Source organism: Mesorhizobium sp. WSM4983 (genome assembly GCF_029625765.1).
GTDB lineage: Bacteria > Pseudomonadota > Alphaproteobacteria > Rhizobiales > Rhizobiaceae > Mesorhizobium.
Map to the genome: position 1 here is coordinate 56,823 of NZ_JARTVM010000007.1, position 56,948 is coordinate 113,770.

The following is a 56,948-nucleotide window of genomic DNA, read 5'->3' on the forward strand; positions in this document are numbered from 1 at the left end:
GCCGCCAAGCGCCGGCTGCACCGCCAGGAAGGCGCCGGTGAGGTTGACGTCGAGCGAGCGCTGCCAGTCGGCGAGCGAGGTCTTGTGCGCCGGCGCACTGACAGCCATCCCGGCATTGGCGACGACGATCTCGAAGGGACCGCGCGCCGCCTCGGCCTTCTCGTACAGCGCCGTCATGTCGGCTTCGTCGGTGACATCGGCGCCGATGCCGAAGATGCGGTCGTTTGCCTTCGCGACTTCATTCAGCGCGGCCTTGCGGCGGCCACAGATGGTGACGGCGACGCCGGCTTCCGCCAGCGACAGTGCGATCGCACGGCCGACGCCGGAGCCGCCGCCGGTGACCAGCGCATGCTTGCCGGCAATCATGCGCCAGTCCTCCAGGCAAGGCGCTGCGCCTCATCCTTACCCTCTCCCCGTGAAGGACGGGGAGAGCGGGCCGCCAGCGTTTGAGCTTGTGCCTTCTCCCCGTCCTTCACGGGGAGAAGGTGCCGGCAGGCGGATGAGGGGCGGCGCCGACGTGAAAACATAAATGCGCTCATACCTTCAGCCCTGCCGCCGCTTCGCGTTCGGCCAGCCGGTAGATCTGGTCGCGTCCGCGCAGATAAGGATCCGGCCATTTGACGCCGCGGTCGCCGAGGGTGACGGCCGCATGCAGAGTCCAATAGGGATCGCTGAGATGCGGCCGGGCCAGCGCCACCAGATCGGCGCGTCCTGCCATCAGGATCGAGTTGGCGTGGTCCGGCTCGTAGATGTTGCCGACCGCCATCGTCGCCATGCCGACCTCGTTGCGGATGCGGTCGGAGAACGGCGTCTGGAACATGCGGCCATAGACCGGCTTCGCGGCGATCGTGGTCTGGCCGGCCGAGACGTCGCAGAGATCGACGCCGGTTTGATGCAGAAGCTTGGCGATCTCGACCGCATCGGCCGGCGTGACGCCTTCGATGCCCACCCAGTCATTGGCCGAGATGCGCACCGAGATAGGCTTTTCGGCCGGCCACACGGCGCGCACCGCGTGGAAGATCTCCAGCGGATAGCGCATGCGGTTCTCCAGCGAGCCGCCATAGTCGTCGGTGCGCCTGTTGGTCAGCGGCGTGATGAAGGCGGAGAGCAGATAGCCATGCGCGGCATGGATCTCCAGCATGTCGAAGCCGCAGCGCTCGGCCATCTCCGCCGAGGCGACGAACTGGTCGCGCACAAGGTCCATGTCGGCGCGGTTCATCGCCTTCGGCACCTGATTCTGCGGCGACCACGGCACGGCTGAAGGCGCCATCACCGGCCAGTTGCCGGACGGCAGCGGCTCGTCCGTTCCTTCCCAGCCGAGGCGGGTCGAGCCCTTCGGGCCTGAATGGCCGATCTGGGCGCAGATCTTGGCTTCGGTCTCGGCGTGGACGAAATCGACCAGCCGCTTCCAGGCGACCTCATGCTCGGGCTGGTAGAAGCCGGTGCAGCCAGGGGTGATGCGTCCCTCCGGGCTGACGCAAGTCATCTCGATATAAACGAGCCCGGCCCCGCCCTTGGCGCGCTCGGCATAGTGGGCGAAATGCCAGTCGGTCGGGCAGCCGTCGACCGCCTTGTACTGGGCCATCGGCGAGACGACGATGCGGTTCGTGAGCGCCATCTCGCGCAGTCTGAATGGCGCGAACATCGGCGCGCGGCGCAGCATGTTGCCGCCGGCGCCGGCCTTGCGCTGGAACCATTCCTCCGCGCCCGCCAGCCATTCGGCATCGCGCAGACGAAGGTTCTCGTGGCTGATGCGCTGCGAGCGGGTGAGCAGCGAATAGTTGAATTGAACTGGATCCAACCCGAGATAACGTTCGACTTCCTCGAACCATTCGAGCGAGTTGCGCGCCGCCGATTGCAGTTTCAGCACCTCGGTGCGGCGAGCATCTTCGTATTTGCGGAAGGCCGCTTCGAGGTCGGACTCGGACTCGACATAGTCGGCGAGCGCGACGGCGCTCTCCAGGGCCAGCTTCGTGCCGGAGCCGATCGAGAAATGCGCCGATGCCGCCGCGTCGCCCATCAGCGCCAGATTCTTGTAAGACCAGCGCTCGCAAAGCACGCGCGGGAAGTTGATCCAGGCCGAACCTCTGATGTGGTTGGCATTGGTCATCAGCGGATGGCCGCCCAGATGCTTTTCGAAAATGCGCTCGCAGACCGCGATCGATTCCTGCTGCGTCATCGCGCCGAAACCGAAGGCAGCCCAGGTCTGTTCGCTGCATTCGACGATGAAGGTCGCGGTCTCGCTGTCGAACTGGTAGGCATGCGCCCACACCCAGCCGTGCTCAGTCTTTTCGAAGATGAAGGTGAACGCGTCGTCGAATTTCTGCGTGGTGCCGAGCCACACGAACTTGCATTTGCGCGTGTCGATGTCGGGCTTGAAGACGTTGGCGAAGGTGGCGCGCGACTTCGAGTTCAATCCGTCGGCCGCAACGATAAGGTCGTGCGTTTCCATGTACGGCTTAGGATCGGAAATCTCGGTCTCGAACATCATCTTGATGCCGAGCTCGCGCGCTCTGCGCTGGAGCAGAATTAAAAGCCGCTTGCGGCCGATGCCGCAGAAGCCGTGGCCGGTCGACACCGTGCGCACGCCGTCATGAATGACGGCGATGTCGTCCCAGTAGGCAAAATGCTTCCTGATCCAGACCGCGCTGACAGGGTCGTTCCTGGTCAGGTTCTCCAGCGTTTCGGCCGACAGCACCACACCCCAGCCGAACGTATCGTCGGGGCGGTTGCGCTCGTAGACCGTCACGTCATGCGCGGCGTCGCGCAGCTTCAGCGAAATGGCAAAATAGAGGCCGGCCGGTCCGCCGCCGAGAACCGCAACCTTCATGTCTTGCGATCTCCTCTAGAGCAATTCCAGGAAAAGTGCGTAGCGGTTTCCCGTCCGGAATTGCGTCAAACGCTCAATGGGCATCAGGGACCGCCGAGGGGCCGGCGGTTCCAACATCAGTATCGCGCCTGCCAGCAATTATTTCAAGCTTAAAGTTTCATAATTGAACAATTGCGGCGCGATCAGCTCACTTGGCTGGATCTTTGGGACTCCACAGCACAGTCTCGGCGCCTTTCTCGTAAGCCATGCCGTCGGGATAGCTGATCGCTTCCAGCTGCAGTCCCCAGGGCGCCTGGAAATAGAGGATGGTTTGGCCGGCGGCCGGTCCTTCTTTGACCGGCAGAGGACCCATCCTGGTCTTCACGCCCTTGGCGTCGAGATAGGCCTTCGCGGCGGCGACATCGTCGACATAGAAGGCGATATGGAAGCCGCCGATGTCGCTGTTCTTCGGCGTCAGGTCCTTCTGGTCGGGCGCGGTGTATTTGAACAATTCGATGTTCGATCCATAGCCGCAGCGCACCAGGGTGATCTCCTCGATTACCGCTTTTGGATCGACGCCGAGCAGGTCCTGCATGAAGGTGCCCTTGTCGTCGGCGAACGGGCCGAAGGACATCGCCTTCTTGCAACCGACCACATTGGTGAAGAAGTCGACGGCCTGCTTCATGTCGGGCACGGTGACGCCGGTATGGTCGTGGCCGCGCATGCCGGGGATCGAGTCGGCCGAAGCCGTTCCCATTGAGCCGAACAGGATTGCGCCGAGCATTGCGCCGCTTCTTGCGTATTTCATGTCACCCTCCTTTGGCGGGCTGACTTTGCTCCCATGCACATCCGAGGCCCGCTGTTCGGTGTGCGGACAAGGTTTGCCTTTCTCATGCCGGTGCCTTTGCAGGCGGCTGCAGCCAGTCCGCATCGATCTCAGGCAGCGGGATGGCAGCGAGCAGGTCGCGCGTGTAAGTCTCCTTCGGATTGTCGAAGAGCACGTCGGTTGCGCTGGCTTCGACGATCCTTCCCTCGCGCATGACGATGACTTGCCGGCAGAGCCGCCGGATCACCGACAGATCATGGCTGATGAAGGCGACCGTCAGCCCCATCTCGGCCGCGAGCTTTTCCAGCAGCGTCAGGATCTGTGCCTGCGTCGAGACGTCGAGGCCCGAGACGATCTCGTCGGCCAAAACGAATTTCGGCGACAGCGCCAGCGCCCGTGCGATGCCGACGCGCTGGCGTTGCCCGCCGGACAGCTCGTGGCGGTAACGGCCGACAAAACTCTGCGGCAGGCCGACGCGCTGCAGGGCTTCCGCCACGCGCTCCTTCAGCCGGTCGCCAAGCCCATTCTGCCTCAAGGGTGCCGCGATGATGTTGAAGATGGTGTGCCGCGGGTTGAGCGAGGACATCGGGTCCTGGAAGATCATCTGCAGGTCGCGACGCAGTGGTCTGAGCTCCGCTTCCGAAAGATGGCCGATGTCTCGCCCTTCGAAGCTGATCGAGCCGGCGCTCGGCTCGATCAGCCGCACCAGCGCGCGGCCGAGCGTCGACTTGCCGGAACCGGATTCGCCGACGATGCCGGTCACCGATCCCTTGCGCAGGTCGAAGTCCAGTCCTTTGAGGATCTCGGCCAGTGGCGCCCGGCCGATCAGCGGCTTGCGCGTCATGTCGGGCAGCGCCACCTTCAGCCCGCGGACGGAAAACAGCGGCTCAGCCATGGCTTGGCCTCCACGCCCTGTCGGCGCCCGCGATCTCGTCCGCGAGCCCGGCCAGCACGGTTTCGTTCACCGGCTTCAGCGATGCGTAGGGATCGGTATAGCGCGGCGTCGCCGCGATCAGCGCCCGCGTGTAGGGGTGCTGCGGCGATGCGAACAGGTCGGGGGTCGCGGCTTCTTCGACCACCTTGCCGGCATAGAGCACCGACACTTTCTGGCTGATCTTGGCGACGACACCGAGATCGTGCGTGACGAACAGAAGCGCCGTGCCGTGGTTGCGCTGCAATTGCGCGATGAGGCGCAGGATCTGCTTCTGCACGGTCACGTCCAGCGCCGTCGTCGGCTCGTCGGCGACCATCAGCCTGGGCTCGGCGGCGAAGGCGGCCGCGATCAGCACGCGCTGGCGCATGCCGCCGGAGAGCTCGTGCGGATAGCATTTCAGAACACGTTCGGGCTCGCGGATCTGCACCTCGTCGAGCAACTGCCGGATACGCTTGTCTGCCTTCTCGCCGCTCCAGCCGAGGATGCGCACCAGCCGGTCGGTCATCTGCGGGCCGATGCGGCGCGACGGGTTGAGCGCGGTGAGCGGGTCCTGTGGGATCAGCGCGGTATGCGCGCCGATCAGCGTCCGCCGCGCCTTCGCATCGAGGCGGCCGAGATCCTCGCCCTCGATCAGCATCTCGCCCTCGACGATGCGCACGCTCTTCGGCAGCACGCCGAGCACCGCCTTGCCGATCATCGTCTTGCCGGCGCCGCTCTCGCCGACCAGCGCGCGGACTTCGCCCGGCTGCACGGTGAGCGACACCGAGCGCAGCACGCGCTGGCCGTTGGACAGCACGGCGCTCAAGGAGCGGATTTCGAGGCATGGTTCCATCTTGGCGCTCATCGCAGCACCGGATCGAATCGCGCCTTCAATCCTTCGCCGAACTGGCTGAAGGACAGCACGGTGAGGATCAATGTGATCAGCGGGAACACCAGCACCCACCAGGCCTGGTGGATCGACAGCCGGCCCTCGGCGATGATGCCGCCCCAGGTCGGATCGTCGCTCGAGATCGACAGATTGACGAAGGAGAGGATTGCCTCGACGATGACGGCGATGCCCATCTCAAGCGACAAGAGCGCCACCACCGACGGCAGCACATTGGGCAGGACTTCGCGCAGCATGATGCCGATGCGGCCATAGCCGGCGATGCGCGCGCTCTCGACATAGTCCATGCGCGCCTGACCCATCGCCTCGGCGCGGATCACGCGGCAGAAGCGCGTCCAGTCGATGACGGCGATGGCGATGATGACGGAGCTCAAGCCGGTGCCCAGCACCGCGACCAGGAGGATCGCGAACAGCACCGGCGGGAACGCCATCCAGACATCGACGATGCGCGAGATGACGCGGTCGGCCCAACCGCCGAAATAGCCGGCAATGAGCCCGAGCGCCGAGCCGATGATGCAGGCGGACGCCGCCGCGGCGAAGGCGACGATGAAGGCGATGCGGCCGCCGAAGATCAGCCGTGACAGGAGATCCCTGCCGAGGCTGTCGGTGCCCAGCCAATAGCCGGGCTCGGCGCCATCGAGCCAGAAGGGCGGCAGACGCTCGAGCATCAGGTCCTGCGCCAGCGGATCTTGCGGTACGATCAGCGGCGCCAAGATGGCCGCAAGCAGCGCCAGCAGAAGCCAGCCGCCGGCCAGCCATAGCCGCGGGCTGAAGCGCCGTCGCGAAATGCGCGCCTCATCCATGACGCAGCCTCGGATTGAGCAGCGCATACATCATGTCGACGGCAAGGTTGATCAGCACGAAGAGCAGCGCGAAGACCAGCACGATGCCCTGGATCAGCGGCAGGTCGCGGTTGATGACGGCATCGATCGCCATATTGCCGAGACCCTCATAGGAGAACAGCCGCTCGACGATGACCGTGCCGCCGATCAGGAAGGTGAACTGCACGCCCACCAGCGTCAGCGTTGGCAGCGCCGCGTTCTTCAACGCCTCGCGCAGGATAACCTGCGTTTCGGAAAAGCCTTTGACCCGCGCGAGCACGACATAGTCGAGGTCGAGCACTTCCTTCAGCGACTGTTTCAGGAGTTGCGCGATGATCGCCGCCAGCGGCAACGCCAGCGCGATCGCCGGCATCAGCATGTGCTTGAGCAGGTCCCGGGTGAGGTCGAAGCGGAGCCTGAGAATGCTCTCGGCGAGATAGAACTGGGTGACGAAGGGCAGGTCGAGTTGCGGTGACACTCGACCGGAAATGTCGAACACCGGGATGAGCACGCCGAACAGCAGGATCAGCACCAGGCCCCACAGGAAATCGGGGATGGAGAGCGTCGCGCCGCTGGCGATGTCGATGCCGGCTTCGACGGCCGTGCCACGCGAACGCGCACCGAGGATCGCAGCGGAGACGCCGATCGCCACCGCCATCAAGAGCGCGACGGTGGCCAATTCCAACGTCGCCGGCAGCCGGTTGAAGACGAGGCCGAGCACATCCTGGCGCAGCGAGATCGAAGTGCCGAAATCGCCATGCAGCACGCCGGCGAGCCAGATGAAGAACTGCTGCGCAATACTCTTGTCCAGCCCATAGAGCGCGCGCAGACGCGCTATGTCGTCATTGCTGGCGCCGGGTGGCAGCATCATCGCGATCGGGTCGCCGGGCGCCACGCGGATGACGACGAAGACGACGACGGCGACGCCGAACAGTGTGACCAGCATCGTCATCAGACGAACAAGAAATCTCTGCAGCAGCATGCTCGCTGAGCCTAATGCATTCGGCCCCTCACCGGCCGGATGAGGGGGCCTGCGTCGTTGGAGAAGGTGCGCTGCGCCAGCGCAGCTTCTCAGATGTCATCAGGCCGGGGTCATCAGCGCCGGCAGCAGCGCGCCCGATACATGCTGCACGACATTGACCTTCTTCGAGTGCACGATCGGCTGAGCATACTGCATCAGCGGCAGCACATAGGCCTGCTCGGCGATGTATTTGTCGACGGCCTTCCAGCCGGCGATGCGCTTGGCCTCGTCCTTCTCGCCCCACAGCGGATTGATCATGTCGATCAGGTCCTGGCTGTCCCACACCGAATGCGGGCTAGGTCCATACATGGCAAAGCCGGTCGAGGTGGTCGGATCGCCGATCGCATTCCCCCAGTTGTAGAAGGCGGCCGGCGCCAGCTTGTCGGCGGCCCGCAGCTCGTAATGCTTGGCGATCTCGTAGACCTCGATATTGGCCTCGATGCCGACCTTGCGCCACATGCCGACGATCGCCTGGATCATCTCATAATCCTTGGGCTTGAAGCCCTTGGTCGTTTGGATGGTGAACTTGACCGGCTTCTTGGGCGAATACCCTGAAGCGGCGAGCAGTTCCTTGGCCTTTTCCGGATTGTGCTCGACTTTGATCGACGCGTCGAAGGCCGTGTATTCCGGCGTCTCCAGCGTGGCGATCGGCTGGCCGTAGCCGCGCAGCAGCCGCTTGACCAAGAGCTCCTTGTCCACCGCCATCACAGCCGCTTGGCGGACGTTCTTGTCGAGCATCGCCTCGATGTCGTTGAAGAAGATCATGCCGATGTCGGAGACATTCTTGATCGAGCCGGCGAGTCCGTCCTTGGCGATCAGCCGGTCATATTCTTCATAGGGGATTTCGAGCGTCACCTGCGAGGAGCCGGACTCGACCTCGGCGACGCGGCTTGCCGCGTCGGTGACGAACTTGATCGTCACGTTCTCGAAGGCTGGCTTGGCACCCCAGTAATTCGGATTTGCCTTCAGCCGCAGGAAGGCGTTGCGCTCGAATTTGTCGACCATATAGGGCCCGGTGCCGATCGGCGCCTTCTCGAAGCCTTCTGCGCCTACCTTCTCGTAATAGGCCTTCGGCATGATGTAGCCGGTCAGGAAAGACATCCATTTGAAATAGACCGGATCGAACTGCACGACGTCGGCGGTGATCTTGTTGCCGTCGATCTTGAAGTTGTTGACGTTCTTCCAGACGAACTGGATCGGATTGCCGGTCTTCTCGTCGCCCGCCCGCTGCAGCGACCAGACAACGTCCTCGGCGGTGAAGGGCGAGCCGTCATGCCATTTCACGCCGTCGCGGACCGTCATCGTCACCTTGCTGCGATCGTCGTTCCAACCCCATTCGGTGAGCAGGCCGGGTGTGAAGGAAAGGTCCGGCTTCTGCGGGATGAACTGGTCGAACACCGACTGGTAGAGGCCTTGGATGGTCGGGTTCACCGCCGAAGGCCCGGTCGTCGGGTCCCAGGATGGCAGGTTCACGTTGTAGGCGATGGTGAGCTCGTCCGCCGCCTTGGCTGCCTTCGGCAGTCCGAGTGTCGCCGCGCCAAGCGCTGCTGCGCCAAACCCAAGCAAATCGCGTCTGTTGATGGTCATGGTCGTTCCCCTTGTTGGTTGTCGGTTTTTGACTCATTGTCCGCGCGGCGTTGTTCATTTGGAAGGTCTGGTGGGCAACCGCGCCTTGTCCATCCTGGAATTCTGCTGCTAGTGCCCTCCCAGCTGTTGCGCCAGCATGAAGCCGGATCCGGCACCGGTGCCGGCGCCGGGCCATGTCGCGGCGCCGGTGAGGTAGAGGTTCGACACCGGCGTGTTCCAGCGCGCGAAGCCGCGCGCCGGACGGAAGAGAAAATTCTGCGCCAAATGGTGGCTGCCGCAGATCTGGTCGCCGCCGACGAGGTTCGGATTCTCGCGCTCGAGGTCGAGCGGCGAGAAGATCGCGCGGCCGAGGATCTTCTGGCGCAAACCAGGCGCATAGCTCTCGATGATGTCGAGCACGCGCTCGGAATAGGCGTCCTTGACCGCGTCCCAGGAACCGGGCGCGATCTTGCCGGCGGCATCGCCAAGGATTTCCGCCGGCAGCATGCGCACCTGGACCCAGAGCACGTGCTTGCCTTCTGGCGCCCGCGAGGGATCGACGGCGGTCGGCTGTCCTACGACGAGCACCGGCTGATCGGGCAACACGCCGGAAATCGCCTGCTGATAGGTGCGCGACATGGCATCGAGCGACGGCGCCAGATGCACATAGGCGAAGTGGCGAAGCTCGGCGCCGGCGCTCCAGTCCGGCAGATCGTCCAGTGCCAAATGGATCATCATCGTGCCCGGCGCATGGCGGAACTTTTTCATCGCCGCGTCGAACCCGGCATCGCCGGATCCGTTCGGCAACAGCTTGCCAGTCAGCGCCTTGGGCGCGACGCCGGCAATGACGGCCTTGCTGGCGACATGGAAATCGCCGGAGGCGAGCCGCACGCCGGTCGCGCGGCCGCCGGCGACGGTGATCTCCGCCACCTCCGCGCCGCCCATGATCTTGCCGCCGGCCGCTTTGACCATGCCGACAAGCGCGCGGATGATGGTGTCGGCGCCGCCCTTGCCGAGCACCATGCCAAAACTCTGGTTGGCCATTGATTCCAGATAGGGGAACACGGCGCCGCCAGCGATGTCTGGGGCGAAGTCGAGATGCATGCCCCAGGCCGCGAGCGTGGTTTGCACATGCGGCGTCTCGAAATTGTCCTCGAGCCACGCGCGGGGTGAAGACAGCAACAAGCGGCCGGTATCGAGCGCACCGCCAATGCCTTTCTTGCGCCAAAGATTCCAGGCCGTGCCGGCAAGCGCACGCGGGCTCATCGGCGATCCGAGCAGCGGGAACAGATGCTCCGCCTCGCCTGGAAAGGCCTCGACCAGCCGGCGCCATGTAGCGGCATCGGCCGCGGAGAAGGTGCCGAGCCGCGATGTCGTCTTCTCGAGATCGTTGCTGACGCCAAACCATCTTCCATCCGGGAAAGCGCTGGCGAAACAGTCGGCGACGGGCGAAAATTCCAGCCCGTGGCTTTTCAATTCATTTGCATATTTCCGATGGAAGGGAGAGCCAGCGAACAGGCTCAGGTTCATCGCGCCGAAGTCGTGCCTGAAACCGGGAAGCGTGTATTCCGCGGTCCGGACCGCGCCGCCGATAGTTGTGTTGCGCTCGAAAACTGCGGTTTTCCAGCCTTTGAGCGACAGATGCGCGGCGCAGGCCAGACTGTTGTGGCCCGCCCCGACAAAGATGGCGTCGAACTCGCTCACGCCCTGCCCCAAAATGCTTTATGCTTAAAGATAATTGCAGATGCATATGTTTTCGTCTAGTAGGATATTAAGGGCCGCAACGAGCCTTGATGAGCACGGAACAAGAGGGAACGAAGACAATGGATACGCAGAAACTCCTCGGCGAGGTCGCCGGCCAGCTGCTTTCGGGCGCAATCAAGGTGGTCGACCTGTCGGCGCCGCTCGGGCCCAACACGCCGCTGATCAAGCTGCCGCCGGAGCTTGCCGTCGACACGCCGAAGGTCGAGATCCACCCCATTTCAAAGTATGACAAGAACGGTCCGTGGTGGGCCTGGAACTGGCTGAAGCTCGGCGAGCATTCGGGCACGCATTTCGACGCGCCGCAGCACTGGATCACCGGCAAGGACTATCCGGACGGCGCCACCGACACCATCCCGGCGCAGAATTTCGTCGGTCCGGTCAATGTCATCGACTGCTCAGTGGAAGCCGCCGCCGATCACGATTTCCTTCTCACCGTCGACCACATCAAGGCGTGGGAGGCCGAGCACGGCGCCATCAATGCCGGCGAATGGGTGGTGATGCGCACCGACTGGTACAAGCGCAACGGTTCGGAAGCCGAGTTCCTCAATGCCAACGAGACCGGCCCGCACACGCCCGGCCCGACGGCGGAAGCCATCCAGTTCCTGATCAGCAAGGACATCAAGGGCTGGGGCTCGGAGACGATAGGCACCGATGCCGGCAAGGCCGGCGGCATGGAGCCGCCTTTCCCGGCGCACACGCTGATGCACAAAGCCAACCGCTATGGGCTGGCCAGCCTCTGCAACCTCGACCAGCTGCCGCCGAAAGGCGCGATCCTGATCGCCGCCCCGCTCAAGATCGAGCACGGCACCGGCAGCCCGATCCGCGCCCTGGCGCTGGTGCCGGGCAAATAGGGCGAGGTGGCGGTCTTCGGGAGAAGATCATGCTCGCGGGCAAAAGTGTAGTGGAGAGGTGGGATCGGAGCGACGCTGGCGCCCTACGGCGCCCCCCTCTGTCCTGCCGGACATCTCCCCCACAAGGGGGGAGATTGCACGTCACCTCCGCTTTCGCCAATCTCCGACGTCGTAGGATTGAGCAGGGCGCCGAAACTGCCAATCTCCCCCCAAGTGGGGGAGATGTCCGGCAGGACAGAGGGGGGCGCGAAGGAACTCGCCTTAGTGCGATTGACGTTCACTTCTCGATTGCGAGTGCGCAATGACCGCTGCCGATCACATCATCGTCGGCAGCGGCATCAACGCCCTGGTCTGCGCGGCGATGCTTGGCGCCAAGGGCGCCAAAGTGCTCGTGCTCGAACGCAACGACCGCATCGGCGGCTGCATGCGCACCGACGAGATCACGGCGCCCGGCTTCGTCCATGACGTGATGGCGACGACCTTCGTCCTGTTCATCACCTCGCCGGCCTATGCCGCGCTCGGCAAGGATCTTGCGCGGCACGGCCTTGAATTCTGTCACACGACCACACCCACCGGCGTGCTTCGGCCCGATGGCAGCCATGCCGTGCTCACCACCGACCGGGCCGCCAATATCGCGGCGCTGAACGCCTTTGCCTCCGGCGATGGCGACCGTCATGGCGGCGATGTCGGCGATATCGAACGCAATGCCGGACTGCTCTTCGGCCTGCTCGGTGGCGCGCTCTGGTCCTATCCGACGACGAAGCTCATGGCCGGCGAGGCGTGGCGGCGCGGTCCGCGCGAGCTTGCCGCCGTCCTGGGCGAGGCGCTGGTGCCGGCGCGGGGCTGGCTGGAGACCGCGTACAAGTCCGATACCGTCCGCGCGCTCTGGGCGCCCTGGGTGCTGCATGCCGGGCTTGGGCCGGAAGACGCCTTTTCCGGCCAGATCGCCAAAGTCATCGCGTTCGCGCTGGAGGCGGCCGGCGCACCGATCGTCAAGGGCGGGGCGAAGAACCTGCTCGCCGCCTTCGAAGCGCTGATCAAGGAGCGCGGCGGCGAAATCCGCGTCAACGCCGACGTCGCCTCGATCGTCCAGACCGGCGGCCGTGCCACCGGGGTTTGGCTCGCCTCCGGCGAGACGCTGACGGCGGCAAAGGGCATCATCTGCTCGGTCACGCCGACGCAGCTCTATGGCCGTCTGCTCGGCAACGATGCGCCCGACGCAGCAACCAAGGCCACGCAGTCCTACCGCTACGGCAAGGGCAACTTCCAGCTCCACTACGCGCTGAACAAGCCGCCGGCCTGGCGCGGCGAGGGCCTCGACAAGGTGGCGCTGCTGCATCTGACGCCGGGACTCGATGGTGTGTCGAAAGCCTGCAACGAAGCGGTGCGCGGCCTGTTGCCGGAAGTGCCGACAATCTGCGTCGGCCAGCCCCACGCGCTCGATCCGTCGCGCTGTCCGCCAGGCAAGGCAATCCTGTGGCTGCAGCTTCCGGAAGCGCCGCGCCACATCAAGGGCGATGCCGCCGGCAAGCTCGAGGCCCCAGCCGATGGCCGCTGGAGCGAGGCGCTGCGCGAGGCCTACTCCGACCGCGTCGAGGCGATCCTCGCTCATCACATCGATGGTTTTCGCGACACGATCATCGCGCGCCGCGCCTATTCGCCGGCCGATCTCGAAGCGATGAACATCAACCTGGTCGGCGGCGATCCCTATGGCGGCTCGTCGACCATCGACCAGGCCTTCCTGTGGCGGCCGTTCAAAGCAAGCCGCAACCACGAGACCGGCATCAAGGGCCTCTACCACATCGGCGCGTCGACGCACCCGGGCGCGGGGCTCGGCGGCGGCTCCGGCTTCCTGCTGGCGGGGAGGCTCTGATGGAACAGAAGCTTCCGGAAAAGCGCCAGCGCATCTCGACCCTCGGCCAGATCGGCCTGCAACAATTCGCGCCCTATCTGATGAACCGCATCATGGGCCGCTACAACGCCACCCTGCGAGAAGACTTTCGCAAGCAGGGCCTGACCATTCCGCAGGTGCGCACGCTGGCCGTGCTCTCGGTCACCGACGGCATCACCGTCAACGACCTCTCGGTCTATACGGTGATCGAGCAATCGACCTTGAGTCGCACGCTCGACGCGCTGGAAGGCCAGGGCCTCGTGCGGCGCGAGCAGGGCGTCGCCGACAGCCGCTTCCGCCATGTGTTCCTGACCGATGACGGCCGGGCGCTTTTCACCCGCGCCTGGCCGGCCATGCATGATGCCTTCGAAGCGATGTTCGACGGCGTCGACGATGCCGAATATGCCGCGCTGATCGCGATTCTGCAGAAGATGCTGAAGAACATCCGCAAGCACGACATTTGAGTTTGACGTACGCGCCCGCCGTCCAAACGGCGGTAACGGAAGGAGGCAGAGATGGCCGAACGGTCTTTTGCCAAGGAAGTTGAAAAGCTGAGGCTTGGCGCCGGCCAGGAATTCGCGGGCGAGGGCATCCTCGCCATCACCAAGGCGCTGCTGCAATGCGGCGTCGGCTATGTCGGCGGCTATCAGGGTGCGCCGATCAGCCATCTGATGGATGTGCTCGCCGACGCGCAGGACATTCTGGGCGAGCTCGGCGTGCACTTCGAGGCGAGCGCCTCGGAAGCAACCGCCACCGCCATGCTGGCCGCATCCGTGCACTACCCGATCCGCGGTGCCGCCACCTTCAAGTCGACGGTGGGTACCAATGTCGCCTCGGACGCTTTGGCGAACCTCGCCTCGGGCGGCGTCACCGGCGGCGCGCTGATCATCATCGGCGAGGACTATGGCGAGGGCTCCTCCATCATGCAGGAGCGCAGCCACGCCTTCGCCATGAAGAGCCAGGTCTGGCTGCTCGATCCGCGCCCGAACCTGCCCTCGATCGTCAAGGCGGTCGAGGATGGCTTCGAGCTGTCGGAGGCCTCCAACACGCCGGTCATGCTGCAGGTGCGCATCCGCTGCTGCCACGTCCACGGCCACTTCATCGCCAAGGACAACAAGCGGCCACCTATGTCGGTTGCCGATGCGCTGTCGGCCCCGCGTCGCGACACCGGCCGCATCGTGCTGCCGCCTGCCTCCTTCCTGCACGAGAAGGAGAAGGTCGCCAAGCGCTGGCCGGCGGCGGTCGATTTCATCAAGAGCCGCAAGATCAACGAGGTCTTTGGGCCGGACAATGGCTCGATCGGCATCGTCATGCAGGGCGGCATGTACAATTCGGTCGTCCGCGCGCTGCAGCGGCTCGGCCTTGCCGACACCTATGGCGACACCGACGTGCCGCTTTATGTGCTGAACGCCGTCTATCCGCTCGTCGATGACGAGTTCCTTTCCTTCTGCGAGGGCAAACAGGCGGTGCTGGTCGTCGAAGAAGGCCAGCCCAACTATATCGAGCAGGCCTTTGCCGCGATGCTGCACAAGGCCGGGCGCGGCACCAAGCTGGTCGGCAAGGAGCATCTGCCAATGGCTGGCGAATATACCGGGCAGGTGATGCTGGACGGCATTGGCTCCTTCCTGCGCGCCTATGCTCCGCATCTGCTGCCCGGCGAGGTTCGTGCGCCGAACAAGCTGGGCGAGGGCGTCGACACGGCCGATCTCATCAATGTCGTTCCCGGCCGCCCGCCGGGCTTCTGCATCGGCTGTCCGGAGCGGCCGATCTTCGCTGCGACCAAGCTGGTCGAGCAGGAGCTTGGCAAGCACCACATCGCTTCCGACATCGGCTGCCACCTGTTCTCGATCATGCCGCCCTTCGAGCTCGGCGCCACCACCATGGGCTACGGCCTCGGGCCGGCCTCGGCTTCCGCCTTCAATTCGCCGGAAGCGAAACGCCGCTCGATCTCCTTCGTCGGCGACGGCGGCTTCTGGCATAACGGTCTCACCTCCTCGATCGGCAACGCCGTCTTCAACAAGAATGACGGCGTCATCGTCATCGTCGACAATTTTTACTCGGCCGCCACCGGCGGCCAGGACATCCTGTCCTCGCGCGCCTCGAACCGCACCAAGTCCACAAAACATCCGATCACCGAAGCGGTGAAAGGCATGGGCGTCAAATGGCTGCGCCACATCGACCGCACCTATGACGTCGGCAAGATGCGCGACACGCTGCGCGAGGCGTTGACCACCGAGGAGAAGGGGCCGAAGGTCATCGTCGCCTCGTCCGAATGCATGCTGAACCGCCAGCGCCGCGAGAGGCCGCTGGTCGAGAAGGCGGTGAAGGGCGGCGAGCGGGTCGTCAAGCCGAAATTCGGGGTCGACGAGGACGTCTGCACCGGCGACCACGCCTGCATGCGGCTCTCCGGCTGCCCGTCGCTCTCGGTGAAGTCGCTCGACGATCCGCTGCGCGACGATCCGGTCGCCTCGATTGACCAGAACTGTGTCGGCTGCGGCAATTGCGGCGAGGTGGCGGATGCGGCCGTGCTCTGCCCCTCCTTCTACCGCGCCGATGTCGTGCACAATCCGAGCCGCTGGGACCGTTTCCTGGAAAGCGCGCGCCGCGCCGTGATCGGCCGTTTGCAGCGCCGCCGCGAGAGCCGCCGTTTGATGTTCGCCGATGCTTGAGCAGGCTTCACCGCTGCGCCCGAAGCCGGGCGCCTCTGATGACGAGCGGGTGATAAAACTCGCCGTGCTTGCCGTCGGCGGCCAGGGCGGCGGCGTGCTCGCCGATTGGATCACCGACGTCGCCGAGCGCAGCGGCTACATTGCGCAGTCGACGTCGGTGGCGGGCGTCGCCCAGCGCACCGGGGCGACGATCTATTACATCGAGATGGCGCGCGACACCGGCCGGCTGCCGGTCTTCGCCCTGTCGCCCTCGCAGGGCGACGTCGACATCTTGATCGCCGCCGAGCTGATGGAGGCTGGCCGCGCCATCATCCGCGGTTTCGTCACGCCCGAGCGCACGACGCTGATCGCCTCCTCGCACCGCATCGCCGCCGTCTCGGAAAAGATCGAGCCGGGCGACGGCCGCGCCCCGTCCGAAAAGGTGCATGCGACGGCCGAGGCGGCCGCCAAGCGCTTCATCGCCTTCGATATGGAAAAGATCGCCGCCGAGCACGGCACGATGATCTCGGCCAGCCTGCTCGGCGCGCTGGCCGGTTCTGACGCGCTGCCCTTCGCGCGCGAAAACTACGAGCAGGCGATCGGCGCCGGTGGCCGCGGCGTGAAGGCCAGCCTTGCCGCCTTCGGCGCCGCCTATGACCGGGCGCGCGGCATCGCGGTCGCGACAGCCGGGGATAAGGCAACCGGGAAGCCCGCCGCTCCCGACACCACATCAACGGCGAGGGTCAGTGGTCCCGAGACCCTGCTGAAGGGCTGGCAGGATCTCGCCGCCCGTGTCGCGGCATTACCGAAACCGCTGCGCGACATGGCTGAACGCGGCTTGAAGAAGGTCGTCGATTACCAGGACATCGCCTATGGCGGCGAATATCTCGACCGGCTGGACAAGGCGATCGCGCTGGACAATGCGGAGCGTGGCCATGCGCTGTCGGTCGCGGCCGCGAAACATCTGGCCAACGCCATGTGCTATGACGACATGATCCGCGTCGCCGACCTCAAGACGCGTTCGACCCGCGACAGGCGCGTGCGCAAGGAAGTCGGTGTCAGGGAAGGCTTGGTCCTGCAGGTCACTGAATATTTCCATCCGCGCATCGAGGAATTTTGCGGCACGCTGCCGCTAGCAATCGGCAGTTACATCGAGAACCGCCCGAAGCTCGCCGCCTTCCTTGACCGCCGCATCAACCGCGGCCGCCATATCCGCACCGACAGTTTCACCGGCTTCGCCATGCTCTGGTTCATCGGCGGCCTGCGCCGCTGGCGGCGCCGCCTGCTGCGCCACAAGGTCGAGGTCGAGCATCTGGAGCGCTGGTACGAACTGGCGCTTGCCCATGCGCGCGAAAACTATGCGCTTGGGCTGGAGATCCTGAATTGCCGCCGCTTGATCAAGGGCTACAGCGACACCCACGCCCGTGCCCAGTCGAAATTCGACCGCGTGCTCTCGGCCCTCCCGATGCTCAAGGGCCGCGAAGACGCCGCCGACTGGATCCGCCGCCTGCGCGAAGCGGCGCTGAAGGACGAAAAGGGCGACATGCTCGACGGCGCGCTGAAGACCGTGGCGACGCTCGACGACGCCGCCCGATAACGAGGATGTGATCCATCCTCCTCCGACGGATTTCGACCCCGTCGTCCGTTTCACGGCGGTAGGGATGAATCACGGAGACGAACTTTATGCTCACCAAATATTTGCTGCCGTTCGCATTGGCCGCCGGCACTTTGATGCTCTCCGCCGGCGCGCAGGCCATGCCGATGGCAAAGCCCAGCGCTGCGCCGCTGCCGATCGAGACGGTCGGCTGGCGCTGCGGTCCGGGCTGGCACGTGAACCACTGGGGCAGATGCGTGCCGAACGGTCGCCGGTTCATTCGGCCCGTGCGCCACTGGCATCCGGGCTTCCGGTATCATCACCGCTGGCATCCCGGCTATTGGAGCTGGTGATCGGTTTGAGGGGCGCCCGTGCCGGAAACGGCGCGGGCGGCTTGCTAAGTTCCTCGAGCGAGGATTCAGACAGCCCTCAGAGACGGCGTCTGGACAGCGCCCCCTCTGTCTTGCCGGACATCTTCGCCGCAAGGGGGGAGCTCAGACATCGCGCCGGCCTTCGCCAATCGTCAGTGTCGTACTCTGTTCGACAGCGCAGAGTGGTCGCGGCGCCGAAGCTGCCAATCTCCCCCCAAGTGGGGGAGATGTCCGGCAGGACAGAGGGGGGCGCGAAGGATCTCGACCGATCTCACCTTGTGACGCCGCGTTCCTGCCTCGCGGCTGATGGACAAAGTCGAAGCTCTCACGCCACCAAATCCCGCATCGGCCTCACCGCCGCCGACTCCGGAAACACCTTGTCGCCGAGCACGGCGGCGGAGAGCCCGAACTGCTCGGCAAGCAACCCCTTCAACACCGCGCGCACATCGCTGGTCGGCGCGAGGTCGCGGCCTTGGTAGAGCTGAGCCGGCTTCAGCCCCGGCCAGTCGGCGATGACGCGGCCACCTTTGATCGCGCCGCCGGCGAGCAGCACCACCGTGCCGGTGCCGTGGTCCGTGCCGACGGTGCCGTTGACGCGGGCGGTGCGGCCGAATTCGGTGATGGCGACGATCGCGGTGTCCTTCCAGCGCTCCCCGAGCCCTTTCTCGAATTCCTCGAAGGCGCCATCGAGGCCGCCGAGCAGCTTGGCGAGCCGCCCGGTGGCGCCGCCCTCGTTGACATGCGTGTCCCAGCCGTCGAAGGCCAGCGCCGCAATGCGCGGCCCGTCGTCGGCCGCCATCAGTTTCGCCGCGCCTTGCGCGGACTGGCGCATGCCGGCAGCGTTGGCGAGGCCGCCGCGGGGTTTCATCGTGCTGCCATCGAGCTGGTCGCTCATCGCCATGCGGTCGGCGTCGAGGCCCTTCTGCAGCACCGCTGCCAGCACCGGGTCGCGATGGTTGTAGAGGTCGAGCACACGCTCCGCCAGCGCATCGCTGGGCGTCGGCAGCGCCTGCGGCGCCCAGCCGAGCACGGGTGCTGCGCCACGGATCACCAGCGGCATCGATGGGCCCACCGCCAGCCCGCCGAGCTTGGCCACTCTTTCACCTGCCGGGAGGCTGGCTATCGCCCGATTTAGCCAACCGGTTGTGGCGTTGCCAGGGCCCGGCAGGCCGCTCTCCAGCACATCCTGGCCGTCGAAATGCGAGCGGTCGCGGTAGCCGGTCGCGGCCGCGTGCACCGCGGCCGCCTGACCTGCCTTGAACAGCCGCGCGAACACCGGCATCGCGGGATTGATCGCGAAGAAGCTGTCGAGCGGCAGCGCCGCATTGGCGCCGGAGAGCGACAGCGCGATGTCGCCATGCAGGCCGGCATAGTCGGGGTCACCGAGCGGGCCGATCGTCGACAGCCCATCCAGCGCGCCGCGCAATATGATGACGATCAGGCGCGGATCGCGATGGTCGGCGGCGCGGGCGAAGCGTGGCAGACAGGCCCAGGCAAACAGCGCGCCGCCTGTCGTCAGCACGGCGCGCCGAGATGGATTCGGCGTTTCACAAAGAAGACTCATGCCGCTTCTCCATTGTTCACCGGCGTTGGAATTCCGGCGCCATCAGCAGCAGCGCCAGGCCTTGCTGTCTGGACTCGGCGCGCGCGATCGCTTGGCGCGTCTCGGCCGAGGCGGAGGCGCCGATTACGGCGGAAAGCATGTCATCGGGATTGCCGATGTCGCTCGCCTGACGAGCCGCTTGCCAGGCGATGTCGAGGCGCGTCTTGAGGCCTTCGGCGGACGCCCAGCTATCCGTCCGGTCGGAAAAGCCGTTCGGCCCGGGCGGTTGCCAGAGCGGCTCGCCCAGCGCCCTTAGCCAGCGCAGCGTTCGTTGCGGCTCTTTCCCGGTGGTGGAGCCAATCGCCCGCCGGACCGCTACGGCATAGTCCAACGGCGAGCGCAATTTTGTCAGCGGCAGCGACCAGGCTTCAGGCAGATCGACCAGTGCAAGCGCGAGCGCGCGCAGGTCGCCGTCCGTCTTGGTGAAGATCTCGGCAAGGCGGTCGACTACAGCCGCCGGCGGATCGTCGGCAATGAAATGGCGGGCAAGCTTGGTAGCGATGTGGCGCGCGGTCGCCGGCTGGCGGGCGATGTCGTTGAGCGCGGCCTCGGCCTGGCCCATGCCGCCGGCCGGGTAGGTCTTGCCGAGCAGCACCGCCTCGCCAGGCTGATGCGCATTGGCGTCGAACACAAATGTGCCGGGCTCGCCCAGGCGGCCCTTCCGTCCGGCCATCGTCCAGCCGGTGAGCGCTCCCGCGAAACTCGTGACATCCGCCTGGCTATAGCCGCCGTCGACGCCCAGTGTGTGCAATTCCAGGATCTCGCGGGCGAGGTTCTCGTTGAGGCCGCGGCCGCGCCTTTTTCCGGCGCGCGAATCCGGTCCGGTCGATTGTCGGTTGTCGAGGTAGAACAGCATCGCCGGGTGATGCTCGACGGCCAGCAGCATGTCGGCGAAGCGGCCGAGCACGAAGGGGCGGACAGCCTCGCGCTCGAAAGCGCCGGCGCAGGCCCGCACGAGTTGGCCCTTGGCGGTCGAGACGCAGAAATGGTTCGACCAGAAACCGACCAGTCTTTCGACAAAGCCCGGTGCGGCACCGAGCGCCTTGTCGAAACGGGCTTGCGCTTCATCCCGATAGATATCGGCCTCGACCGGCGGCACGCCTGACTTGCGTTTTGCCTCGGCTGAGCCGTCCGAAGTGTCTGCCGCAGGCTGCATGGCGGGCGCTGGCTTCTCCCGCGCTGCCTTGCGCTCCGCGGCGGCGGCCATGCTGGCCTGGATCGCGGCGGTGCTGTCCAACAAGCCGGCATTTTTTGAATCGTCGGCCGAGACAAGCGCGACATCCAACAGCTCGAGCTCGGCCTTCAGATAACCGCGCGCATCGGCCGCAATCTTGCCGAGATCGTCACCAGGTTTCGCGCCAAGCCCGAAGCGGTTGAGCGCGACCAAGGCTGGATCGGGCGGAACGGCATTTGGAACGGATAGAGCCAACAGAGCCTCAGTCGCGGACCGACGCAGGTCGCGTCGGCGGTATCTCCACGGTCGAAAAGCCTTATGATGCCGGAATCGACATGATGAGGCCGGCAGGGGCTTACCAGCGGCGCCAGTAACGATCGCCGTGCCACGGACGCCAGGCCGGGCCGATATAGACGCTTGGGCCACCCCAGTAGTAATAGCCCGGATAGATCACGCGGCGGTTGGGCACGCAGCGACCCCACCGGTTGGGGTGCCAGCCGGGGCCGCAGCCCCAGGCCACATGCTCGACAATCGCAGGCGCCGCAGGCGCCGCAAGCGGCATTGCCGAGGCTGCACTTGCCGCGGCAGTCCCGCCGATGGCAAGCGCAGCCGCAACAGAATATTTCGTCAGACCATTCATGGGATACTCCGAAGTTTCTCGAGGTTGAACCGGCCACGTCGCGTTCGCGTGGCGGCAGGCGTGTCCCTCTTTTTCTTTGAACGGAGACGGCCGGCGCTTTCCGTCGCTCTTATGGCGTATTTTTTGCCGGGATGGGCCGCTGCCTGCCGACATGACGCAATAGGGCGTCGGCCAGCAGCTTACGGTCATCTAGCGGGCTCGACGCGGCGAATTCGACGATGCGCTGTTCCAGCCGGCTGCGGATGGTGGCGTCGGCATTGCGCGCCCGCTCCAGGGCTGCGGCCAGAGCGTTGGCGTCGAGCGTCGGCTGCTGCAAGAGGTTGGCCGCCTCACGCCGCGCCTGCTGTCCGTCGAGGATGACTGCGCGCGACTCGCGCCGAACCTCGCGCAACGCCTGGCGGAATACCTTGCGGTCGCTGGCGGGAAGCTGACCGCCGGCCGATTCCAGCGAATAGCCGCCTCCGGAACGGCCGATCAGCCAGCCTGCACCGCCGGCGACGGCACCGATCAGGAAGACGTTCAGCACCAGCGATGCCGCGAAAAGACGAGCGCTCATAGGTCCTCCGTGTCGGCGTCGGGAGCGGCATCGCCGAACGACGTTGCGTTGGCATCCATCACATAATGGTCGGACGTGGCATCTGGCGTGACAACGGTGACCAGCGCCAGCCCGACCACGGCGCCGGCAAGGCCGACGCCGGCAAGTCCAAAGCCCAGCCACCAAAACCGGCGGCGCCGCCCCTGGCTGAGCTGCGTGGTGGCCCGTGCGACAATCTCGCCATGCAGCGTCCGGCTTGGGGCTTCGACGTGATGACGGTCGAGAATGGCATCGAGCCTGCCGGCGGTCGCCAGAATGGCGCGACTCTCTTCGCTCTCCGCAAACAGCGTGGCGGCAGCCTGGTCGGCCCGCGGCCAGCGATGCAGGGCGCTGCCATAGGCGTCCGCAAGTGCAGCGAAGCGTTGGGCACTCATCGCCCCGTCAGCGGCCTTTCTTTCGTCAGCCATCTCGTTTCCCCTTCCACGGGTTTGACGTGGCCACCCAAGTCCCAACCGCCGCCAGCTGCTCAGTCATCGCCATCTCCGATGAGCATGGCTTGCAGCGAGCGTCGACCCCGCGCGAGCAGGCTTTCCAGCGCATCGACGCTGACCTGCATGGCGCCGGCGGCCTCGATGTTGGACATCTCCTGATAATAGACGAGCACGATCGCCTCGCGCTGGCGCGGCGCGATGCGCAGCAGCGCCTGCTGGACGCGCCGGCCTTCGTCTCCGGCGTCGGGAAGCGGTGCCTCGTCCGCAGCCTCCGGCAGTTCGTCCGTCACCCATTCGCGGCGCCGCCGCAGCCGGTCGTAGCAGAGATTGAGCGCCACCCGGTGGACCCAGGTGTCGAAACGCGCATGACCTTGGCGCCAGCCAGAGGCATGACGCCAGATGCGCACGAAGGTCTCCTGGGCGACGTCCTCGGCCTCGGCGGCATCGCCGAGCATGCGGGTGGCGAGCGAAAGCAGGCGCGGCAGCTTGCGCGCCACCATCGCCTGCACGGCGGCTTGATCGCCGGCACCGATGCGCCGTACCAGTTCCTCGTCCGGATCGGCGCCCATCAAGCGGGGCGCTCCCAATGATCATGGTGCTGCATGACCTCTCGGTCATTGCTCCTGATTGGGAGCGGTTTTGTGGCCCGGCCGTTCCTCGGCGCTCATAACGCCGTCGCCGTTCTTGTCGAGCCTGGCGAAGCGCTTGGCCAAGAAGGCGTCGAGCTCGGATTTGTCGACGAAGCCGTCCTTGTTGGCGTCCATGCGCGCGAAGGATTTGGCAGGATCGCCCTTGGCCTTGCGCTGGGTCTGGAACGCCGTCCACTCGGCGAGGCTGACCTTGCCGTCGCGGTCGGTGTCGGCCCGCATGAAAGCCTTTTCCCGGCGCGCCTCGAACTTTTCCAGGGTGATGCCCGGCCTGGCGGAGGCGGATGCGATTGGCGCCGGCTGCGCCGGCGCGGTGGCAGGCGTCGCTGTCTGGGCGGCCGCGGCGGCGGCCTGCAGGCCAAGGGCAACGACAAATATCGAACGGCGGATCATGCTCTCGTCTCCGGTTGCGCATGGCCATTGGCGGCCACGCTTCAGCCGTTAAACGCGGCAACAGGGAAAATCCGTCGGTCGTTTCTGACGAGACAATTAGCAAGAGTCCGGCAAGAAGCCGGGCCGGAGCCAATCGGGAACGAGGGTGAGCGAAACTATTTCCGTTCGTCGACCACCATCAGCTGATCCGGCTTGAAGCCGGCATGTTGCGGGGTCCACACGTCGCCATCACGGTTGAACCAGTGGCACAGATACGTGCCCGAGGCAGCGCCATCACTCACCGTCATCTCCGGGCCTCCGGATTTTAGCCTGACGATGTCACCGGTCTTGAAAGTGTTGGGCATTTTGGCCTCCTTGCTAGAGACCGGGAGTTTCCCACCAACAGCGATTCTCGACAATGCCCGAGATTCGCTGCAAAGCCCGGAAGAGCGTGCGTTCCGCTTTCGGCCCCTGGGTAAAGGAGGTCGCCTGGCCGCACGCGGCGCGCAGGAGAGGGCATCGTTGCAGCCGCGACGATCACTCCGGCACGCCGGCGATGCCCAGCGCCTCGACGTAGCGCTCGGCGAACACCTTGTCCAGCCACGGGTTGATCTGTCTCTGCAGGGTGAGCGTGAAGGTCGGGAACGCCTCCATCAGCCGGCGCGCCGCGGCTTGCGCCTCGTCCAGACGGTTGAGCTTGACCAGCGCCATGATCACCACACGGTGCGAGGAGCCGTAGTTCGGCATCTCGTGCAGCGCGCGTTCTCCCCATGCCAGTGCTTCCTCGTAGCGCTCGAGCATCAGATAGCTCATCCCGATGCCGGAGAGCGCGATGCCTTTCTCGGGGTCGACCGGACTTAGCCGCATCGCCCTGTGAAAGTGCTCGATCGCCACGAGCGGGCGGCTGGAATGCGCGTTCACCCAGCCGCTGCCGGTATGGCCCTGCGCCGAATTGGGGTTGAGCAGCAGGGACCGTTCGATCGTGCCCAGCGCCATCTCGTATTCCTTCGCGCTGTAGGCGATCACCTGCGCCGCGAAGCGCAGGCTCGTGGGGTCGTCGCGCGCTTCCGCCAGCACCTCGCGCGCCATACGCGCGGCGACTCGCACATCGTCGGGCTCGTGCCAGCACTGGCTCACGGATAAGCTGCGGATATAGGCGCCGAGTGCCTTCGCCAAGGTGAAGCCCGGGTCGATGCTGAGCGCCTCGTTGGTGAGTCGGCGCACATCGGCAAAGCCTTCGCGCGTCATGCTGTAGAAGCGCGGCAGTGCGCGAAGATAGAGGTCGTAGGCGCTGATGTAGTCGGTCGGCTTCATGCGCGCCTGCTTGATCTCCTCCAGCCGGATGCTCGGCTCGACAGCACCGACGACGCTCTCGGTCACCTTGTCCTGCAAGTCGAAGATGTCGCTCACGTCGCCTTCGAAGCGGCCGGTCCAGACATGGTGACCGCTGATCGCGTCTACCAACTGCCCGCTGATGCGCACGCGAGATCCGGCTCTGCGGATGCTGCCTTCGAGCACGTAGCGGACGCCCAGCTCGCGCCCGACCTGGCGCAGGTCGACCGCCCGGCCCTTGTAGGTGAAGGACGAGTTGCGGGCGATCACGAAGAAGGAGTTCACCCGGCTCAATCCCGTGATGATGTCCTCGACCAGCCCGTCGGCGAAGTATTCCTGGTCAGGGTCGCCGCTCATGTTGGTGAAAGGCAAAACCGCGATCGAGGGCTTCTCGGGCAGGGGAGGCGGTGCAGCCACCGAGGCGCTGGCGTCGGTCTCGACGCGGTAGGCGCGCACGGGCCGCTCGATGTTCTTGAGGCGCAGGTTGCCGAGCGGGGTGAAGCCGCAGTCGAGCTTGCCCTGGAGGTGGTCGTAGGCGGTGCCCGAGACGACCACGGTCCCGGGATCGGCGGCGCTTTCGAGGCGGGCGGCGATGTTGACCCCGTCGCCGTAGAGGTCGCCGTCCTCCTCGCAGACCACGTCGCCGAGATTGACGCCGATGCGCAAGCGAATCCGCTCTTCCTCCGGCGTCTCCGCCTCGTGTTCCGCCACAGCCTGCTGGATCGCCACCGCCGATGTCACCGCATTGACGACGCTCGCGAATTCGCAGAGCATGCCGTCGCCGGTGAGCTTGACGATGCGCCCCTGGTTCTCGGAAACCAGCGGTTCGAGGAGGTCCTTGCGGTAGGCCTTCAGCCGCTCGAGCGTGCCGCGTTCGTCGCGCTCCGTCAGGCGCGAATAGCCAACCACGTCGCAAGCCAGGATCGCTGCGAGGTGGCGCTGCGTGGTCATGGCACGGCTCAGCCAGGCGCCTGCACGCGCGCCGTCCCCCGTCCATGTCCTGCCGGCTTCCATGCGCCTCACCTGCACGGTATCCATCTTTCCCAATCTCCGCCCGTCGCTGGAACGGAGAGCAACCTGACCTTGCCCTCACGAGATTCCGCTATCCAGCTTGCGAAACGTCGAGCGTTCAGTCGCGCTACAGTCAACCAACGACTCGCCCACGCAGCCTCTGGGGACGCTGACGCCACTTCCAGAAGGCCGGGGATGTTGCCTGGCTTGTGTAACCGGTTGACGCCACCGCGGCGGCGCTTTTGTATCGGCATCACACCGAACACTCACGCTTGGAGGTGCGAGGTCGGCAAGCGGCGAAATGCTGCCGTACGACGCCGCAGCGTTTCGGCTTAGGGCGATCTTGGGTGGGTTTATGGGCGAACCCAAATCCACCCGACAGGTATGGTATTGGAATTACACGCTTTTAGGAAACTGGTGCCGCTTGCGTGACTCGAACACGCGACCCCATCATTACGAATGATGTGCTCTACCAACTGAGCTAAAGCGGCCCGGGAAGCCGCTGGGCTTCCAAGATGCGCCGGTTGATAGACTCAACCGCCAGCTAATTCAAGATGGCTGGCGGCGAAATCCTGCGCTCATGCGCGGCAATTCCGTCGCTTGCCGCTGCGCGACAGCCTTAAGCCCCGCGCCAGCACGGCTTGCGGGCTCGCCGGCGGGAGGCTCCGATTTCGTTGCAGGCCGATCCGGCGGCGGCGACAAAAATGTTGATTCTTCAACAAAAAACGCCGAAATGGGCATTGGATGCGTCGGCAAGGCAGCCGCCCGCCCGTTGATTGACTGGTCGCCTGCGGCTAACGATCGATAACTGTGAGCGAACGCGCAGAGGGAGCTCGCTTGGACGCCATCGAGAAAGCGATCCGCAACGCCTTCGAGAAAGGCAATCCCGAGGACCGGGCGTTTCGCGAGAAGGTCTATCGCTCGGCCTTTGCCGCGCTCGATCGCGTGCTGCAGGCCAACCCGAACCTGACGGTGGAAGCCGCCATCAACCGCCGCAAGGCGGTGCAGGCCAAGATCACCGAGATCGAATCCGAATTCCTGCCGGCTGTCCAGGCCGTTCCTGACGTGACGCTTCCGCTGGACAGCGGTCCATTCGTCGGCAACGCCGCGCCGGGGCCGGCGGTCGACACGCCGAGCCAGTCTCCCGCGCCGCCGGTGGATGCCCCGCGGGGCCCCGACCAGGCGGCACCGTCGCCGTCGATCACCGTCGACGGTCCGGTGCAGCCCGACACATCGGATGCGCCGCGCTCGCGCGTGCTGCCCCGCGTGCCCGACATCATGCCGGACGAGGCGCTTCCGAACGCGCCGACGCTTGATGACTCCCCCGGAGCGTCCATCGGCAACGGCGCCGAAGTGGCGCCGGATCGCGATGAACGGCATATCCGTGGCCGGCGCCTGCCACTCACCGCCATCTTTGTCGCGGCGACTCTGCTGGCGGCTGCCGGCATCGGCCTCTATTTCGCCAAGCAGACCGGCGTCTTCAAGACGGCGGCTGAACTCAACACCGGTCCGCCAGAGCCGACCCCGACGCTGGAAGACGAAGACTCCTCGCAGCCAGCCGACACCGGTTCGCCGCAGAAGCCCGGCGAGGCGGATCAGTCGAAGAACTGGATCAACGTCTTCTCGCCCAGCGATCCGACCCATGTCAGCACACCGTCCGACGCCGCCGCAGATGTGATGAAGGACGACACCGGCCAGTTCCTGCGCGTCCGCTCGGGCGCATCCGGCTCGGCCATTGCCTTCGATGTCGGCCAGGGCGTGCTGGAAAAGCTCGCCGGCAAGCATGCCATGTTTGACATCATCGCCCGCTCGGAAGAAGGCAAGGAGACGCAGATCTCGGTCGACTGCAATTTCGGCGAGCTCGGCGATTGCGGCCGCAAGCGCTATGCCGTCGGCCATGAGCGCAACGAATACCTGTTCGACGTGCAGTTCCCGAACAAGCACCCGGGTGCGGCCGGCACCATCTCCGTCAACTCCGACTTCGACAAGCAGGGCAAGTCCGTCGACATCTACGAGATCCGCGTATCGATCGCGGAGTGACCTCGGCATCGGCAGCGAGGGGCTATCTCCAGGGATGCGACCGACCTCCCCTTGATGGGAAGGTCGGCGCGCGAAGCGCCGGGTGGGGTGAAGCGTCGGCAGATTTCTAGCTGTCGAGCAGCGCCTGCAGCGTCTCGATCCGGTCGGCCTCGGCGGCCGGCTTGTCCCAGCGCAGCCGTGAGATGCGCGGGAAACGCATCGCGACGCCCGATTTATGGCGCGTCGAGCGGTTAAGGCCTTCGAAGGCCACTTCCAGCACCAGCCCGTTCTTGCGATCGGCGCGCACCGAGCGCACCGGCCCGAACCGCTCGATCGTATGGTCGCGCACATATTTGTCGATTTGCCGCAGCTCCTCGTCGGTGAAGCCGAAATAGGCCTTGCCGACCGGCACCAGCTCTTCCGATCCCTCCGGGCCGGACCAGACCCCGAAAGTGTAGTCGGAATAGAAGCTCGAGCGCTTGCCGTGGCCGCGCTGCGCATACATCAGCACCGCATCGATCGTGTGCGGATCGCGCTTCCACTTGAACCAGGGGCCTTTCGGCCGGCCGGCAAGATAGGGCGAATCCCAGCGCTTCAGCATCACCCCTTCGATGATCGGATGCGGCGGCGCCTGGCGCAGCCGCTCCAGCGTCTCCCAATCCGAAAATTCGACCAGCGGCGAAAGGTCGAAGCGGCTGGGATCGAGCGTCTGGACGAAGGCTCCGAGCCGGGTGCGGCGCTCGGCGAAGGGGAGGCTGCGCAAATCCTCGCCGTTGATTTGCAGCGCGTCGTAGCAGCGCATGAAGGCCGGATATTGCTGCTGGATTTTTGGCGAGACGCTCTTGCGGTTCAGCCGCTGCTGCAGGTCGGAGAAGGTTCCGGTCGCCTCGCGCGGGTCGCCGACCAGCAATTCGCCGTCGAGCGCCGCCTCGAAATCCATCGTCGCGGCGAGGTCCGGGAAGGCGCCGGAAACATCGTCGCCGGTGCGCGAATACAGCCGGCGGATGCCGCCCTCGCACACCGCCTGGACGCGGATGCCGTCCCATTTCCACTCCGCCGCATAATCGGCCGGTTCGAGCTTTTCCAAATCGCCGTTGTCGACCGCGTTGGACAGCATCACCGGCCGGAACAATGCGAGCGCGGCGCTTCTCGGTTTTTCCGCCCGGCCTTCCAGCCACGCAAAGAGCGCCGTGTAGGGAGGCGTCAGCCCGTGCCAGAGCTCCTCGATCTCGACGACATCGACTTGGCCGAGATCGGCCAACGCCTGCTTGGCAAGCCGCGCCGACACGCCGATGCGCAACCCGCCGGTAACCAGCTTGATGATGGCGAAGCGCGCAGAGATGCTGGCGCTGTCGAGAAGCCTGGCGAGCACCTGCGGCCCGTCGGAGCGGCTCGCCGCCTGGAGCTTGCCGACCACTTCGGCGAGCGTCGGCGCGTGGTTCGGCATGTGGCCGGCCGGCTGCGGCCAGACCAGCGACACCGTCTCGGCGAGATCGCCAACATAATCGTAGGAATAGCCGAACAGCACGGGGTCCATCCGCTCGACCACCAGCCCGCGCAGCATCGCCGGCTTCACCGCCGCGATCGACAGATCGCCGGTGATCGCCGCCAGCGCCAGTCCGCGGTCGGGATCCTCGACGCTACGGAAATAGTCGGTGAGCAGCGTCAGCTTGCCGTTGCGCGAAGGCGTCAGCACCAGCCGGTCGAGGAGCTCGGCGAAGCGGTTCATGCGCGACACGCCAATGACGAAAGCCGGCGCGAGGCACCCCTCTCTGTCCTGCCGGCCATCTCCCCCTCAAGGGGGGAGATCAGATGCCGCGCCGGCTTTCGCCAATCTCTCGCGTCGCGGGAGATGCGTCGGCGCTGAAACTGCCAATCTCCCCCCTTGAGGGGGAGATGTCCGGCAGGACAGAGGGTGGCGCCGTAGAACTCGGCGGCGGCGATTGGCGAACACTGTTCCATCAATCGCCCTCGTCCTCATACCCAACAAGATGCAGCGGCCGCGCGGCGATGCCCTCCAGCTCGCACCAGCGCACCAGCGCTTCCTCGCGGCCATGCGTCACCCAGATCTCCGCGGCGCCGGTTTCCTTGATCGTGGCGATGAGCTCGTCCCAGTCCGCATGGTCGGAAATGATCAGCGGCAGCTCGACGCCGCCCTGCTTGGCGCGCTGACGGATGCGCATCCAACCTGAAGCGAAGCAGGCGATCGGGTCGGGGAAGCGCCGCGCCCAGCGGTCGGCGAACGCGGCCGGCGGCCCGACGACAATGGCGCCTTCGAAATCGGCCTTGCCGCCGCTTTCCACCGTCGCCGGTTCGATCTGCCCCAGATCGATGCCCTGGCTCTGGTAATACTCGCTGAGCTTGGCGAGCGCGCCGTGGATGTAGATCGGCCTGTCGTAACCGGCCTCGCGCAGCAGCCGCATGACGCGCTGCGCCTTGCCGAGCGCATAGGCGCCGATCAGGTGCGAACGCTCGGGAAATTGTGTCGCCGATTTGAGCAGGCGCGCGATCTCCTCATGGTCCGGCGGGTGCCGGAACACCGGCAGCCCGAAGGTCGCCTCGGTGATGAAGACATCGCAAGGCACCGGCTCGAACGGCAGGCAGGTAGCGTCCTTCTGGCGCTTGTAGTCGCCGGAGGCGACGATGCGCAGGCCCTGATGCTCGACGACGATCTGCGCCGAACCCAGCACATGCCCGGCCGGATGGAAAGTGACGGAGACGCCGTTGATATCAATCGTCTCGCCAATGACTGCTGCCTGCGTGGTTTCGGCGAAATCCTCGCCATAGCGCAGGCCCATGATGTCGAGCGTTTGCTGTGTGGCGAGCACCGAGCGGTGGCCTGAGCGCGCATGATCGGAATGGCCGTGCGTGATCAGTGCGCGGCTGACCGGCCGCACCGGATCGATGAAGAAATCGCCTGGCGGGCAGTAGAGCCCTTCGGGTCGTGGCTTGAGCAGGTCGCTGGCGCGCATGGCCTTGAACATAGTGGCTGAATTCGACGCGGGAAGCCTGGTTGCAACAGACTGCTGACTCGTCCTACAGCCGGCCGCCGGTTCGCACACCGGCGGGACCAATGGAACCATGAAACCACTTCAGGCCTCGTCCGGCTATTTGACCGCCGACCGTCGCGCCGACTTTGCCGAGATGCTGCTGGCCTCCGGCGAGCCTGCGCAGGCGGCGGAGCTTTTGCTTGGCGCGCTGGAGCTGGCGCCGCAATGGGCGGCGGGCTGGTTCCGGCTCGGCGAGATGCAGGAGGCCGCACGTTTTCCCGACCAGGCAGCCCAGGCATGGGCGATGGCCATGAAGCTCGATCCCGCGGACCGGCTGGGTTCCGCGCTCAAGCTGCAACTGATCGGTCATGCGCCGGTGGCAGCGGCTCCGCCCAGCGCTTTCGTCGAGACCCTGTTCGATCACTATGCCGACAGTTTCGAGCAATCGCTGGTCGGGAAACTCCGCTATCGGATGCCCGAGTTTCTCGAGCGCGCCATTCGCGCGGCGAGCCCGAGCCGGTTCCGGCTGGCGCTCGACCTCGGCTGCGGCACCGGCCTGATGGGCGAAAGGCTGCGCCCGATCGTCGACCGGCTGGAAGGCTATGACATTTCGAGCAGCATGTTGCGGAAGGCGCGCGCCAAAGGCATCTACGACCGACTTTCCAAGTCCGATCTCCAGCATTTTTCTCGACCCGACGCGAAAGCCGACCTCGTGGTCGCCGCCGACGTGTTCATCTATGTCGGGGCGCTCGAACGCATTGTTAGAGCAATTGCCGACAGTCTGGTCGATGAAGGGCTCTGTGTGTTCTCGGTCGAGACACTTGCCGGTGGCGATGACTTTGCATTGCTGCCCTCGCGGCGCTACGCGCATTCCGAGGCTTATGTGCGGCACGTTCTCGCCGACAGCGGGTTTGCGATCCTGTCGCTGGAAAGCACGACCATCCGGCATGACCGCGGCGAGCCAGTAGGAGGCCTTGCGGTGATAGCCCGTCGCAGGCCGGCGGAATGAGGGCGACGGCTGCTCGCGAAAAAGCCCGAATCGCGTGTCGGCTTAAGGCGTGGCGATACGGCACGGAGAATTACCATGCGCTGGACCATGGCTGTGTTGGCATCTTGCCTGATGACGGCCGGCTGCGTAGGTGGCACTTCGATGGCGGAGCGCCAGGACGAAAACGTCCAATCCTCGCTGCAATATGACAGCGTGCCCTGCGAACAGCTGCTAGCCAATCGCAACGCGCTGGCGCAGCAATACAATCTGCCGGTCACCGCAAAACCGGCTTTCTCCAATCCGGCGATGGGTTTTGGCCCGTTCACGCCGGACATGCGCTCCAGGGCGCAGCGCGACAGCGACAAGGCGAGCGGCGAGATCGACGCAATGAACCGCTCGATCGAACGGCGCGATTGCGGCAAGCCGAAGAAGAAGGACAAGTTCGCGCTGCCGGGCTCGAAGCCGGCGTATACTCAGTAACCCGCTTCGCGATCGACGACGTTTTCGAGCTTTTCGCCGCGCTCGAAGGCGGCCATCTGCCGAAGCATGATCGGCACCAGATGGGCCGGGTCCGAGGTCGCCGCCGCATGCGGCGTCACGAACACTTTCGGATGGTTCCACAACGGGCTAGTCTTCGGCAGCGGCTCGACCTCGAACACGTCGAGGCTCGCTTCCTTCAGCGTGCCGTCGTCCAGCGCGCGCAGGATGTCGGCATCCTTCTGCAGCCGCCCGCGCCCGGCGTTGATCAGCACCGAGCCGCCGAGGCCGTTGCGTTTGCGCAATTCCTTCAGAACGGCGTAATTGACGATGCCTTGCGTGCGCGGCGTCAGCGGCAACAGCACCACCAGGATGTCGGTGGCGTTGAGGAAGGGGATCAGCCCGCCTTCGCCGGAATAGGTCGACACGCCCTGCATCGGGTGCTCGGTGCGCGACCAGCCGTTCACGGCGAAGCCTAGCGCCAAAAGCACCGATGCCGCGGCGCGGCCAAGGTTGCCGAGACCCATGATGCCGACCGAGATGTCGCCGGCCGGGCGTTGCGGCGGCTCGTGCCAGGTCTTCTTCTGCTGTTGCGCTCGGTAGAGCATGCCCTGGCGATGGTGGTCGAGCACGCGCCAGACGACATACTCGGTCATGTATTGCGTGAGATTGTCGGCAACGACCCGGACGATCGGCACCTCGGGCAGGCCGGGGTCGGCGAAGATATGGTCGACGCCTGCGCCGATCGAGAAGATGGCGCGCAAATTGGGCAGCGACGACAACAGATTCGGTTTCTGCTTCCACACCACTGCATAAGCGATCGAGGGATCGCTCGGACCATCGGGCTCCAGCACCACCTCGCGCTCGGCCGCGAGCAGTTCGCGCCAGCGCTGCGGGTGAAAGCCGGTGAGGGCAAGCAGAACTTTGCCTTTTTCCATTCGTGGAGTGTCTTTCCTGTATTTCCAGCCTACTCGCTGACGACCCCGGTCGGTGCCGTTTCGATCCGGAACGCGGCCGAGATCAGCGCCCTCGTATAGTCGGTTTGCGGGCGGTCGAAAATCTGTTCGGACGGCCCGGCTTCGACGATCTGACCATTGCGCATGACGATCACGTCATTGGCAAGGGCGCGGATGACCTTCAGGTCGTGGCTAATGAAGAGATAAGCGAGGTTGTGCCTGGCCTGCAGGTTGCGCAACAGATCGACCACCTGCGCCTGCACGCTCATGTCGAGCGCCGAGGTCGGCTCGTCGAGCATGACGAAGCGCGGGTTGAGCACCATGGCGCGGGCGATGGCGACACGCTGGCGCTGGCCGCCCGAGAATTCATGCGGATAGCGGTGACGCGTCTCCGGGTCGAGACCGACTTCCTTCAACACCTCGACGACCTTGTCGTCGCGCTCATCGGGCGAGAGTTTCGACGCGTGGATCTTCAGCCCTTCCTCAATGATCTCCGCGACCGACATGCGCGGGCTCAAGGATCCGAACGGGTCCTGGAACACGATCTGCAGCTCGCGCCGCAGCGGCCGCATGGCGCTGAAGGAAAGCTGGTTGATGTCGCGCCCGTTGAAGTTGATCGCGCCCGTGGACGAGATCATCCGCGCAAGCGCCAGGCCGAGCGTCGTCTTGCCGGAGCCGGATTCACCGACCACGCCGAGCGTCTGGCCGGCGCGTACGGTAACGTCGATGCCGTCCACCGCCTTCACATGGTCGACGGTGCGGCGGAAGAAGCCCCGCTTGATCGGGAACCAGACCTTGATGTCCTTGCCGGTCATCACCGCCGTGGCATCGGCATTCGCCGCCGGCGGTTTGCCCTTCGGCTCGGCGGCCAAGAGGTGCTTGGTATAGGCGTGTTGCGGGTTGGCGAAGATCTCCTTGGTCGGCCCGGTCTCGACTATTTTGCCCTTCGTCATGACGCAGACGCGGTCGGCGATCTTTCTGACGATGCCGAGGTCATGGGTGATGAATAGCATCGACATGCGCTTGCGGCTTTTCAGGCCGGCGAGCAGTTCGAGGATCTGCGCCTGCACGGTCACGTCGAGCGCCGTCGTCGGCTCGTCGGCAATCAAGAGTTCCGGCTCGTTGGCCAAGGCCATGGCGATCATGACGCGCTGGCGCTGGCCGCCGGAGAGCTGGTGCGGATAGGCATCGAGCCGCTTCTGCGGGTCGCGTATCCCGACCTCGGTGAGCAGCTCCAACGTGCGAGCGTGGGCCTGGCGATCGCCCAGCCCCTGATGCAGCTTCAGCACCTCGACGATCTGCTGCTCGATCGTGTGCAGCGGATTGAGCGAGGTCATCGGCTCCTGGAAGATCATGGTGATCTTGTTGCCGCGCACGCCGCGCAGCGTCCTTTCGTTGGCGTGGAGCAGGTCGGCGCCGTGGAACAGGATCTTTCCCGAGGGGTGGCTGGCCGACGGATAGGGCAACAGCTTCAGCACCGACAGCGCGGAGACCGATTTGCCGGATCCGGATTCGCCGACCAGCGCGACCGTCTCGCCCTTGCCGATCTCGAAGGAGACGTGGTCGACGGCGATCGATTGCGTGCCGCCTTGCGCGAAGGCGACACTCAAATCGCGGACGGAAAGCAGAGGCTCGCTCATTTGAACGTCTTGCGCGGATCGAAGGCATCGCGCGTCGCCTCGCCGATGAAGACCAGCAGCGACAGCATCAGCGAAATCACGATGAAGCCGGAGATGCCGAGCCAGGGCGCGTTGAGATTGCGCTGCGCCTGCTTCAGCAATTCGCCGAGCGAGGCCGAACCCGGCGGCAGGCCGAAGCCGAGATAGTCGAGCGAGGTCAGCGTCGAGATCGAGCCCGAGAGCAGGAAGGGCAGGAAGGTCAGCGTCGCCACCATGGCGTTGGGCAGGAGATGGCGGAACATGATGGTGAGGTTGGGCACGCCAAGCGCGCGCGCCGCGTTGACATATTCGAAGTTGCGCGCGCGCAGGAACTCGGCCCGCACCACGCCGACCAGCGCCACCCAGGAGAACAGCAGCATCAGGCCGAGCAGGATGAAGAAGCCGGGCGGCAGGATGGCGGAGACGATGAGCAGCAGATAAAGCACCGGGATCGCCGACCAGATCTCGATGAAGCGTTGAAACAGAAGGTCCGTCCAGCCGCCGAAATAGCCTTGCACCGCGCCCGCCGCGACGCCGATCAGCGAGGAGCCGAGCGTCAGGATCAGCCCGAACAGCACCGAGATGCGGAAGCCGTAAAGCACGCGTGCCAGCACGTCCCGCGCCTGGTCGTCGGTGCCCAGCCAATTCCAGTTGCCGACGACGCAGTTGGGATCGGCTTCGCCCTGCGGATACTGGCTGCAGCGCGTCTTCTTGTCGTAGAGCCAGGACGGCTTGGCGGGTGCGGCTTCTGGGATGGCGTTGTTGACCGTTTGATAGGAGTAGCGGACCGGCGGCCAGATCATCCAGCCATTGGCATTGATCTCGTCCTGGATCACCGGATCGCGATAGTCCGTGACGGCATAAAAGCCGCCGAATTTCTCCTCCGGATAGGCGACCAGCACCGGAAACAGGATCTCGCCCTTGTAGGAGGCGATGATGGGCTTGTCGTTGGCGATCAATTCGGAAAACAGCGACAGCACGAACAGCAACAGGAAGATCCACAGCGACCAGTAGCCGCGCCGGTTCGCCTTGAAGTTTTGCAGCCGCCGCTGATTGAGCGGCGACAACCACGGCCGGGCGGCGCGGGCCGGCTTGGTTTCTGCCGAAGCTGCCGTCATCAGACGTCTCTCCGCTCGAAATCGATGCGCGGATCGACCCAGGTGTAGATCAGGTCAGACAGCAGGGCGACGAACAGGCCGAGCAGCGAGAAGATGTAGAGATTGGCGAAGACCACCGGATAGTCGCGGTCGATCACCGATTTGAATCCGAGCAGGCCGAGCCCGTCGAGCGAGAAGATGTTCTCGATCAGCAGCGAGCCGGTGAAGAAAGCCGAGATGAAGGCGCCAGGGAACCCTGCGATAACGATCAGCATGGCGTTGCGGAAGACATGGCCATAAAGCACTTTGCGCTCCGACAGACCCTTGGCGCGCGCCGTCACCACATATTGCTTGCGGATCTCCTCGAGGAACGAGTTCTTGGTCAAAAGCGTCGTCGTGGCGAAGGCCGACAGCACAAGTGCGGTCAGCGGCAGCGTCATGTGCCAGAAATAGTCGATGATCTTGTCCGGCCAGGACAGCTGGTCCCAATTGTCGGAAACGATGCCGCGGAGCGGGAACCAATCCCAGAACGAGCCGCCGGCAAACAGCACCATCAAAAGGATGCCGAACAGGAAGCCGGGGATGGCATAGCCGACGATCACCACGCCGCTCGTCCAGACATCGAAGGTCGAGCCGTCCTGCACCGCCTTGCGGATGCCGAGCGGGATCGAGATCAGGTAGGAGAGCAGCGTGATCCAGAGCCCGATCGAGATCGACACTGGCATCTTTTCCAGGATCAGGTCGAGCACCGAGATGTCGCGGAAATAACTGTCGCCGAAGTCGAAGCGGGCATAGTTCCACAGCATCATGCCGAAGCGCTCGAGCGGCGGCTTGTCGAAGCCGAACTGCTTTTCGAGCTTCTTGATGAATTCGGGGTCCAACCCTTGGGCCCCGCGATATTTCGAGCCGACATCGCCGGCGACGTCGAAATTGGTGGCGCCCGCGTCGCCACCGCCGCCGCCGAGGCGATCCGTGCCGCCCTGGTTGGTGAGCTTGGCGATGACCTGCTCGACCGGGCCGCCCGGCGCGAACTGGATGACGGCGAAGGAGATCGCCATGATGCCGAACAGCGTCGGGATCATCAGAAGGATGCGGCGCAGGATATAGGCGCCCATCAGATGTTGCCCTCCTTGGGGAAGACCACTGTATCTGGAGGCGTCCCCGAGGCAATCGCTTCAGACCAATTGTCGGCGTCGGCGCCGCCGCTCATCGTCCTGCCGGACATTTCTCCCCGTAAAGTGACGGGGAGAAAGGGGCTGGCCGCGATCTCGGCACGTTCGCCACGGCGCTTGTGATTGGCGAAACCATAGATGATGGCTTCCCGCTCCCCGTCACTATACGGGGAGAGGATGCCGGCAGGCAGGTGAGGGGCGGCACCGACGCCCGCAAGAAATTCACCCTTTGCCAATTTTCGCCGCCTTGCCCTTGTCGACCCACCACAGCGCTTCGACCGGAAAGCCGAAATCGGGCTTCTGCTCGGGAAAGCCGAACATGTCCCAATAGGCGCTTCGGTGATTCGCCAGATACCAACTTGGAATCCAATCGCGCCGAGCGCGCAAGGCCCGATCGAGCGCCCGCATGGCGACGGTGAGGCTCTCACGGTCCTTGGCCGCGCCGACGGCGTCGATCAGCGCGTCTAAAGCCGGACTCGCTATGCCCGGCAGGTTCCGAGAGCCTGAGACCGACGCGCTTCGCGAATGGAAGAAGGTCTCAAGGTCATCACGGGTCGGGGTTGCGCTAAAGGAGAAGGCGGCGGAGATCATGTCGTAGTCGAATGTGTTCTGTCGCAATTGATACTGCGCGGCATCGACCAGCCGGATTGAGGCATCGATGCCGACAGCCTTCATATTGTCGACCCAGGGCGAGTAAATCTGCACGAACGCGTCGTCGTCGACGAGGATTTCGGCTGATAGCCGTCCGCCCTTGTCGTTCACGACAAACGCGCCGGATCGCTTCCAGCCGGCCTCGGCGAGAAGCTTCGCCGCCTTGCCCAGCAATTGGCGGTCGCGGCCTGAGCCGTTCGATACAGCCTGGGTCACGGCTTCGCCGAAAGTCTCGGGCGGAATCTGATCCCGCAGCGGCTCCAGCAAAGTCAGTTCCTGCGGCGACGGCACGCCTTCGGCGCGAAAATCCGATTTCTCGAAGCAAGACTGCGAGCGCTCATATGAGCCGTAGAAGAAATTGCGTCGGGTCCATTCGAAGTCGAAGCAGAGTGCGATCGCCTGCCGAACGCGGGAGTCCCGGAACTGTTCCCGCCTTTGATTGACGGCGGTGGCCTGCATGGAAGGCACCTTTTCCGCCGGGAATTCGTGCTTCACCACCTTGCCGGCCGTGACAGCCGGAAAATCGTAACCCGTGGCCCAGACACGCGAAACGGATTCTTCCCTGTAGAGGATCTCGCCCTTCTTGAACGCTTCGAACGCGGCGTTGCGGTTCTGGTAGGATTCGATGCGAATGCGCTGGAAATTGTTCTGGCCGCGATTGACCGGAAGATCGTTGCCCCAATAGTCGGCCACCCGCTCATATTCGATCCAGGCCCCGGCCGACCAGCGGCCGATCTTGTAGGCGCTTGAACCCAACGGAGGATTCATCTGCGAGGAATCGAACGGATTGGCCGTATAGAAGGCTTTCGACAGGATCGGCATCTGGACGACGTTGAGAATCGTGCGGGAGGCCTGCTTGCCTGAGAATTTGAGTTCAAGCGTGTGGGCGTCCACCGCTACGGCGTCCTCCAGATGCGTCAGCGACAGCGAATAGTCTGGGTGCCCCTTGTCCTTCAGCAGCTTGAAGGTGAAGGCGGCATCCTCGGCCGTCAGCGGCGTGCCGTCGTGGAAACGGGCCTGCGGGCGCAGCGAGAAGGTGAAGCCGTTGCGGTCGTCGGAAATCGTGACCCCGTCGGCGATCAGCCCATAGACGGCGTCGGGCTCGTCAAGCGCCCGCACCATCAGCGCATCGAAGCACATTTCCGTGCGCTGCGGCGCATCGCCCTTGGGGACGAATGAATTCAGGGTGCTGAAGGTCAGCGGGGTCTGGTTCGCGACCCAGTTGAAAGGCTGGAAATTGAAGGTGCCGCCTTGCGGCGCATCGACGTTGACATAGTCGAAATGCGCGAAGTCAGGCTTGTATTTCAAATCGCCGAACGCCGACAGCCCATGCAATTTGACACCGGTCGGGGTCTGGGCGAAAGCCCGACCCGGCAGCAGCGCTGCGGCAGTCGCCGCCGCGCCGAGCGCCAGGAAGTCGCGACGAGGAAGCAATGTCTGCCGCCTCATCAGTTGCCCCTGTATTTGGCGGTCAATGCCTTTTCCTTCGCCGTATCGATCCACCAGGAGTCGATATCGGCGCCACGGTAGCTGGGCTGCTTTTCGGGCATGCCGAACTTGTTCCAGTAGGCAAGCCAGACCACCGCCCGGTAGTATTGCGGCACGGTATAGTAGTTCCACAACAGCACGCGATCGAGCGCATGAGTGGCGGCGACGAGATCGTCGCGGTCGGTGGCGAAGATGACGCGGTCCACCAGCGCGTCGACGACCGGGTCCTTGATGCCGGAGTAATTGCGCGAGCCGGGTGAATCGGCGGACTTCGAACTCCAGAAATCGCGCTGTTCGTTGCCGGGCGAATCCGACTGCTGCAGCACGTTGGTGATGACGTCGTAGTCGAAATTGTTGACGCGGTTGACGTACTGGCTGGGGTCGATGATGCGCAGCGTCGCATCGACGCCGATCTTGCGCAGATTGGCGATATAGTTGCCGGAGAGGATCTGATCCGTGTCGGACGTGCCGAGGATCTCGAATTTGAACGGCGCGCCGCTCTTGGCGTTCATCATCTTGCCGCCCTTGATCACCCAGCCGGCCTGGGCGAAGAGGTCGACAGCCTGCTTCAGATATTTCCGCTCCGCTTGCGGTGAGTCGTAGACCGGCAGCTTGAATTCCTGGGTGAACAGTTCAGGCGGCAGCTTGTCGCGATACTTCTCGAGGATTTCGAGTTCCTTGCCTTGCGGCAATCCGCTCGACGCGAGTTCCGTACCTTGGAAATAGCTTTGGGTGCGCGTGTTGGAATTGAAGAACAGCGTTCGGTTCATCGTCTCGAAGTCATAGGGATAGGTTAGCGCCTCGCGGACCCGGCGATCCTGGAACAGCGGCCGGCGCTGGTTCAGCATGAAGGCTTGCATCGGCTCCGGCGAAGTGGTCTTGAATTCCTTTTTGATCACGTCGCCGGCGTTCACCGCCGGAAAGTTGTAAGCCGTCGCCCACCGCCGCGAGCTGTTTTCGGCCTTGATGTCGTCTAGCCCGCCCTTGGTAAAGGCCTGCCACGCAGCATTCTCGTCCAGTATGTAGGTGAAGCGCTGAGTGTCGAAGTTCTCCCGGCCGATCTTCACCGGCAGCTTGGCGCCCCAGTAATCAGCCACGCGCTGCCAGACGATCTCGGAACCCGGCTTGAAGCTGGCGATCTTGTAGGCGGCTGATCCCAGCGGCGGCTCGAGAGTCGGCCTGGTGATGTCGCGCTTCTTGCCGCTGGCATCGGTGCCCTCCCACCAGTGCTTCGGCAGGACGACCAGATCGCCGATAATCTTGGGCAGCTCGCGGTTGCCCTTCTGGTTGAAATGAAACTCGACCTCGCGGTCGGAAATCGCCACCGCGTCGGTAACGTTCTCGAAATAGCGGTTGTATTGGGGGGCGTTGGCCTTCAGCACCTGGAACGACCAGACCACATCGTCGACGGTGATCGGCTGGCCGTCATGCCATTTCGCTCGCCGGTCGAGCCGGTAGGTCGCAGAGGAATAGTCGGGCGGGTATTTATAGGCCTCGGCAACCAGCGGGTGGCTGACGCTGCCCTCGTCGGTCGCCTGGTCCATCAGCGTGTCGTAGAGCAGGCCGCCGCCGAACCCGGCGAGCCCCGCGGCCGGCGACCCCGGCACGATATAGGGATTGAAGCTGTCGAAAGTGCCGACAACGACGGAGTCGTGGGCGCCACCCTTGGGAGCGTCCGGATTGACATAGTCGTAGCGTTGGAAATTTTCGCCGTATTTGGACGGGCCGGTCAGCGAGGACGTGGTGTGCCACTCATCAGCGAGGCTGGCCTGCAGGCTGGCGGCGAAGGCGATCGCCAGCATCGATGCGAAAAACGTCCGGGAGCGGCCGACCGTCATGCGTTCTCCTCGTCGCAACAGTACCCACCGGCAATCTAGATCATTTGACGCCGGTGAAAACCGCAAGCGCCGGCTTTTGTCTCAGCATATGCGGCTTTCCGAACAAAAAAGCCGGGACGAACCCGGCTTTTCCAAGGTGTCTTTATGACGAAATGTTTATTGCGCGGGCGCGACCGGCTTGGCCGGGGCGGCACCTTCGGCCGGCTTTGCCGGAGCCGCACCTTCGGCCGGCTTGGCGGGTGCCGTACCTGCGGCCGGCTTCGCCGCGGCGGCGCCTTCGGCGGGCTTGGCTTCCGCCGAAGCGCCCGGCTGCGGCAGCGGCTTCGGATTGTCCGACAGCGTGCGCAGATAGGCGATCACGTTGGCGCGGTCCTCATCCTTCGGCAGGCCGGCAAAGCCCATCGCCGTGCCCTTCACGAACTTCTTCGGCGCGTTGATGAAGTGGTTGAGGTTGTCGTAGGTCCACTTCTCGGCGCCGCCCTTGGAGAAATCCTTCATGCCGGCCGAATAGGCGAAGCCCTCATGCTCGGCGACGGGGCGATCGATGATGTCCCAGAGGTCCGGACCGACCTTGTTGGGGCCGCCCTTTTCGCCGGAATGGCAGGCCTGGCACTTCTTGAAAATGGCGGCGCCCGTCTCGGCATTGGCGGTCGCGAGCAGGTCGGCGATCGGCTTGGCTTCGGCCGCGGGCGCGGCAGCGCCGCCGCCTTCGGCCGGCTCGGCCGCCTCGATGGCGAAGCCCGGCTTCTCGGGAGCGGGGGAGGCAAACAGCCCGTCGGAAACGATGCCCACGGAAAAGACGACGAAACAGGTTCCGAGGAATCCGGCGAGCAGCTTGTTGACTTCGTTGGAATCCATACGCCCCTTGCTCCCTTTTCCGGCGGACCGTCCCGTCCACTCCGTCCGTCGGTATAGCGAAGGCCCCAACGGGCCCGTTAAATCGCGCGGAAACTAGGTCTTTTGCTTCGTCGTTGCAACACCTATAAGGGCGCTTCCAGTGAGACGTTTTGCCACTTTCCATCCGCTTCCCCGGCTGTCCCAGAAGTCCCATGTCGACATTGATCCTGATCCCCGCCCGCATGGCCTCGACGCGCCTGCCGGGCAAGCCGCTGGCCGACATCGCCGGCGCGCCGATGATCGTCCATGTCGCCCGCCGCGGCGCCGAGGCTGGGCTCGGCCGTGTGGTGGTGGCGACCGACACCGAAGCGGTCGCCTCGGCGGTAAGGGATCACGGTTTCGAGGCGGTGATGACGCGCGCGGACCACGAATCGGGATCCGACCGCATCTTCGAGGCCCTCACCCTGCTGGACCCGGAGAAAAAGGTCGAAACCATCGTCAACGTCCAGGGCGATCTGCCGACCATCGATCCTCAGATCATCGGCGCATCGCTGCGGCCCTTCGCCGACCCGTCGGTCGACATAGCCACGCTCGGCGTCGAGATTGTGCGCGACGAGGAAAGGACCAATCCGAACGTGGTCAAGATCGTCGGCTCGCCGCTCTCGGCGACAAGGCTGAAGGCGCTCTATTTCACGCGCGCCACGGCGCCGTGGGGGGAGGGCCCGCTCTATCACCACATCGGCCTCTATGCCTACCGCCGGACAGCGCTGGAACGCTTCGTGGCGCTGAAGCCGTCGCCGCTCGAACGCCGTGAGCGGCTGGAGCAGCTGCGGGCGCTGGAAGCCGGCATGCGCATCGATGCCGAGATCGTCCGGTCGCTGCCGCTCGGCGTCGACACGCCCGACGATCTCGAGCGCGCCAGGCAAATTCTTTCAAACTGAGACATCCGTAAGCGAGACCTTGGCGCATGCCTGAAAAGACCAACAGAATATCCTTCCAGGGCGAGCCGGGCGCCAATTCCGATACCGCTTGCCGCAACATGTTCCCCTCGATGGAGCCGTTGCCCTGTCCCACCTTCGAAGACGCCTTCAACGCGGTCGAGACCGGCAAGGCCGAGCTCGCCATGATCCCGATCGAGAACACGATTGCCGGGCGCGTCGCCGACATCCATCATCTTTTGCCGGAATCGCGCCTGCACATCGTCGGCGAGTATTTCCTGCCCATCCATTTCCAGCTGATGGTGCTGCCGGGCGTGAAACGCGAAGAGATCAGAAGCGTGCACAGCCATATCCATGCCCTTGGCCAATGCCGCAAATACATCCGCAAGAATGGCTGGAAGCCGGTTGTCGCCGGCGACACGGCGGGATCGGCCAAGATGGTCTCCGAGGTCAAGGACCGCACGATGGCGGCACTTGCGCCTGCGCTTGCCGCCGAGCTCTACGGCCTCGACATCATCGAGAAGAATGTCGAGGACACCGACTCGAACGTCACCCGCTTCGTCGTGCTGACCAAGAACAAGCAATGGGCCGAGCGCCCCTCGCTGGAAGCCAAGATGATGACCACCTTCATCTTCCGCGTCCGCAACGTGCCGGCCGCGCTCTACAAGGCCATGGGCGGCTTCGCCACCAACGGCATCAACATGACCAAGCTCGAGAGCTACCAGCTCGGCGCTTTCACAGCGACGCTGTTTTATGCCGACATCGAGGGCCACCCCGATGATCCGCTGGTCAAACTGGCGCTCGACGAATTGCGCTTCTTCTCGCGCGAGATGCGCATTCTCGGCGTTTATCCGGCAAGCGCGTCGCGCGAGCAGTGGAAGGTCGCCGATTAGGCCCGGGTCGCGCTAAAAGCCCAGCGGCACGTAGTCGATCTCCATGAACGCCTCGACCTCAGGCAGCCAGCGGTCGCGCACGAAGGCGACGTGGTCGGGATGCTCGTTGTATCTGGTGTAGGCAGCCTGGTCGGCGAACTCCATCGAGAAGCCGAACTGATAGTCGTTCTTGGGGCTCACTTGGCGCAGCTGCTCGAAATGCGTCACACCCTTGATCCCCGTCAGGATCTTCTTGGCATCGTGGAGGAACCGCTTCGCCTCCAGCGAATGCGGCGGATGCTTCAGCGTGAACACGACGGTATGACGGATCATTTCTCGGCTCCTATTCGCTGTTGACCCAGGCGCGGATGAGGTGGTGGGCGATCGCTCCTTTCGGCGGCGTGATCAGGCCGCCGGGGTGCGTTCTCTCCAGCATCGAGCGCACCTCATCGCGCGAAAACCAGCGGCAGTCTTCGAGCTCGTTCAGGTCGGCCTGGATGTCCTCGTTGAGCGGCTCGCCGAAGCAGCCGATCATCAGCGAATAGGGGAACGGCCAGGGCTGGCTGGCGTGGTAGACGACGCGGCCGAGCCGGATTCCGGCCTCCTCCAGCGTCTCGCGGCGCACCGCCGCCTCGATTGTCTCGCCGGGCTCGATGAAGCCGGCAAGGGCCGAATACATGCCGGGCCCGAAATGCCGGCCGCGCCCGAGCAGGCATTTCTCGCGCGTCGCCGTCAGCATGATCGCCACCGGATCGGTGCGCGGGAAGTGGTCGGTGCCGCAGGCCGGGCAATGCCGCCTGTAGCCGCCGGCGCGCATCTCCGAGCGATTGCCGCATTTGCTGCAGAAAGCGTGGCTGGCATGCCAGGCCAGCAGCGCAGCGCCTTGCGCCAGCGCACCGGCCGCCGCTTCGTCGATCAGCCCTTGCATATAGACGGAGCGGTAGTCGATCGCCTTCACCGTTTCCGGCAGATTTTCCGGTTCGATCCCGGCGGGCACCGCCAGCACCGGGCCGCTCTCCGAGAGGCCGAGCAGCACGCCGCCGTCGAGCGAAACCTCGAAGGCCTCGCTTTCCGCCGCCTCGAACCATGGGTCGAATTTGCCGTCGTCGAGCTTCAGATAAAGCCTGCCGCCATGCATCAGCATCAGCCGCGCCGATCGCTCGCCAAGCGCCTTCTCGACCGCGTCGTCGGCGCGGTTTTCCGATTGCCGATCGATCCGGTTGCCGGCGAAACCGACGAATTGGCTCGGCTCGCGCAAAGGCGCGTCAAACAGACGAAAGTTCATAGGAGACTCGAGGAAAGCGCGGGGTGGACACTGATGGGCTTATAGCGCTGCCTTGATCTTTTCGGCAAACCGGCGGATGTCGGAGCGCTCATACGGCTCGCGCATGCCATGCCCCCAGACCGGCCCTGGCCAGCCGGGGTCGCTCTCGCTGCGGGCGATGACATGGACGTGCAGCTGGCGCACGATGTTGCCGAGCGCCCCGGTGTTGATCTTGGTGCAGCCGGTCACCCGCTTCAGCGCGTGCGCCACCATATTGGTCTCGAAGGTCAGCATCGTCTGGTCGAGCGGCGTCAGGTCGTGGATTTCCTCCACGCCCGGCCGCTGCGGCACCAGGACCAGCCACGGCCAGCGGCGATCGTTCATCAGCCGGAGCTCGCACAGGCCGAGCCACATGAGCTGCTCACTGTCCGCCTCCAATCGGGCGTCCAGTGTGAAACCGGCCTTTAGGCCAGGCAGCATGGGCGTTTCCCTCACTTTTCGAGAATGCTTCAAACCCTGAACGCTAGAGCGACGGCAAGGTGGCTGCAAGCGAATCATTGACCGCTCCTGCGGATTTGAAGGTCGTCTGCACCGCATGGCCTGGCCGGTGATCCACTACGACCCTTGCATTTCGCCGCTGAATTGCCGATATGGAGCTTGGGAGGTTGGTGGTGGACGATCCACTCGCCAACCGGGTCAGGTCCGGAAGGAAGCAGCCCTAACGAGCCCGGAACGGGTCATTGTTCCAGCCTCCCGCCTCTTCGCCTTTCTCCCGCGACATTGACGGCGCCGAGCCGTGCGGGCCAGACTATGCGCAGGAATCGGCCGCCTTCCGTCGCGGTCCTTGGAGCTTTTGACGGCGAATGAGCGAAGCCGGAAATTCGGGGCCAGAAAGCCTGGAGACAGGAAAGGCCGGCGCCTATCGCGTGCTGGCGCGCAAATACCGCCCCTCCAGTTTCTCCGAACTGATCGGCCAGGAGCCGATGGTCGGCACGCTCACCAATGCCTTCGCCACCGGCCGCATCGCCCAAGCCTGGATGCTGACCGGCGTGCGCGGTGTCGGCAAGACGACGACGGCGCGCATTCTCGCACGCGCCCTGAACTATAAAACCGCCATCGTCGACCAGCCCTCCGTCGACCTTTCGACCCCCGGCGAGCATTGCCAGGCGATCATGGAAGGCCGCCATGTCGACGTCATCGAGATGGACGCGGCCTCCCACACCGGCATCGACGACATCAGGGACATCATCGACCGCGTCCGCTACGCGCCGGTCTCGGCCCGCTACAAGGTCTACATCATCGACGAAGTGCACATGCTCTCCACCCAGGCCTTCAACGGCCTGTTGAAGACGCTGGAAGAGCCGCCGCCGCATGTCAAATTCATCTTCGCCACCACCGAGATCCGCAAGGTGCCGATCACGGTTCTATCGCGCTGTCAGCGCTTCGACCTGAGGCGCATCGATGCCGGCGCGCTCGTCGCGCATCTTTCCTCGATTGCCGCGAAGGAAGGCATTTCCGTGGATGATGAGGCTTTGGCGATGATTGCGCGGGCCGCCGAGGGCTCGGCACGCGATTCGCTCTCCATCCTCGATCAGGCGATCGCCCATGGCAGCGGCACCGTCAGCGCCGCCGCCGTTCGCGCCATGTTGGGCTTGGCCGACCGCGCCCGTATCATCGACCTGTTCGAGCACGTCATGAAGGGCGATGTTGCGGCGGCCTTGTCCGAATTCCGCGCACAATACGATACCGGCGCCGATCCGGCCGCGGTGCTCACCGACCTGGCGGAATTCAACCACCTCGTTACGCGTCTGCGGTTCGTGCCGGCCGCGGCCAATGATGCCTCGCTCTCCGAGGACGAGCGGCGGCGCGGCGCCGAATTTGCGAGCACGCTGTCGGTGCGCGTGCTCTCGCGAACCTGGCAGATGCTCCTGAAAGGTATTCCCGAGGTGCAGTCCTCCAACCGTCCGGTCAGCGCCGGCGAGATGGTGCTGATCCGGCTGGCGCACGCCGCCGACCTGCCGACGCTGGACGAAGCGCTGAAATCGCTCGAGGGGGCGGCCCCTGTGCCGAATGGCGCTCCGCGCGCCAATGGAGCGCCGGCAAGCAGTGGCGGCGGCACAAATGCCGTGGCGCCGGCGCGGATGCCGGCCTCTAACGGCGGAGGGCAGACCATGCGGCTGGTCGAGATGCAGCCCGCGCCCGCCGCCTTCGTCCCGGCGCCCGAACCGGTCATCGAAACACCGGCCGTTCCGGTGAAGTCGCTGGCCGACATCGCGGCCCTGGCCGATGCCAACCGCGACATCGCCTTCAAGGTGTTGGTCAAGCGCTGCGTGCGGCTGGTGCGCATCGAGCCTGGCCGCATCGACGTCAGCCTGACCGACGATGCGCCCAAGATGCTGCTCAACGACCTGACCTCCAAGCTGCGTGCCTGGACCGGCCGCAACTGGCTGGTCTCGCTGTCGAAGGAAGAGGGTAGCAAGACGCTGGCCGAGATGGAGACGACAAAGCGCGAGAACGCCTTCTCCGATGCCAGGAGCGATCCGACCGTCGCCGCCATCCTCGCCCGCTTTCCCGGCGCCAAGATCATCGACGTGCGCATTCCCGATGTGCCGGAAGCGGAAGGCGCTGACGCCGACCTGCCGGTTGAGCCGGCTGCCGACGACGAAGAGATTTAGAGCTGACGAACGCGTCAGGGAAAGAGTACGGACCGGTTTCGGTCAAGATCATATTCGCGTTAACGTAGATTCCAATAAGAGGAAGTTTCACGATGAAGGATCTTCTCGGCCTGATGGGCAAGGCAAAGGAAATGCAGGCCAAGTTCCAGGCCATGCAGGATGAGATCGCCACCCTGGAAGCCACTGGGCAGGCGGGTGGCGGCCTGGTCAGCGTGACCCTGACCGGCAAGTTCGAAATGAAGGCGCTGAAGATCGATCCGTCCTTGCTGAAGGACGACGAGGTGGAGATCCTCGAAGACTTGCTGTTGGCCGCTCACAATGATGCCAAAAATAAGGTCGAGCTGGTCATGCAGGAAAAGACCAAGGCATTGACTGCGGGCTTGCCTATACCGCCCGGAATGAAATTGCCGTTCTAAGGCATCTGCCACCAGTTAATTGATGGTGAACGAAAATTGAGCCCGGGCCGCAATATTAACCATTTTGCCGGCATGCTCACGGGCTCATTTCGCGACATTCATAAAGTTTTACCCAAGTCCAGAGGTTGCTAACCATCTAGCCATCTTTTTGCCTGAAAGAGTCTCATTCTTGCCACATCTCGGGGCGGGCTGGCATCTGGAAATGAGGCTTTTTTGTTGATCGCGACGCGATGGAAGACGCCGCTGCTGCTTATCGGCATCGCCGCTTCCCCCTTGCTCCTGGCCGGCTGCAGCCAGACCGCTTCACATGGCATGTCGGTGGCGAGCCTGACCGACGCCGTCACCCCGAGCTTCCTCAGCTCGCGTTCCTATAAATACTCGATGAAGGACAAGGAGTGCCTGCAAAGGGCGATGTTCTTCGAGTCCAACCGGTCGAGCCGTGACGGCATGATCGCCGTCGGCACGGTCGTGATGAACCGGCTACGCTCGGGACAGCATGGCAGCACGATCTGCGAGGTCGTCGGCGAAAAGGGCCAGTTCGCCCCGGGCGTGCTGACGCGCCCGATGAATTCGCGGGCATTGCCAGATGTCGAGGAAGCCGCCGAGGCAGTGCTGAAAGGCGAGCGCAAGGCCAAGCTCAAGAACACGATGTTCTTCCACACCGCCGGCCTGCGTTTCCCCTACAAGAACATGCACTACACGATGGTGGCCGGCGGCAATGCCTTCTATGAGAAGCGCGGCCGCAACTGGCAGCCGTTGCCGGATGAGCCGATGCTCGCCATGGCCTCCGGCAAGTCGCAGAAGACCGACCCCACCGCTCCGGTCCTCGTCGCTTCCGCCGAGCCGGTGGTCAAGACGATCGTTCACGCTGATCCGGCCAAGCAGGCCGCTACGACCGCGGCTGCCGCGCCAGCGCTTCCGGCCAAGACCACAACCGTTGCTGCCCAGCAGACCTATGTGACGGCCTCCGCCGCGCCAGGGCAGAAGGCCGGCCGCGTCACGGCGAAGCCGATCATGGTGGCGATGCAGGAGCCGATGGAGGAGCCCGACGCCTCCCGCTTCGGCGGCACGTTGAAAGGTCGCTACATCACCTCCGTTCCGAGCGCTCCGCAGGAAGCGGCGATGGGATTCCAGTCGACGCCTGAGAACACCGACGCCATCGGCGCGCTGATTGTCAGCCAGTCCCGGCCGCTCGAAGCCTACTGAGCCAACCCGCCATCAAATGATCCGCCTTGACGGCATGGCGGATCATTTCCTGTTGCGGATGTCACCAAAGCGCTCTCAAAACCGTTTCGCACTTTTCCCGGAATTGCTCTAGATCAGAGCGATGTCGAAAAGAATCGCCGGTCCAGAGATAGAACGCCTGATCCAGCTCCTGGCCAAGGTGCCGGGGCTCGGGCCGCGTTCGGCAAGGCGCGCGGCTCTCCATCTCATCAAGAAGAAGGAGCAGCTGCTCGAGCCTTTAGCCGCAGCCATGGGCGAGGCGGCCGATAAAGTGCGCATCTGCTCGACCTGCGGCAATGTCGACACCTCCGACCCGTGCATGATCTGCACCGATCCACGCCGCGATGCCGGCACGCTTATCGTCGTCGAGGACGTCTCCGATCTCTGGGCGCTGGAACGCGCCGCCGCCATGAACGCGCGCTATCACGTGCTCGGCGGCACGCTGTCGCCGCTCGACGGCATCGGCCCGGACCAGCTCAACATCCGCTCGCTGGTAGACCGTGTCGCCGGCGGCGAGGTGAAGGAGGTGATCCTTGCCGTCAACGCCACCGTCGAGGGCCAGACCACGGCGCACTACCTGACCGATCAGCTCTCGGGTTTCGAGGTCAAGGTGACTAGGCTCGCGCATGGCGTCCCGGTCGGCGGCGAACTCGACTATCTCGACGAAGGCACGCTTGCCGCGGCGCTGCGCTCGAGGACGGCGTTTTGAGGGGAGGGGATTGGTGACTGGCGTTTTTCCCGGAAAGGCCGCACTCCGTCCCACCCCCCTCTGTCTTGCCGGACATCTCCCCCGCAAGGGGGGAGATCAGACGTCACGCCGGCTTTCGCCACTATCCAAGGTCGCAGGAAGAGGCGGGGCACCGAAACAGCCAATCTCCCCCCAAGTGGGGGAGATGTCCGGCAAGACAGAGGGGGGCGCGACAGAACGCGGCTTTTCCAAATTCGGCTTCGCATTTTTCCTTGCGGCGCTTGCCGTCCTCCTCACCCTGCCCGCTCGCGCCACGCCCATCGACAACCAATTCCAGGCCTGGCTGCAAAACGACCTCTGGCCCGAGGCCAAGGCCAAAGGCATTTCCAAAAAGACCTTCGACGCCGCCTTCATCGGCGTGAAGCCGAACCTGAAACTGCCGGATCTCGTCATGCCCGGCGAGAAGCCGGCGACGCCGCAAAAACAGCACCAGGCGGAGTTCGGTCCGCCCGCCAATTATTTCGCCGAGAAGACCATTCGGGCCGTCACCGGCGGAGGACGGTCGCGCGAGAGCGCCAACGCCCGCGTGCTTGGGCTCATCGAGAAGCGCTACGGCGTGCCTGGCGAGATCGTGCTGGCGATCTGGGGTCGCGAGACCGGCTTCGGCGCCGCCAAGATGCCCTACGACGCCTTCGAGGTGCTAGGCACCAAGGCGTTCATGTCGACGAAGAAGGATTTCTTCCGCACCGAGGTGCTGGCCGCACTAGAGATCGTCGAGCGCGGGCTCGCTCCGGTCAATGCGATGAAGTCCTCCTGGGCCGGCGCGCTCGGCCAGCCGCAATTCATGCCGACGTCCTTCCTCAAGCATGCCGTCGATTTCGACGGCGACGGCCGGCCCGACATCTGGAATTCGACGCCGGACGTGCTCGCCTCCATCGCCAACTATCTTGTCCACTATGGCTGGGTGAGGGGGCGCGGCTGGGGGACCGAGGTGATTGCGCCGGCAAACGTCTCCTGCGCGCTCGAAGGACCCGACCAGGGTAAGAAGATTTCTGACTGGGTGGCGATGGGCATCAGGCGCGCCGACGGAAAGGCGTTTCCGGCCAGTGAACTCAAGGCCGAGGGTTTCCTGCTGATGCCGGCCGGACGCAGCGGCCCCGCTTTCATCGTCACGCCGAATTTCTATGTGCTGAAGCAATACAACACCAGCGATCTCTATGCGCTGTTCATCGGCCACGCCGCCGATCGCATCGCCAAAGGCGACGCCACCTTTGCCGGTACCTGGGGGCGGGTGGGCGATCTCCACCGGTCCGATATCGCTGCCCTCCAGCAGGCGCTGGAGGCCAAGGGCTACGATGTCGGCAGTGCCGACGGCCTGCCCGGCTTCAAGACACGCCGCTCGATCGGCGTCTGGCAAGCGAAGAACGGGAAGGCCGCCACCTGCTTTCCGGACGCGAACCTGGTCGCGCAGCTGAAATGACGGGCGACTTCCAAGCGGCCAAGATTTGGCAGATTTTTCCCAATCGACGGCTTCGGCTAGCCGGCGCCTGGGTCGACTCGCGGTGGCCCATTCTGGCCCAATAAGCTGTCTCGAAAAATGCGCGTTGCGGGTTCGAACGCCGCCGAATAGGGTGTTGACCAACTGGACAAAAACCACGACGGTAAGGTCGGTGGGCCGTCGATCGGTCCCAAGGAATTCTGCAACCCTGAGCCGGGAACTCAGGTCAACAATCAACAAAACAGGGAACGACTACCATGATGCTGGAAAGGTTTGCTCTTCGCTCTCGTGGCTTGCTCGCGGGTGTGGCGATGTCGGCGCTGCTCGCGGTGCCGGCCTTTGCGGTCACGCCTGCCGACACGCTGGTCGAAGGTTTCGCAATCGACGACATCATCTCGATGGATCCGGGCGAAGCGTTCGAGCTGTCGACAGCCGAGGTTACCGGCAATACTTATGATCTTCTGGTCCGCCTCGACCTCAACGATACTTCCAAGGTCAAGGGCGATCTCGCCGAAAGCTGGAGCGTTTCGGATGACGGCCTGACCTATACCTTCAAGCTCAAGCCCGGCATGAAGTTCGCCTCCGGCAATCCGATCACCGCGGCCGATGTCGCCTATTCCTTCGAGCGCGCCATCAAGCTCGATAAGAGCCCGGCCTTCATCATCAATCAGTTCGGCATCAGTGGCGACAATGTCACCGAGAAGGCGAAAGCGGTCGACGACACCACCTTCCAGTTCGTTGTCGACAAGGCCTATGCGCCGAGCTTCGTGCTGAACTGCCTGTCGGCCACCGTCGCCTCGGTCGTCGACAGCAAGCTGGTCAAGGAGCATGTCGCCGCCGTCACGCCGAGCGCCGACTACAAATGGGACAACGACTTCGGCAACGCCTGGCTGAAGACCGGCTATGCCGGCTCTGGCCCCTACAAGCTGCGCGAATGGCGCGCCAACGAGGCTGTCGTGCTGGAGCGTAACGACAATTACAATGGCGAGAAGGCCAAGCTCGCCCGCGTCATCTACCGCAACATGAAGGAGAGCTCGGCGCAGCGCCTGGCGCTGGAGGCCGGCGACATCGATGTCGCCCGCAATCTGGAACCGAACGATCTCGATGCCATCTCCAAAAACGCCGATCTCACCACGACAAGCGCGCCGAAGGGCACGGTCTATTACATCAGCCTCAACCAGAAGAACCCGAACCTCGCCAAGCCTGAGGTGCGTCAGGCGTTCAAATATCTCATCGACTATGATGCGATGGCCTCGACCATCCTGAAGGGCATCGGCGAGATCCACCAGTCCTTCCTGCCCAAGGGCGACCTCGGCGCGATCGACGACAATCCGTTCAAGCTCGACGTCGCCAAGGCCAAGGAGCTGCTGGCAAAGGCCGGGTTGGCTGATGGCTTCAAAGTGACCATGGACGTGCGCACCGGCCAGCCGACCACCGGCATGGCGGAATCGATCCAGCAGACGCTCGGCCAGGCCGGTATCAAGCTTGAGATCATCCCCGGCGACGGCAAGCAGACGCTGACCAAATACCGCGCCCGCAACCACGACATCTATATCGGCAATTGGGGCCAGGACTATTTCGATCCCAACTCCAACGCGCAGACTTTCGCCTCGAACCCGGACAATTCCGACAGTGCCAAGATCAAGACACTGGCCTGGCGCAATGCCTGGGATATTCCGGACCTGACCAAGGAAACCGAGGCGGCGCTGCTCGAGAAGGACTCCGCCAAGCGCGCCGACATGTACAAGGACCTGCAGAAGAAGGTCCTCGACACCAGCCCCTTCGTCATCATCCATCAGCAGCTGGAGGTGGCGGGGCTGCGCAAGAACCTGAAGGACTTCAAGCTCGGCCCGAGCTTCGACACCAACTTCGTCTGGCCGGTCTCGAAGGAATAGCGCTTTCGGACGCGCCGCGTGAGCGTAGCTGAGAACCAGGCGGCGGCGGGGCGCGGCGGCGCCCGTCCCGTCGCGCTTCTGTCGTCGATCGGCCGCTTCCTGGTCATCGCGGTGACGACCTATCTCGGTCTTCTCGCGGTGACCTTCTTCATCGGCCGCGTCATCCCGATCGATCCGGTGCTGGCCGTGCTCGGCGACCGGGCCCCGACAGCCGTCGTCGAGCGCACGCGCCGCGAGATGGGGCTCGACCTGCCGCTGATCCAGCAGTTCTACATCTACGTCAAAAACGCGCTCAGCGGCGATTTCGGCACTTCGGTGCTGACCACCAATCCGGTGATGTCCGACATCCGCCGCGTCTTTCCGGCGACCATCGAGCTGGCGACGCTCGGCACGATCATCGGCGCCGTCATCGGCGTGCCGCTCGGCGTGCTGGCCGCGGTGCGGCGCGGCAGCCTCATCGACCAGATCGTGCGCATCATCGGCCTTATCGGCTATTCCGTGCCGATCTTCTGGCTGGGGCTGCTCGGCCTCGTCCTGTTCTACGCCAAGCTGCAATGGGTCGCCTTTCCGGCGCGGCTCGACGTCGTCTACGAATACACTTTCACGCCGATCACCGGCTTCTACCTGCTCGATGCGGCCATGCAGGGACAGTGGGATGTCTTCTACGACGCCTACCGCCACATCATCCTGCCGGCCTCCCTGCTTGGCTATTTCGCGCTCGCCTATATCAGCCGCATGACGCGCTCCTTCATGCTGAACGAGATGGCGCAGGAATATATCGTCGCCGCGCGCGCCAAGGGCCTGTCGGAGACGCGCATCATCTGGGGCCACGCGCTGCGCAACGCCGCTGTGCCGATGGTGACGGTGATCGCGCTTTCCTATGCCAGCCTGCTCGAAGGCTCGGTGTTGACCGAGACCGTCTTCTCCTGGCCGGGCATCGGCCTCTACATCACCAATTCATTGCAGAACGCCGACATGAACGCGGTGCTCGGCGGCACCATCATCATCGGCTCGGTCTTCATCGCCATCAACCTTCTGTCGGACCTGCTCTATCGGCTCCTCGATCCACGGACGAAAGTCGAATGAGCGCCGAGACGATGCAAACCCGTCGCGAATGGCTGCTCAGCGAGCGGCCGTCCTCGCGCATGCAGGCAAGGCTCGGCCGCGCCTATGTGGCCTGGCGGCGCTTCACAGCCAACCGGCTCGCGCTCGTCGGTTTGCTCATCATTCTCGCGTTGGTGGTGGTAGCCGCGCTTGCCGGCGTGCTGGCACCCTACTCGCCAACCGTGGGTGACCTGAAGAATGCCCGTCTGCTGGCGCCGAGCGCCGCGCATTGGTTCGGCACCGACGACCTCGGCCGCGATATCTACTCGCGCATCCTGTACGGCTCGCGCTGGACGCTCTATGTCGTCATCCTCGTCGCCATCATCGCCGCGCCCATCGGCCTGCTGGTCGGCACCGTCGCAGGCTATGCCGGCGGCTGGACCGATGCCATTTTGATGCGCATCACCGACATCTTCCTGGCTTTCCCGAAGCTGGTGCTGGCGCTGGCCTTCGTTGCGGCGCTCGGCCCCGGCATCGAGAACGCGGTGCTGGCGATCGCCATCACCTCCTGGCCGCCTTACGCGCGCATCGCGCGCGCCGAGACGCTGACGGTGCGCAATTCCGACTACATCAAGGCGGTGCAATTGATGGGTGCCTCGCCCTTCCGCATCGTGCTGCGCCACATCATGCCGCTCTGCATCTCCTCGCTGATCATCCGGGTGACGCTCGACATGGCGGGCATCATCCTCACCGCCGCAGGCCTCGGCTTCCTCGGCCTCGGCGCGCAGCCGCCGCTGCCCGAATGGGGCGCGATGATCGCGTCCGGCCGCCGCTTCATCCTCGACCAGTGGTGGGTGGCTGCCGCACCAGGCGTTGCCATCCTCATCGTCAGCCTCGGCTTCAACCTGCTCGGTGACGGCCTGCGCGACGCGCTCGATCCCCGGAGCGGCGACCAATGAGTGGCGACCGATGAGCGGCAACCAATGAGCGGCAATTCCGATAGGCAAACGAAAGGCACGCTGCTCGAAGTCGACGATCTGCGCGTCACTTTCCCGACACGCACCGGGATCGTGCAGGCGGTGCGCGGCGTGTCCTTCTCGCTCGGCCGCGAGCGGCTGGGCATCGTCGGCGAGAGCGGCTCCGGCAAGTCGCAGACCGGCCGCGCCATCATGGGCCTGACACCGCCGCAGGCCGAGGTGTCGGCGAAAAAGCTGCGCTTCGACGGCATCGACCTGCTCTCGGTGTCATCCAGCCGGCGCCGTGCGCTGCGGGGAAACCGCATCGCCATGATCCTGCAGGACCCGAAATACTCGCTCGATCCGGTGATGACCATCGGCCGCCAGATCGTCGAGACGCTGCGCACGCATGAGAAAGTTGGAAAGGCCGAAGCGCGCGAGCGCGCGCTGGAGATGCTTCGGGCGGTCCAGATTCGCGATCCGGCCCGTGTCTTCGACCTTCACCCGCATGAGGTCTCGGGCGGCATGGGCCAGCGCGCGATGATCGCCATGATGCTGATCGCCGGGCCGGAACTGATGATCGCCGACGAGCCGACCTCGGCGCTCGACGTCACCGTGCAGCTCGATGTGCTGAACATTCTCGATAGGCTGGTCGCCGAGCGCGGCATGGGGCTGATCTTCATCTCGCATGATCTGCGCCTGGTGTCCTCCTTCTGCGACCGCGTGGTCGTCATGTATGCCGGCAAGGTGGTCGAGCAGCTCAAGGCGTCCGAGCTGCGCGAGGCCCAGCATCCCTATACGCGCGGCCTGCTCAACTGCATGCCGAGGATCGGCTTCGAGCGACACCCGCTGCCGGTGCTCGACCGCAAGCCGGAGTGGGCGGCATGACGGCCGCCATCACCATCGAAGGGCTGGAGGTGATTTTCGACCGCTTCCGCGCGCTGAAGGGCGTTAAACTCGAAGTCAGGGAAGGCGAGTCCTACGGCCTGGTTGGCGAAAGCGGCTCCGGCAAGTCGACCCTGCTCAAGGCAATCACCGGCCTTGCGCCTGTCGCTGCCGGCACCATCGCTATCAACGGCAAGACGCTTGGCAAGACCCGCGACAAGGCCTTTTACCGCGACGTGCAGATGGTCTTCCAAGATCCGTATGGGTCGCTGCATCCGCGCCAGACCGTCGACCGGCTGCTGCAGGAACCGCTCGCCATTCACGCAATCCAGGATGGCGAGAAGCGCATCGAGCGCGCGCTGGACGAAGTCGGCCTCGGCAAGGGTTTCCGCTTCCGCTATGCGCACCAGCTCTCCGGCGGCCAGCGCCAGCGTGTCGCGATCGCCCGCGCGCTGATCCTCGAACCTTCGATCCTTTTGCTCGACGAGCCGACCTCGGCGCTCGATGCTTCTGTCCAGGCCGAGGTGCTGAACCTGCTCGAAGAGGTGCGGCGGCGGCGCAAGCTCACCTTTCTGATGGTCAGTCACGACCTCGCCATCATCACCCATATGTGCGAACGGCTGATGGTGATGCAG

At 64.5% G+C, this 56,948-nt stretch carries 52 protein-coding genes, 1 tRNA gene and 1 other RNA gene (2 of these 54 cut by a window edge); 22 read left to right on the forward strand and 32 right to left on the reverse strand.

The features are described from left to right. From P9254_RS19460 to P9254_RS19500, 9 genes are all read right to left on the reverse strand, one after another. Positions 1-366 carry the beginning of an SDR family NAD(P)-dependent oxidoreductase gene (locus P9254_RS19460; RefSeq protein WP_127247593.1) on the reverse strand. The gene continues 393 nt to the left of window position 1, outside the view, so the window shows 366 of its 759 coding nt (coding positions 1-366); it begins with the start codon at positions 364-366; its stop codon lies off the left edge, out of view. A 169-nt stretch (positions 367-535) separates the two neighbouring features. Then, positions 536-2,830 (reverse strand): bifunctional salicylyl-CoA 5-hydroxylase/oxidoreductase, encoded by a 2,295-nt coding sequence (locus P9254_RS19465; protein ID WP_278057248.1) that lies wholly within the window; start codon positions 2,828-2,830, stop codon positions 536-538. 187 nt (positions 2,831-3,017) lie between these two features. Beyond that, positions 3,018-3,617 carry a VOC family protein gene (locus tag P9254_RS19470; RefSeq protein WP_245460783.1) on the reverse strand — a complete coding sequence of 200 codons (600 nt, stop codon included), beginning with the start codon at positions 3,615-3,617 and terminating at the stop codon, positions 3,018-3,020. Positions 3,618-3,699: 82 nt separating this feature from the next. Then, a complete protein-coding gene (locus tag P9254_RS19475; RefSeq protein WP_278057249.1) occupies positions 3,700-4,530 on the reverse strand; it encodes an ATP-binding cassette domain-containing protein in 831 nt (276 codons plus the stop codon). Then, positions 4,523-5,401 (reverse strand): ABC transporter ATP-binding protein, encoded by an 879-nt coding sequence (locus P9254_RS19480; protein ID WP_442920334.1) that lies wholly within the window; start codon positions 5,399-5,401, stop codon positions 4,523-4,525. The genes P9254_RS19475 and P9254_RS19480 overlap by 8 nt, the downstream gene beginning before the upstream one ends. Positions 5,402-5,409: 8 nt before the next feature. After that, on the reverse strand, positions 5,410-6,258 hold the full coding sequence (locus P9254_RS19485) for an ABC transporter permease (RefSeq protein ID WP_127241715.1): 849 nt from the start codon (positions 6,256-6,258) through the stop codon (positions 5,410-5,412). Further along, positions 6,251-7,258, reverse strand: coding sequence for an ABC transporter permease (locus tag P9254_RS19490; protein ID WP_127241716.1), 1,008 nt, complete (start codon positions 7,256-7,258; stop codon positions 6,251-6,253). Before P9254_RS19490 ends, P9254_RS19485 begins: the two co-directional genes overlap by 8 nt. A gap of 99 nt (positions 7,259-7,357) precedes the next feature. Beyond that, positions 7,358-8,884 (reverse strand): ABC transporter substrate-binding protein, encoded by a 1,527-nt coding sequence (locus P9254_RS19495; protein WP_067324433.1) that lies wholly within the window; start codon positions 8,882-8,884, stop codon positions 7,358-7,360. A gap of 108 nt (positions 8,885-8,992) precedes the next feature. Next, positions 8,993-10,567 carry a phytoene desaturase family protein gene (locus tag P9254_RS19500; RefSeq protein ID WP_278057251.1) on the reverse strand — a complete coding sequence of 525 codons (1,575 nt, stop codon included), beginning with the start codon at positions 10,565-10,567 and terminating at the stop codon, positions 8,993-8,995. 119 nt (positions 10,568-10,686) lie between these two features. Here P9254_RS19500 and P9254_RS19505 point away from each other — a divergent pair, with 119 nt between their 5' ends. The 6 genes from P9254_RS19505 (at position 10,687) to P9254_RS19530 (ending at position 17,964) form a co-directional block, all read left to right on the forward strand. Continuing rightward, positions 10,687-11,478 (forward strand): cyclase family protein, encoded by a 792-nt coding sequence (locus tag P9254_RS19505; RefSeq protein WP_278052507.1) that lies wholly within the window; start codon positions 10,687-10,689, stop codon positions 11,476-11,478. Positions 11,479-11,779: 301 nt separating this feature from the next. Continuing rightward, positions 11,780-13,351: a phytoene desaturase family protein gene (locus P9254_RS19510; RefSeq protein ID WP_278057252.1), complete on the forward strand. Its 1,572-nt coding sequence runs from the start codon at positions 11,780-11,782 to the stop codon at positions 13,349-13,351. Then, complete coding sequence (locus P9254_RS19515; RefSeq protein WP_067324441.1) at positions 13,351-13,833, forward strand: MarR family winged helix-turn-helix transcriptional regulator; 483 nt, start codon at positions 13,351-13,353, stop codon at positions 13,831-13,833. The genes P9254_RS19510 and P9254_RS19515 overlap by 1 nt, the downstream gene beginning before the upstream one ends. Positions 13,834-13,884: 51 nt before the next feature. After that, on the forward strand, positions 13,885-16,038 hold the full coding sequence (locus P9254_RS19520; RefSeq protein WP_278057253.1) for an indolepyruvate ferredoxin oxidoreductase subunit alpha: 2,154 nt from the start codon (positions 13,885-13,887) through the stop codon (positions 16,036-16,038). Next, on the forward strand, positions 16,031-17,614 hold the full coding sequence (locus P9254_RS19525; protein ID WP_278057254.1) for an indolepyruvate oxidoreductase subunit beta family protein: 1,584 nt from the start codon (positions 16,031-16,033) through the stop codon (positions 17,612-17,614). Before P9254_RS19520 ends, P9254_RS19525 begins: the two co-directional genes overlap by 8 nt. Before the next feature lie 86 nt (positions 17,615-17,700). Next, positions 17,701-17,964, forward strand: a complete 264-nt coding sequence (locus tag P9254_RS19530) for a GCG_CRPN prefix-to-repeats domain-containing protein (RefSeq protein WP_095831280.1) — start codon at positions 17,701-17,703, stop codon at positions 17,962-17,964. Positions 17,965-18,307: 343 nt separating this feature from the next. Here the strand turns inward: P9254_RS19530 and P9254_RS19535 are convergent, their stop codons facing one another. The 10 genes from P9254_RS19535 to P9254_RS19580 all read right to left on the reverse strand — a co-directional run bounded on the left by P9254_RS19535 (position 18,308) and on the right by P9254_RS19580 (position 26,278). Continuing rightward, entirely contained in the window at positions 18,308-19,546 is a 1,239-nt protein-coding gene (locus P9254_RS19535) for a DUF1501 domain-containing protein (protein ID WP_278057255.1), read from the reverse strand. 16 nt (positions 19,547-19,562) lie between these two features. Further along, complete coding sequence (locus tag P9254_RS19540; protein WP_278057256.1) at positions 19,563-21,014, reverse strand: DUF1800 domain-containing protein; 1,452 nt, start codon at positions 21,012-21,014, stop codon at positions 19,563-19,565. 100 nt (positions 21,015-21,114) lie between these two features. Beyond that, positions 21,115-21,399: a GCG_CRPN prefix-to-repeats domain-containing protein gene (locus P9254_RS19545; RefSeq protein WP_067003691.1), complete on the reverse strand. Its 285-nt coding sequence runs from the start codon at positions 21,397-21,399 to the stop codon at positions 21,115-21,117. Positions 21,400-21,508: 109 nt separating this feature from the next. After that, on the reverse strand, positions 21,509-21,955 hold the full coding sequence (locus P9254_RS19550; RefSeq protein ID WP_067003693.1) for a periplasmic heavy metal sensor: 447 nt from the start codon (positions 21,953-21,955) through the stop codon (positions 21,509-21,511). Then, complete coding sequence (locus P9254_RS19555) at positions 21,952-22,401, reverse strand: hypothetical protein (RefSeq protein WP_278057257.1); 450 nt, start codon at positions 22,399-22,401, stop codon at positions 21,952-21,954. Before P9254_RS19555 ends, P9254_RS19550 begins: the two co-directional genes overlap by 4 nt. 59 nt (positions 22,402-22,460) lie before the next feature. Then, positions 22,461-22,994 (reverse strand): RNA polymerase sigma factor, encoded by a 534-nt coding sequence (locus P9254_RS19560; RefSeq protein ID WP_067324453.1) that lies wholly within the window; start codon positions 22,992-22,994, stop codon positions 22,461-22,463. A 45-nt stretch (positions 22,995-23,039) separates the two neighbouring features. Continuing rightward, positions 23,040-23,465 (reverse strand): EF-hand domain-containing protein, encoded by a 426-nt coding sequence (locus P9254_RS19565; RefSeq protein ID WP_278057258.1) that lies wholly within the window; start codon positions 23,463-23,465, stop codon positions 23,040-23,042. 155 nt (positions 23,466-23,620) lie between these two features. Further along, positions 23,621-23,809, reverse strand: coding sequence for a YodC family protein (locus P9254_RS19570; protein ID WP_067324751.1), 189 nt, complete (start codon positions 23,807-23,809; stop codon positions 23,621-23,623). 172 nt (positions 23,810-23,981) lie between these two features. Continuing rightward, on the reverse strand, positions 23,982-25,814 hold the full coding sequence (locus P9254_RS19575; RefSeq protein ID WP_245418680.1) for an adenylate/guanylate cyclase domain-containing protein: 1,833 nt from the start codon (positions 25,812-25,814) through the stop codon (positions 23,982-23,984). 388 nt (positions 25,815-26,202) lie between these two features. Then, positions 26,203-26,278, reverse strand: a tRNA-Thr gene (locus P9254_RS19580). Between the two features lie 346 nt (positions 26,279-26,624). Here P9254_RS19580 and P9254_RS19585 point away from each other — a divergent pair. Further along, the gene (locus tag P9254_RS19585; protein ID WP_278057259.1) at positions 26,625-27,827 is read left to right on the forward strand and encodes a hypothetical protein; all 1,203 of its coding nucleotides are present in this window, start codon (positions 26,625-26,627) and stop codon (positions 27,825-27,827) included. 106 nt (positions 27,828-27,933) lie between these two features. On the opposite strand, the gene P9254_RS19590 is transcribed toward P9254_RS19585, so the two are convergent. Both P9254_RS19590 and P9254_RS19595 read right to left on the reverse strand, forming a co-directional pair. Further along, positions 27,934-29,535 carry a cisplatin damage response ATP-dependent DNA ligase gene (locus P9254_RS19590; protein WP_278057260.1) on the reverse strand — a complete coding sequence of 534 codons (1,602 nt, stop codon included), beginning with the start codon at positions 29,533-29,535 and terminating at the stop codon, positions 27,934-27,936. 232 nt (positions 29,536-29,767) lie between these two features. Next, positions 29,768-30,778 (reverse strand): ligase-associated DNA damage response exonuclease, encoded by a 1,011-nt coding sequence (locus P9254_RS19595; RefSeq protein WP_278057300.1) that lies wholly within the window; start codon positions 30,776-30,778, stop codon positions 29,768-29,770. Between the two features lie 109 nt (positions 30,779-30,887). Here P9254_RS19595 and P9254_RS19600 point away from each other — a divergent pair, with 109 nt between their 5' ends. Both P9254_RS19600 and P9254_RS19605 read left to right on the forward strand, forming a co-directional pair. Further along, positions 30,888-31,805 (forward strand): class I SAM-dependent DNA methyltransferase, encoded by a 918-nt coding sequence (locus P9254_RS19600; protein ID WP_278057261.1) that lies wholly within the window; start codon positions 30,888-30,890, stop codon positions 31,803-31,805. Positions 31,806-31,880: 75 nt separating this feature from the next. Then, complete coding sequence (locus P9254_RS19605) at positions 31,881-32,264, forward strand: hypothetical protein (RefSeq protein WP_278057262.1); 384 nt, start codon at positions 31,881-31,883, stop codon at positions 32,262-32,264. On the opposite strand, the gene P9254_RS19610 is transcribed toward P9254_RS19605, so the two are convergent. The 8 genes from P9254_RS19610 to P9254_RS19645 form a co-directional block, all read right to left on the reverse strand. Then, positions 32,258-33,199 (reverse strand): 2-hydroxyacid dehydrogenase, encoded by a 942-nt coding sequence (locus P9254_RS19610; RefSeq protein WP_127247606.1) that lies wholly within the window; start codon positions 33,197-33,199, stop codon positions 32,258-32,260. The two genes, P9254_RS19605 and P9254_RS19610, sit on opposite strands and share 7 nt — an antisense overlap. Before the next feature lie 29 nt (positions 33,200-33,228). Then, positions 33,229-34,857: an ABC transporter ATP-binding protein gene (locus P9254_RS19615; RefSeq protein WP_278057263.1), complete on the reverse strand. Its 1,629-nt coding sequence runs from the start codon at positions 34,855-34,857 to the stop codon at positions 33,229-33,231. Next, complete coding sequence (locus P9254_RS19620; protein ID WP_066996224.1) at positions 34,854-35,993, reverse strand: ABC transporter permease; 1,140 nt, start codon at positions 35,991-35,993, stop codon at positions 34,854-34,856. The genes P9254_RS19615 and P9254_RS19620 overlap by 4 nt, the downstream gene beginning before the upstream one ends. Continuing rightward, on the reverse strand, positions 35,993-37,087 hold the full coding sequence (locus P9254_RS19625) for a microcin C ABC transporter permease YejB (RefSeq protein ID WP_066996227.1): 1,095 nt from the start codon (positions 37,085-37,087) through the stop codon (positions 35,993-35,995). The genes P9254_RS19620 and P9254_RS19625 overlap by 1 nt, the downstream gene beginning before the upstream one ends. Continuing rightward, positions 37,087-37,380 carry a hypothetical protein gene (locus P9254_RS19630; protein ID WP_278057264.1) on the reverse strand — a complete coding sequence of 98 codons (294 nt, stop codon included), beginning with the start codon at positions 37,378-37,380 and terminating at the stop codon, positions 37,087-37,089. Before P9254_RS19630 ends, P9254_RS19625 begins: the two co-directional genes overlap by 1 nt. Continuing rightward, positions 37,367-39,244: an extracellular solute-binding protein gene (locus P9254_RS19635; protein WP_278057265.1), complete on the reverse strand. Its 1,878-nt coding sequence runs from the start codon at positions 39,242-39,244 to the stop codon at positions 37,367-37,369. Before P9254_RS19635 ends, P9254_RS19630 begins: the two co-directional genes overlap by 14 nt. Beyond that, entirely contained in the window at positions 39,244-41,121 is a 1,878-nt protein-coding gene (locus tag P9254_RS19640) for an extracellular solute-binding protein (protein WP_067324474.1), read from the reverse strand. Before P9254_RS19640 ends, P9254_RS19635 begins: the two co-directional genes overlap by 1 nt. A gap of 156 nt (positions 41,122-41,277) precedes the next feature. Further along, the gene (locus P9254_RS19645; RefSeq protein ID WP_095799305.1) at positions 41,278-41,979 is read right to left on the reverse strand and encodes a c-type cytochrome; all 702 of its coding nucleotides are present in this window, start codon (positions 41,977-41,979) and stop codon (positions 41,278-41,280) included. A gap of 191 nt (positions 41,980-42,170) precedes the next feature. On the opposite strand from P9254_RS19645, the gene P9254_RS19650 reads away from it, so the two are divergent. Next, positions 42,171-42,899, forward strand: a complete 729-nt coding sequence (locus P9254_RS19650; RefSeq protein ID WP_278057266.1) for a 3-deoxy-manno-octulosonate cytidylyltransferase — start codon at positions 42,171-42,173, stop codon at positions 42,897-42,899. A gap of 26 nt (positions 42,900-42,925) precedes the next feature. After that, complete coding sequence (locus P9254_RS19655) at positions 42,926-43,789, forward strand: prephenate dehydratase (RefSeq protein WP_066996244.1); 864 nt, start codon at positions 42,926-42,928, stop codon at positions 43,787-43,789. 12 nt (positions 43,790-43,801) lie between these two features. Here P9254_RS19655 and P9254_RS19660 read toward each other — a convergent pair whose 3' ends face one another. Genes P9254_RS19660 through P9254_RS19670 form a run of 3 tightly spaced genes read right to left on the reverse strand, consistent with a single transcriptional unit; the run spans position 43,802 to position 45,512 of the window. Beyond that, the gene (locus P9254_RS19660; protein WP_278057267.1) at positions 43,802-44,101 is read right to left on the reverse strand and encodes a Dabb family protein; all 300 of its coding nucleotides are present in this window, start codon (positions 44,099-44,101) and stop codon (positions 43,802-43,804) included. Between the two features lie 10 nt (positions 44,102-44,111). Continuing rightward, the gene (nudC, locus tag P9254_RS19665; protein WP_278057268.1) at positions 44,112-45,053 is read right to left on the reverse strand and encodes an NAD(+) diphosphatase; all 942 of its coding nucleotides are present in this window, start codon (positions 45,051-45,053) and stop codon (positions 44,112-44,114) included. A 39-nt stretch (positions 45,054-45,092) separates the two neighbouring features. Continuing rightward, positions 45,093-45,512, reverse strand: coding sequence for an HIT domain-containing protein (locus P9254_RS19670; protein WP_066996253.1), 420 nt, complete (start codon positions 45,510-45,512; stop codon positions 45,093-45,095). A 180-nt stretch (positions 45,513-45,692) separates the two neighbouring features. On the opposite strand from P9254_RS19670, the gene ffs reads away from it, so the two are divergent. From ffs to P9254_RS19725, 11 genes are all read left to right on the forward strand, one after another. Beyond that, positions 45,693-45,789: signal recognition particle sRNA small type (gene ffs, locus P9254_RS19675), an RNA gene on the forward strand. 106 nt (positions 45,790-45,895) lie between these two features. Next, positions 45,896-47,707: a DNA polymerase III subunit gamma/tau gene (locus P9254_RS19680; RefSeq protein WP_278057269.1), complete on the forward strand. Its 1,812-nt coding sequence runs from the start codon at positions 45,896-45,898 to the stop codon at positions 47,705-47,707. A 92-nt stretch (positions 47,708-47,799) separates the two neighbouring features. Further along, positions 47,800-48,123: a YbaB/EbfC family nucleoid-associated protein gene (locus P9254_RS19685; protein ID WP_066996259.1), complete on the forward strand. Its 324-nt coding sequence runs from the start codon at positions 47,800-47,802 to the stop codon at positions 48,121-48,123. Positions 48,124-48,339: 216 nt separating this feature from the next. After that, positions 48,340-49,329 carry a cell wall hydrolase gene (locus tag P9254_RS19690; RefSeq protein WP_278052525.1) on the forward strand — a complete coding sequence of 330 codons (990 nt, stop codon included), beginning with the start codon at positions 48,340-48,342 and terminating at the stop codon, positions 49,327-49,329. Between the two features lie 121 nt (positions 49,330-49,450). After that, a complete protein-coding gene (gene recR, locus P9254_RS19695; RefSeq protein WP_095782873.1) occupies positions 49,451-50,056 on the forward strand; it encodes a recombination mediator RecR in 606 nt (201 codons plus the stop codon). Positions 50,057-50,240: 184 nt separating this feature from the next. Further along, on the forward strand, positions 50,241-51,515 hold the full coding sequence (locus P9254_RS19700) for a lytic murein transglycosylase (RefSeq protein WP_278057270.1): 1,275 nt from the start codon (positions 50,241-50,243) through the stop codon (positions 51,513-51,515). Positions 51,516-51,790: 275 nt separating this feature from the next. Next, positions 51,791-53,428: an ABC transporter substrate-binding protein gene (locus P9254_RS19705; RefSeq protein ID WP_127247617.1), complete on the forward strand. Its 1,638-nt coding sequence runs from the start codon at positions 51,791-51,793 to the stop codon at positions 53,426-53,428. Positions 53,429-53,446: 18 nt separating this feature from the next. Beyond that, a complete protein-coding gene (locus P9254_RS19710; RefSeq protein ID WP_278057271.1) occupies positions 53,447-54,514 on the forward strand; it encodes an ABC transporter permease in 1,068 nt (355 codons plus the stop codon). Further along, a complete protein-coding gene (gene nikC / locus P9254_RS19715; RefSeq protein ID WP_095799313.1) occupies positions 54,511-55,431 on the forward strand; it encodes a nickel transporter permease in 921 nt (306 codons plus the stop codon). The genes P9254_RS19710 and nikC overlap by 4 nt, the downstream gene beginning before the upstream one ends. 24 nt (positions 55,432-55,455) lie before the next feature. Next, entirely contained in the window at positions 55,456-56,316 is an 861-nt protein-coding gene (locus P9254_RS19720; RefSeq protein ID WP_066996477.1) for an ABC transporter ATP-binding protein, read from the forward strand. Then, positions 56,313-56,948, forward strand: the 5' portion of a protein-coding gene (locus P9254_RS19725; RefSeq protein WP_067324757.1) for an ABC transporter ATP-binding protein. 111 nt of this gene lie beyond the right edge of the window; the window shows 636 of its 747 coding nt (coding positions 1-636); its start codon is at positions 56,313-56,315; the stop codon falls past the right edge of the window. Before P9254_RS19720 ends, P9254_RS19725 begins: the two co-directional genes overlap by 4 nt.

Bases quoted from the DNA above. Each gene is read 5' to 3' on its own strand.
- P9254_RS19640 (WP_067324474.1), bottom strand. From the start codon at position 41,121: ATGACGGTCGGCCGCTCCCGGACGTTTTTCGCATCGATGCTGGCGATC.
- P9254_RS19560 (WP_067324453.1), bottom strand. From the start codon at position 22,994: ATGGGCGCCGATCCGGACGAGGAACTGGTACGGCGCATCGGTGCCGGC.
- P9254_RS19620 (WP_066996224.1), bottom strand. From the start codon at position 35,993: ATGACGGCAGCTTCGGCAGAAACCAAGCCGGCCCGCGCCGCCCGGCCG.
- P9254_RS19685 (WP_066996259.1), top strand. From the start codon at position 47,800: ATGAAGGATCTTCTCGGCCTGATGGGCAAGGCAAAGGAAATGCAGGCC.
- P9254_RS19485 (WP_127241715.1), bottom strand. From the start codon at position 6,258: ATGGATGAGGCGCGCATTTCGCGACGGCGCTTCAGCCCGCGGCTATGG.
- nikC (WP_095799313.1), top strand. From the start codon at position 54,511: ATGAGCGCCGAGACGATGCAAACCCGTCGCGAATGGCTGCTCAGCGAG.
- P9254_RS19595 (WP_278057300.1), bottom strand. From the start codon at position 30,778: ATGCGCGCCAGCGACCTGCTCAAGCCACGACCCGAAGGGCTCTACTGC.
- P9254_RS19660 (WP_278057267.1), bottom strand. From the start codon at position 44,101: ATGATCCGTCATACCGTCGTGTTCACGCTGAAGCATCCGCCGCATTCG.
- P9254_RS19600 (WP_278057261.1), top strand. From the start codon at position 30,888: ATGAAACCACTTCAGGCCTCGTCCGGCTATTTGACCGCCGACCGTCGC.
- P9254_RS19720 (WP_066996477.1), top strand. From the start codon at position 55,456: ATGAGCGGCAATTCCGATAGGCAAACGAAAGGCACGCTGCTCGAAGTC.
- P9254_RS19515 (WP_067324441.1), top strand. From the start codon at position 13,351: ATGGAACAGAAGCTTCCGGAAAAGCGCCAGCGCATCTCGACCCTCGGC.
- P9254_RS19680 (WP_278057269.1), top strand. From the start codon at position 45,896: ATGAGCGAAGCCGGAAATTCGGGGCCAGAAAGCCTGGAGACAGGAAAG.
- P9254_RS19610 (WP_127247606.1), bottom strand. From the start codon at position 33,199: ATGGAAAAAGGCAAAGTTCTGCTTGCCCTCACCGGCTTTCACCCGCAG.
- P9254_RS19525 (WP_278057254.1), top strand. From the start codon at position 16,031: ATGCTTGAGCAGGCTTCACCGCTGCGCCCGAAGCCGGGCGCCTCTGAT.
- P9254_RS19570 (WP_067324751.1), bottom strand. From the start codon at position 23,809: ATGCCCAACACTTTCAAGACCGGTGACATCGTCAGGCTAAAATCCGGA.
- P9254_RS19670 (WP_066996253.1), bottom strand. From the start codon at position 45,512: ATGCTGCCTGGCCTAAAGGCCGGTTTCACACTGGACGCCCGATTGGAG.
- P9254_RS19545 (WP_067003691.1), bottom strand. From the start codon at position 21,399: ATGAATGGTCTGACGAAATATTCTGTTGCGGCTGCGCTTGCCATCGGC.
- P9254_RS19490 (WP_127241716.1), bottom strand. From the start codon at position 7,258: ATGCTGCTGCAGAGATTTCTTGTTCGTCTGATGACGATGCTGGTCACA.
- P9254_RS19625 (WP_066996227.1), bottom strand. From the start codon at position 37,087: ATGGGCGCCTATATCCTGCGCCGCATCCTTCTGATGATCCCGACGCTG.
- P9254_RS19530 (WP_095831280.1), top strand. From the start codon at position 17,701: ATGCTCACCAAATATTTGCTGCCGTTCGCATTGGCCGCCGGCACTTTG.
- P9254_RS19550 (WP_067003693.1), bottom strand. From the start codon at position 21,955: ATGAGCGCTCGTCTTTTCGCGGCATCGCTGGTGCTGAACGTCTTCCTG.
- P9254_RS19615 (WP_278057263.1), bottom strand. From the start codon at position 34,857: ATGAGCGAGCCTCTGCTTTCCGTCCGCGATTTGAGTGTCGCCTTCGCG.
- P9254_RS19645 (WP_095799305.1), bottom strand. From the start codon at position 41,979: ATGGATTCCAACGAAGTCAACAAGCTGCTCGCCGGATTCCTCGGAACC.
- nudC (WP_278057268.1), bottom strand. From the start codon at position 45,053: ATGAACTTTCGTCTGTTTGACGCGCCTTTGCGCGAGCCGAGCCAATTC.
- P9254_RS19705 (WP_127247617.1), top strand. From the start codon at position 51,791: ATGATGCTGGAAAGGTTTGCTCTTCGCTCTCGTGGCTTGCTCGCGGGT.
- P9254_RS19495 (WP_067324433.1), bottom strand. From the start codon at position 8,884: ATGACCATCAACAGACGCGATTTGCTTGGGTTTGGCGCAGCAGCGCTT.
- P9254_RS19565 (WP_278057258.1), bottom strand. From the start codon at position 23,465: ATGATCCGCCGTTCGATATTTGTCGTTGCCCTTGGCCTGCAGGCCGCC.
- P9254_RS19535 (WP_278057255.1), bottom strand. From the start codon at position 19,546: ATGAGTCTTCTTTGTGAAACGCCGAATCCATCTCGGCGCGCCGTGCTG.
- P9254_RS19650 (WP_278057266.1), top strand. From the start codon at position 42,171: ATGTCGACATTGATCCTGATCCCCGCCCGCATGGCCTCGACGCGCCTG.
- P9254_RS19635 (WP_278057265.1), bottom strand. From the start codon at position 39,244: ATGAGGCGGCAGACATTGCTTCCTCGTCGCGACTTCCTGGCGCTCGGC.
- P9254_RS19700 (WP_278057270.1), top strand. From the start codon at position 50,241: ATGTCCGGCAAGACAGAGGGGGGCGCGACAGAACGCGGCTTTTCCAAA.
- P9254_RS19465 (WP_278057248.1), bottom strand. From the start codon at position 2,830: ATGAAGGTTGCGGTTCTCGGCGGCGGACCGGCCGGCCTCTATTTTGCC.
- P9254_RS19575 (WP_245418680.1), bottom strand. From the start codon at position 25,814: ATGGATACCGTGCAGGTGAGGCGCATGGAAGCCGGCAGGACATGGACG.
- P9254_RS19470 (WP_245460783.1), bottom strand. From the start codon at position 3,617: ATGAAATACGCAAGAAGCGGCGCAATGCTCGGCGCAATCCTGTTCGGC.
- P9254_RS19510 (WP_278057252.1), top strand. From the start codon at position 11,780: ATGACCGCTGCCGATCACATCATCGTCGGCAGCGGCATCAACGCCCTG.
- P9254_RS19590 (WP_278057260.1), bottom strand. From the start codon at position 29,535: ATGAACCGCTTCGCCGAGCTCCTCGACCGGCTGGTGCTGACGCCTTCG.
- P9254_RS19480 (WP_442920334.1), bottom strand. From the start codon at position 5,401: ATGGAACCATGCCTCGAAATCCGCTCCTTGAGCGCCGTGCTGTCCAAC.
- P9254_RS19605 (WP_278057262.1), top strand. From the start codon at position 31,881: ATGCGCTGGACCATGGCTGTGTTGGCATCTTGCCTGATGACGGCCGGC.
- P9254_RS19555 (WP_278057257.1), bottom strand. From the start codon at position 22,401: ATGGCTGACGAAAGAAAGGCCGCTGACGGGGCGATGAGTGCCCAACGC.
- P9254_RS19520 (WP_278057253.1), top strand. From the start codon at position 13,885: ATGGCCGAACGGTCTTTTGCCAAGGAAGTTGAAAAGCTGAGGCTTGGC.
- P9254_RS19505 (WP_278052507.1), top strand. From the start codon at position 10,687: ATGGATACGCAGAAACTCCTCGGCGAGGTCGCCGGCCAGCTGCTTTCG.
- P9254_RS19655 (WP_066996244.1), top strand. From the start codon at position 42,926: ATGCCTGAAAAGACCAACAGAATATCCTTCCAGGGCGAGCCGGGCGCC.
- recR (WP_095782873.1), top strand. From the start codon at position 49,451: ATGTCGAAAAGAATCGCCGGTCCAGAGATAGAACGCCTGATCCAGCTC.
- P9254_RS19475 (WP_278057249.1), bottom strand. From the start codon at position 4,530: ATGGCTGAGCCGCTGTTTTCCGTCCGCGGGCTGAAGGTGGCGCTGCCC.